Source organism: Epilithonimonas caeni DSM 17710 (genome assembly GCF_000426465.1).
GTDB lineage: Bacteria > Bacteroidota > Bacteroidia > Flavobacteriales > Weeksellaceae > Epilithonimonas > Epilithonimonas caeni.
This window is the reverse complement of the sequence record NZ_AUFK01000001.1, coordinates 1-57,671: the sequence shown is the minus strand read 5'-3', so window position 1 is coordinate 57,671 and position 57,671 is coordinate 1. Positions and strand designations below refer to the sequence as shown.

Sequence of the window (57,671 nt, the reverse complement as noted above, 5' to 3'; positions counted from 1 at the left end):
TTGCAATTTGTCAAATAAAAATGACCGCCATTTTAATAGCGGTCATTTTTTTATTTAATTGTTAAAAGCTGAAATCTTATTTGAAGTATTCCACTCCGTTTTTAAAGATATTGTGATAATTTGCGGTTGGAATATTTTTCATTAATCCTTCTGCAAAACGTTCCGGGTGTCCCATTCTACCGAATATTTTTCCATCTGGACTGGTCACACCTTCAATTCCGAACAATGAATTATTTGGATTGAACGGCATTCCGTGAGCAATATTTCCTTCTAAATCCAGATATTGTGTTGCGATTTGTCCGTTTTCATACAGCTTCTGGATTTCCGCTTCCGAAGCCATGAAACGACCTTCACCGTGAGAAATCGGAATTGTGAACACCTGATTCTTCATTCCTTTTAACCAAGGCGATTCGTCATTTACAACTTTTACATTCACCATCTGAGAAATATGTCTTCTGATGGCATTGTGAGCTAGAGTCGGAGAATTTTCATCCAGATCCTTGATTCTTCCGTAAGGCAGCAATCCTGATTTTACCAACGCCTGGAAACCGTTACAGATACCGATGATCATTCCGTCTCTATCCAATAACTCATGAACCGCATTTCTCATCTTTTCGTTTTTCAAAACGTTGACAATAAATTTTGCAGAACCGTCCGGCTCGTCACCTGCGGAAAACCCTCCGGAGAATGCCAAAATCTGGGACGTTTTGATTTCTTCAACCCAAGCATCAATGCTTTCATCAAGCAACTGATGATTGATATTGATCAAAGGCAAACTGTTGACGATTGCGCCTTCTTTTTGGAATGAATTCAGCGTATCATACTCGCAATTTGTTCCTGGGAAAACTGGAGCAAATACTTTTGGCTGAGCGATTCCGTGTTTTTTGATGATGATATTTCTTGGGTTGATCGAGTTTAATTTCTCATCCAATTCAACAATTATTTTCTCTTTTTCAACGGTTGGGAAAAGATTTTCAAATGTTCTTGTATTAGCTTCAAGTAATTTTTCGATTTTAAAACTAAATTTATTGATTTTCAGAGTATCCGAATTATTGACTTCACCAATTAATTGAAGTTCTACATTGCTTAATTCTTTGCTTGATTCAATGACAATACTTCCAATATTTTTTGTTAATAAAACATTCTCATCAGCAATATTTACATCAACACCTAATCTGTTTCCGAAACTCATTTTTGCCAATGCAACCGCAATACCGCCTTCTTTAACTGTCTTTACAGAAACGATTTTGCCAGCCTTGATATTCTCAAAGATGAATTCATAAATCGCTTTAAGTTTGTCGTAATTTGGAAGTCCGTTTTCCTGAGCGGTATGATTAAAGAAATAGATTTTATTTCCTGCCTGTTTAAATTCCGGAGAGATAATATTTTTCTTTTCTCCGTTTGCACAAGCGAAAGAAATCAACGTTGGCGGAACATTCAAATCCTGATATGTTCCACTCATTGAATCTTTTCCTCCGATGGCAGCTAAACCGAAATTAATCTGAGCATCATAAGCTCCTAACAAAGAAGCCAAAGGTTTACCCCATTTCTCAGGATTTTGACCCAATTTCTCAAAATATTCCTGGAAACTGAATCTGATATTTTTGTAATCGCCACCCATCGCAACGATTTTCGCAACACTTTCAACTACAGCATAAGAAGCTCCCAGCAAAGAATTCTGCTTAGAAATCTCTGCATCGAATCCCCAACTCGCCAACGAAACCGTCTCAATATTTTTTGCCCCGATAATTGGCAGTGTCTGAACGCTTCCTTCCATCAAAGTCTGTTGATATTTCCCACCTAAAGGCATCGCAACAGTCGTCGCACCGATCGATGAATCGAACATTTCCAACAAACCTTTTTGAGAAGCTACATTTTTATCACTTAATATTTTTAAGAAATTCTCTTCATTGAATGATGGAATTTCTTCTTTTACCTCATTAAGATAAGTAATTTTCACTTCCTGACTTTTTGAACAGCCATTTGTATTTAAAAACTCCCTTGAAAGGTCAACAATTTTATCACCTTTCCAGAACATCTGCATTCTTCCGGAATCCGTTACTTTTGCAACTTCAACAGCTACAATATTTTCAGCTTCACAGAATTTAATGAATTTTTCTTTATCTTTTGGTTCAACCACAACTGCCATTCTTTCCTGAGATTCAGAAATAGCCAGTTCGGTTCCGTTCAGACCTTCATATTTTAAAGGTAAAACATCTAGATTAACTTCCAAAGAATCAGCAATTTCACCGATCGCTACAGAAACACCACCTGCTCCGAAATCGTTTGATTTTTTAATCAATCTCGTTACTTCAGGATTTCTGAACAATCTCTGGATTTTTCTTTCTTCAACGGCATTTCCTTTCTGAACTTCAGAACTCATCGTGTGGATAGAAGTTTCGTCCTGTTCTTTTGAACTTCCGCTTGCTCCACCAACACCGTCACGACCTGTTGCACCACCTAAAATAATGATAGAATCACCAGCTTCAGGTTTTTCACGTCTTACCCAATCCACAGGAACCGCTCCGGCAACGAAACCTACTTCCATTCTTTTAGCTTTATAACCTTCATCATAGATTTCAGAAACCATCGTTGTTGCTAAACCGATTTGGTTACCGTAAGAAGAATACCCGTTTGCAGCCTGCTTTGTGATTGTTTTTTGAGGCAATTTCCCCGGTAAAGTTTTGTCAATAGATTCCAACACATCGGCTGCTCCTGTTAACCTCATCGCCTGGAAAACGAAAGAACGTCCAGACAAAGGATCTCTGATTGCACCTCCTAAACACGTCGAAGCTCCACCGAAAGGTTCAATTTCTGTCGGGTGATTGTGCGTTTCATTTTTGAATAATAAATACCACGGTTCTTTTTTACCATCGTATTCCGCTTCGATTTGGATCGTACAAGCATTGATTTCATCAGAAACCACAAGATTCTCCAAATTACCTGTTTTGTGGAAATATCTTCCGCAAACTGTCGCCAAATCCATCAAGGAAATCGGTTTCAATTCGCGTCCTAAGAATTTTCTTTTTTCGATATAATCATTGAAAATGGTTTCCAATATATGTTTAAACTGTCCTTCAAATTCAATATTTGACAATTCTGTTTCAAAAGTTGTGTGGCGACAGTGGTCACTCCAATAGGTGTCTAAAACTTTAAGCTCTGTTTCCGTAGGATTTCTCTGTTCAGATTTAAAATACTCCTGAATAAATTTCAAATCATCCAAACCTAAAGCAAAACCATGAGTATTATAAAATTGCTCTAATTCATCCGAATTAAACGAATTAAAATTTTCGTGAACAATTACTTTTGAAGGCGTTTCATCCGCAGGAATATCCAAAATGGTTAAATCTTTTTCCTGAGATTCTACTTTATTGATTAAAAGGTCTTTGATTTTAGCCAAATCAGATTTGGAAACACCTTCAAATTCAATCAATTTACCACTTCTTACTTTAGACTTCTCATTTTCAGTAAGTAAAGCGATACATTGTTGCGCAGAATCAGCACGCTGATCATATTGTCCCGGTAAAAATTCTAATGCGAAATGAATTCCCTGCGCAGGGTTTTCTTCGATTAAAATATCAGTAACCGGATCTACGAAAGTGCTGTTTACTACTTTTTCGAATTCACCATCATTTAATCCAAAAATATCGTAAATGTTATACACCTTTACGCTTTGGATAGACGGCACCACTGCTTTTACTTCATCAAAAATTTTTGGACTTTCAACATCGAAAATTCCTCTTTTTTCTACGAAAATTCTTTTGTTCATTTTATATTAGATTCAGGAACCGAAGTTCAGGATTTTATTAGATTTATTTTTTTATTCAGCGAATTGTTTTAAAAATTCGGGATACCAATCATCAATTTTCTTATCACGGTTTTCTGCACGAACTTTCAGCAGTTTGTCGGTGAATTCCTGCATTTTCGGAAAGCCTCTTTCTTTCATCACAGTGATGACACTCTGTTTAGTTTCAAGGAAACTTTTTTGGTCGTAATTGTCCTCACAGAACAAAACAAAGACGCCGTACGTCATATATTCGTCAAAAACTTTTACCGGATCTGGATACGCAGAAATGCCTTCAGTATTTTCGTCTGTCCAGATTTTCCGGTCTTTAAAATACTGATCAATAGCTTCTTTGTTCGCGATACTTGGTGCTTTTACATAATTGTGGTCAATCTCTGTAAACATCACTCTTGTATTGAACAGCTCGTTTTGAAGTTCCGAAAGTTTTTCAAAGTTATCGAGTGGTGGCAGAACCATATAGATCAGTTTGAAATTGTTGTTGTCAAAATCCCCCGTATAATTCAAACTGTTGATAAGCGGTGAACAGAAAATGATGTAGCTGTTGATCTTGGTTTTAAAATTTTTCTCCAGCCATTTCCACTGTTTACCAAGGTTTGCCTTTTTTTCGTAATCGGATATGATTTGAGAATAATACGGTTTTTGTTTTTTGTAAAATTCTCTGAACTTCGACTTTACTGCAAAATCTTCTATTTCTTTTTTATAAGTCGTAATTGGGTTTTCAGTGATTTTAATGCCTGAAACACCGGTTGCAGGAAAATCGAAGATTTCGTTTTTAACCAATCTGTTTCCTTTGAGATCATAAGAAATACCATTTCCTGTAAGAAAAATATAATTGTAAAGTGATGTCACCATCAAAGAATCAAACGTCTTGATGATCTTTTCATTTTCATAAGGCTTGAAATGGGTTAGAACATCTTTGTAATATTGTCCCTGCTGCTGTACCATATCGTCGTTTTCCAACCCGGATTTTGTAATGGCTGCCATGATATGGATCAATTCCTTAACCTCGTTGATTTCGATTTTATATTGTCCCTGATTTTCTTTTTTGAATTTTTCGGTAAAATTAACTTTGTCTTGAGCTTTTGAAATGAGACAGGTTAAAATCAATAAAACCGAAATAATTGTTCTTGTCATAGATATTGGTTGGTTTTTTATTAAAAAATGCAGCCCAAAAGACCGCACATTGATTATACTTTAAGGTTAGCTTCCAGGCCAACCAAGTCCTGATTTGCATCAATAATCGGCTGAACTTCACTGGCTATGAATTCCTCCGTCTGAATAGGTGCAAAACCGATGAAGTTTTTAGGATCCAGGACTTCTTTTAATTTTGATTTATCTAATTTCAATGAATCATCATTTAAAATTCTTTCGATCAAATCATTTTCTTTGCCTTCTTCTTTCACTTTTTTTGAAGCTTCCATAGAATGAACCCTGATCACTTCGTGGATTTCCTGACGGTCGCCACCAGCTTTCACTTCCTCCATAATGATGTATTCTGTCGCCATGAAAGGCAATTCCTCCATGATATGTTTGTTGATCCTGTTCGGATAAACTACGATTCCGTTCATGATGTTGTTCCAGATCAGTAGAATTGCATCAACCGCTAAAAACGCCTGAGGAATAGTCAATCTCTTGTTTGCAGAATCGTCCAATGTTCTTTCAAACCACTGTGTTGAAGCTACCATTGCAGAACTTGTCGTCAAAGACATGACGTATTTTGCTAATGCTCCGATTCTTTCGCTTCTCATTGGATTACGTTTGTAGGCCATTGCAGATGAACCGATCTGGTTTTTTTCGAATGGTTCTTCAATTTCTTTAAGATTTTGAAGTAAACGTAGATCGTTGGTGAATTTATGTGCTGACTGAGCTATATTTCCTAATAAAGCAACAACTTTCGCATCAATTTTCCTGTCATAAGTCTGTCCGGAAACGCCGAAAACCTTTTCGAAACCGAATCTTTTTGACAATTCTTTATCCAAATGCTTGACTTTAGAATAATCTCCATTGAAAAGCTCAAGAAAACTTGCAGCAGTTCCCGTTGTTCCTTTTACACCTCTGAATCGTAGTGTTTCCAGAAAGAAATCAAGCTCTTCGATGTCAAGAACTAAACTCTGTAACCAAAGTGTCGCTCTTTTTCCGACAGTCGTTAACTGAGCTGGCTGGAAGTGTGTGAATCCTAAAGTCGGTAAATCTTTATACTGAATGGCAAAATCAGAAAGATTTTTCATCACGTTGACCAACTTTTTCTTCAAAATTAAAAGTCCGTCACGGATCTGAATCAAATCCGTATTGTCTCCTACAAATGCCGAAGTTGCTCCCAAGTGGATGATTCCTTTTGCTGAAGGCGCTACATCACCATAAGCGTGAACGTGGGCCATCACATCGTGGCGGAATTTCTTCTCATATTCTGCTGCAATCTGGTAATCGATATTTTCTACGTTGGCTTTCAGCTCTGCAATTTGCTCGTCTGTAATGTCCAGTCCAAGGTCTTTTTCGATCTCAGCAAGGGCGATCCAAAGCTTCCTCCAGTTCCGGAACTTGTTGTTATGCGAGAAATTAAACAGCATTTCTTCACTGGAATAGCGCTCTTCCAATGGATTTTTGTAGGAATTCATTTCTTTCTTTTTACTTTTTTAGATACCACAAAATTAAGAAAATTAACCGATTGAATAAAATCTAATTAAATATTGGAATTTGATTTAACCAAAACCTTATTTTTGAATCAAAAGTTCGGCGGGATATTTGTATTTTCAATTTTAAATCTAATAAAAATGGTCTCAAAAATCACATCAGAAATCAAAGTCAGTGTAACGACAGAATATGATAACCACAACAGTTATCCTTCAGAAAACCGTTATGTTTTCCGTTATAATATTGAAATCCAAAACCTGAGTGGCAATCCTGTGAAATTACTTTCAAGAAAATGGATGATCTATGATCTAGGATTTGGTTTTACGGAGGTTGAGGGTGCAGGTGTTATTGGACTGACCCCTATCATTGAAAGTGGTGAAAAATTTAGTTATTTTTCTAATGTGATTGTAAAATCAGGGGTTGGAAATATGGAAGGTTTTTATATTTTTGAGAATGCAAATCGCGAAACCTTTGATGTAGCAATTCCTAAATTCAATTTGGTGTCTGAGGTCTTAAGCAATTAACATTATACTTTTTTATAATTATCAAGTAATATTATAAGGAATCTCTTTGTATAAACTTAAAAACATTATTCACCTATTCTTTTTTATTCTTCAGAACCATATAAGCTGCAGACTCTGCCATCGCTTTGAAATCCGTTGTTACGACGGTGATGCCCAGTAGTTCTTTCAGCGGTGTTTCGTTATAGGAAATAATCCCGATGTCTTCGCCTAATTTCAGATTTTTCTGTCTGATCTGCTTAACCAAATTTACTAAATCACGCTCTTGGATGGTAATGAAAAGGTCTTTATCCTGCAATTCCATATCAGGGTAGACTTCGTCCAGAATTTCATAGTCCAGTTTGAAATCTTTGCAGAATTGTCCAAAGCCGTGTACAATGCGGAAAGGGTAGGGATGGACCGACTTTGCAGGATATACAAGGATCAGTTTTTCATATTTTTTTATTTTTTCGAGGCCCTCCTTGAGTGCATTGTAGATGTCGTGTTCAAAATCCTGAAAAATAGTTCCGTACTCGCCGGAGATATTAGGTTTTGTATTATCCAAAAGCAGAAGTTTGTTCTTCGGGATCTTCTCGATGATATCAATAACTTCCTTCGTAGAGCTCGTATGCTTTGAGTTTTCGTCGCGGAAGTGTGGCATTATCACATAATAATCATAGACGCCGAGATTTTTTTTCAAGGCATTGATGAACAATGTTTCATCACAGTGGTAGATGTACATTTCCACATTGCCTTTGCTGCCAATCGCATCCACAAAATAATTATAAATCATCATTTTGTAAGTGCTGGACTTATTAATCAGGAAAAAAATGTTGATGCTGTCACTCTTATTGATTCTCGAGATATAATAACCTTTTCCTTTTACAGACTCGATGATTTGTCTTTTTCTCAGTTCTTTATAAGCCTTTTCCACCGTGTCTCTGGAGAGAAAACAGGATTCGCTGAGCTCATTGATTGACGGGATTTTTTCCCCAATTTTGATGTCTCCTGCGTCAATTCCATTAAGTATAGAGTCCACAATCTGTTTATATTTTGGCACTCTGGAATTTTCATTGATTTGAATTTCTAATATTTCAGACATCGTATTAAGCAATAATAACGTTTTATGTTTATGAATTAAATTTGGGTTATTAGTGTTTCAAAATCTAAGACAAGTTACAAATTTTATATCAATTGGTTAAATTTCTATTTTAATTAAATCATTAACGTATCAAATCATTGACATAAACTTCGATATTGAGATAATTGCTTTGCGTTTTATTGAATTTCAATGCATCAGATGAATCATTAGGGTCAAGACCCATTTTCAGTTCAGCAACATCGGGAATGCCATCAGAATCCGAATCCTTGGGCGCTTGAGTTTTTGGGAAATTTCCAACACCATTATTGGCTAACGGCAAATCATTTTCTGTGAAGACATAAATTCCCTTTTTTCCCAGAGATTTTACTTCAGAAATAATCAGCTCATCCACATCATCTCGCTTTGGAAAGTTGGCGCCGGCATTTTTAACGATATAATCAAACGCTTGCGTAGCAGATAAGTCTGTTTTTGCAAAAGGATATTGAAATGGTGAATCCATAAAAACAACAGGCGTTTCACCCGGAAAACCTTCGGAATTATGCGGAACCAATTGACCATCCAAAATGCCGTTTTTATTGTTGTCAAAATAATTCCCGGATTCATAAAGATGAAAACTGTTTGTTCCTCTGCTGAACGGCGTTGTCCTATTTTCTGCATTCAATGGACCTTCGATAAAATAATTGTTGATTATATTGACTTCAGAATTCTGTACAGAACCTCCCATTATATAACCATCGCCTAAAACGGTGTGTCCATTTTTATTACCAAAATTTCCGAAGTTGTAAATCACATTATTGACAAACTCATTCTTGCCCTTCACTTTTGGATTACGGGTTTTGTTGCTGGCATAGAGCGATTTGATGATACTGATGCTGCCATTGGTCTGAATCAATCCACCTGCAGAATGGTTATAAAGATGCAATCCCTGCGCAATAATCGAATTCTGGAGGGTGATGCTGTCGGGCTCTGTGCCACGTTTGTCCCAGTTGATGGAAAAAACTTCGTCCATTGACCAGGAAATTGAAAGGTGGTCCAGTATTATGTTTTTGCCGTTCGATATTCCGGAAGCGTCGGTATTATTGGATGGTTTATTCTTATTCCCGAGACGTATTTTCAAATATCTTGCAATGGTATCATCGGCTCCACTGAAAGACACTTTTTGACCATAAAGAAAAATACCTTTTCCCGGTGCAGTCTGTCCCGCAATTGTAATATTTTTAGAAACCGTAACAGGTCTTTTCAACTCGATAATTCCACCAACAGAGAAAACTACAAATCGCCCAGGCTGGCTGACAGCATCGCGAAAAGAACCCTGTCCGCTGTCATTCAGATTGTTGACAATGTAAATCTGAGGTTTTGCCACTGCTCTCGCACCTTTTGCAAATTTTCCAAATCCTTCCGCTCCGGGGAAAGCAATTGTTTTTGGACGGATTATCCCGGTACTCTCAATATTTTGGGATGGGCAACAAATAGATAAGGACGAAATGACGATGATTGCTAATTTTTTCATAACTGTTAATGAATGAACAAGTTATTATCTTAACCTTATTAAATCGTCCTGCACTGTGCTGTAAATAAAAAGTCTGCCATTGCTGACAGACTTCAAATTAAAAATATGAACGTAAAATTAAAGTAATATTTAGGGCATTTTCTTAAAACCTTCCGCTTTTATTTTCCAGGTTCCGTCTTTCGGGAATCCCGGGAATTGTCCAGTCGAACTGTCCCAACCTTCCAGCATCATTGCAACAGTCGTTAAAACTCCTCCATTTCCGGGAAGATAAATTCTCAATCTTCCATCCTGAAAATTATGCCCATTTTTCAAATAAGTATTGGTTTGAATATCCATGAACAGAGCATCTAAGGCCTTATTCGGAAGTCCCAATCTTGCCGCATTCATTGCTGTCATCGGGAAATCCCAACCCCAGGTATGTTCCCAGTTCCATCTTTCCCAGACAATATCCAGCGTGTTTTTCATAATCTTTTTATCCAGTTTCGGAGACTCGGGAACCATTCCCAATGCGCCCAAAACTGCTGGATGGTCGGTCATCCATTTTGGAAATGTGAATGAATCTTTTGCCGATTCTGTTGATAAATAGACCCCATCCTGGACCGGAAGCGGAGCCAATTTATTAATCACATCATCCCATTTTTTATCTCTTGATTCTCCTAATCTTTCTTTCCATTGTTGTGCAACTTTCAAAGCCCAATCCCAATACGCCACTTCATAAGTTGGATTGTAAGTGTCTTTCGCAGGAAAAACTTCCTGCGCAGGAATTACGCCTTTACCAAGATTGTAACGGTTTTTTTCTTTGTCATACGTTGCAAAATCAGCCATAAATTCTGCCGTTGCATACACCAAGTCTTTATATTTTTCTAAAACTTTTTTGTCTTTGTTGTGACGGTACAAAAGCTCAGTCATGTAAATTAAATGCGGTTGTTCCCAAATCAAAAAGGCTGCAACAGAAGACGGACTTTCATTTCCTTCGTTATCAGACATTTTAATCCATCGAACGCCTTTATAACCTTGTCTTTCCGCCAATTTTTTGGCTTTTTCAAACGACCTAAAATAATAATCCAGTTGCTTCTCCAAAATTTCCGGTCTTCCCCACAACGCAAAGTGAACGCCATGCCACCAATGCATTTCCGTGTGCGGTTTTCCGTACCAGCTGTTGAATGTCAAACCAGTTTCCTGCGGCGGATTGCTTCCTCCACACTGAACTTTTGTTAAATATTCAGACAAAACAATTCTACGCTCCAATTCATTGGCCCTTTTATCGGTACTTCCTTCAAAATCTACGGCAGCACCGCTTTCCCAGAAATTTTTCCAACCAGAAATGCTTTCTTTTTCAGCATCAGCAAATAAACTTTTTGATGTTTTCTGATTTTTCTCTGAAAATTCAACCGTCAATTCCAGTTTTTTGCTTTTTGAAGAAGGTTCGAAAACGAAATTGTGTTTTACTGATTCGCTTAATTTTCCTTCTGTAAAATACAGTTGCGTAAAATAATCCGCAGTCTGCAATTTGTGCTCAATCAATCCCTGAGTTGAATTTGAAGAAATGATTTTTGTTGAATGTTTATCAGCATTTCCGTAAAAAGCTGCTTCATCCAAAAACTGTCCGCTTGGATAAGGATATTTGGCAAAAACCTTTAATCTTTTTTGGCTGATTAAATCGGATTCAATTTTCACCCCGATTTTATCTGAATTCTGGAAAGAAGCTGTCCAAACTTTTACGGGAGTTCCTTCCAACGTAAATTCACTGGTAATAATTCCCGTCCACAAATCGATTTTCTGATTGATATTTTGCAAATCTGAAACCTGCGCTTTCTGACCGTTCTTTTTAATCAGTTCAATTCCGACATTTCCAAGTTGCAGACGATGTTGATTGACTCTGAAATATTCAACTGCCTTTTTGTTGCGTTCCGGTTCCTTGATTTGAACACTGTACAACGCTTTTCGACCGTCATTATTGAAGTCGTAAGGTTTTAAAGTTTCCTCAAATTTGAAATTTTCAGTATTCGGAAAACTGTTCCAGCCCCATTCCGACTGCGTTCCCAAAGAAACTCCGTTTTTGTAATATTCGGGGAACGACTGCATTCCGGTGATGTCAACGGTGTAGGCAAATTTCCCGTTTCCAACCGTTAAAGTTGATAAAGTATCTGCTTTCGTATTAACCACATTATGTCGCTGAACGACTTTTTTACGGTCGATTTTCTGGGCATTCAGGGACGAAAATCCGATGCAGAAAAGACTTAGATATATTGCAATTTTTTTACCCATATTTCTTTATTTAATTATTGAATTCGTGAATCTCGATTTCATTTTTAAATTTATTTAATCTTATCATTTTGGGCTTCGACAAGCTCAGCCTGACAACTCTAATACTATGCGCTTTGTTTTGCGCTGTCAGCCTGAGCCTGTCGAAGTCTTTAAATTTTATATTTATCTCAAAACAGTCGCACTCATCATTCCAATTACCACATCATTGCTCACTGCCGTTAATTTTATCGATTTTAATTCTTTATTTTGGTCAATCGGCAAATCCAGAATCGTTGCAGCACCACCATCAATTTGACGGTCTGTAAATCCTTTAATGCTTGAATATTTTGTTAAATTTCCACCTTTGTATAATTCGCCCGATTTCAATTGAACTCTGTAAGGAATTTTATCATCTGGAATTTCAAAAGCAAAATTATCATCAAACAAATCCTGCTCAATCGGCCACCAATTTGTTGGGTTTTTCAGCTCCAATTCTGAAGTTGAACCGTCAACATATTGGACTGTAATTTTTCCATTTACAATCTGCGACTGCATCGGATTGGTAGAGCCAGCCATTAAAAAATAAATTTTCTTTCCTTTTCCAGTCAAAGGAATTTCAAGCGAATCAGGATAATTGTCCCACTGACTTGCAAAGGCAATATTTTTATCTGTTTTATCAATTAAAAAAGGGATTCCAAGAAAATCAACTTTGCCGTTTTTTCTTTTGTTCATTAATCCGCTGTCATCGATTTGAGCAGTGATTAAGGGATAACACCAGTTTCCGATTCCCTGCCACGGAAGCTGTAGAGTAGGGACTTTCAATCTTGGCGAAAGATATTTCTGATTGAAAATTTCCGTGACTTTTTCATTATATTTTGATGCTAATGAAATGTTGCTGAACTGGCCTTGATTTTCAATCTCCCAATCTGTGATTTTGATATTTTGTTTAATTCCATTGTATTCAAGCTCGATAAAATTGGTTCCTTTGCTTAAATAATTTATTGGAATTTCAATGGTTGTATTTTGACTTTTCTGAATAGTAAAAGTTTGAGTTGAACCATTAACAGTCAGTTTTCCATTAATTTCATTCGAAGATTTTGACTGAATTTGTAGTTTTTTATTCGCCCATTTTGTTTCCAAAGGAAAACGGATATCTACATTTACAGGTTGCCACCAAGTTGTTCCGTTTTGCTCAACTTGAAGGAAAAATGTTCCTTTTCTCTCCTGCGGGTTAAGTTCAAACTTGTGGTTGACCACCCCGTCTTCTCCCTTTGGTCGAATCCACCCCTCCGGAGGAGGGGAATTTTTGATTAGTCCCTGAGGGTCGTAAATATTTTTTATTTTCTTTTTTGAATCAAAATTTAACTGAAGACTTTCCGATATATAATTAACGTAGTCGGTTTGTTCGTTTTTTAATTCTTCTCCTGAATAATTGATTTCTATTTTAAAATCTTTTCCTTTCGGCGTTTCAAACTGAATAATCGGCTGTAAAATAGAATTAGGTTTAACTTTCCAATCCACTTTTTTACCATTCACTTGTACCGATTTGATGTTGGAATAATTTACAGGAATCTGCATTTCCAACGTTACAGGATTCTGATATTTTGATTTAAATAAATATTCAGTCTTTTTTGAAGTTCTTTTAAACTGATAATCCCAATCCGGAAGCTTCAATTCTGCAGAATTCCAGTCTTTAGGAAATCCCGGTTTGATGCTGATTTTATTTTCTAATAAATTCGGATAAACTCCGAAAAGTCCTTCTGTCAAAGTTCGTGAAGCCACCCCAATCGGGTCGGCAAAATCCCGGTACAATTCTCCACGAAATGCATCGTAGTGAGAAAGCTGCTCAAAATTTCCTGGACTAATGCCGTAATACATCGATTCAACCAGATTTCCCTTCCAAAGTTGGTACGCATCATCATTTCTTCCCGCTTGCCAATACGCCAAAGCGGTCTGTAAATTTTCCGCCAAAGCGACGTTGTTAATCGACCAGTCGTAAGGTTGCCAATTGGTCGTTGCTAACGTAAAATAGTCTTTATGAGCCGCACCCTTTACCGTAATAGGAATTTTCGGGGTGTGATTATTAATGTATTGTAAATTCTGATAATCCTCAAATTCATTCAAAATAAACGCATCCGAAACGTGATAAATCGACCAGATTCCCGGTTTGTCGTGAACGATTTGGTTGCCCAAAGCATCTTTATATTCAGCAAAATAGCCTTTGTTTTTAATCCAAAGTTCGTTTTTCATTGCCTTTAAAATTGCATCAGCTTCCTGTTCATAAGGTTGATAATTTTCGCCGATGATTTTCGACAGCTTTGCCATTTCACGGTTGGCTCTGTAATTATAAGCCGAAGTGTGCGTCACTTTTCCACCTGAATATTGAAGCGCATCGCTCGCCCAAATCGCCGCATACGCATCGTACAAATCGCCACGCTTGAAGTTTCGTTTTTCCCAATCCATATGGCGAACCATCGTTGGCCACATTTTCTTCAGAAATTCTTTGTCGCCCGTGTACTTGAAATGCGAAAACAGCTGGTCAAAAAACACCAGATTCATATCGTAATGGTGCGGTTTGGTATTGTCATTCGGGTTTCTGGAAATATATCCGCTCGAAAAAACAGACGTTCCCATTTTCTCCTCGTGACGGGCAAGATGACGCATTGTATCCATCTCAACAGGCGCAGAATCGGGTTTCAAAACCTGCGAATTGGCATAACTTTTAAAATGTTCTTTCGCCCTGTCGTGCCAACTCAACGCATCGGCTGTGTAAGCTCCTCGCCACGCATTCAAACGCATTCTCCAGGCAACAGCGCCGTGAAGAAAAGTTGGACTTTCCCAAATTCCGTCGGCTGCAACGGCTAAATTGGCTCCGAAATTATTCAAATCTGCATCCGGAGTTTTGAGCTGAACTCTGTTGGTTAAATTTAAACGAGCTTTTTCAGCTTCATCAAATATGTTTTTTAAGTCTTCATCCGAAAAGTTTTTAGCTGATTTCCCTTTCGCAATTTGGATATAAACCGGATTTTTTTGCGAAGAATACGAAGCGTAAACAATCGGAGATTTTTCAGTTTTATTTTGAGTAAACTCAGAAAGTTTTTCTAAAGTCGTCGCATCGGTTTGCTGTAAAGAATTGACATTTGAAAAACTTCCGCTGACAATTTGAGTTTCTTTTTTCTTATTTAAATAATTAAGTTGAAACTGATTTTTATTAAGCTGAAACTGATTATTCAGACAATATTCAGGAAGCAAATAAAATCCGGATTCCGGGTCTGCACCGATGTCGCCGTTTCTGCTGAAAGTTGTTCCGCTTGCTCCGCCATAAACTGTGTAGATTTTTGTTGATGAATCTATATTGACCGTTTCCATTTTTACAACCAGACCTTCTTCTTTAGCCTGTGCTAAAACAGTCAGTTTCAAAGTTCCGCTTCCTAAAATCGGGTCTTTGATTTCATACAACATCGTTCCTGGTCGGTAACGCGTTTCAATTTTATCAGCCTGAATTAATTTTTTAATGGAATTTCCTTTCTGAATGACGAACTGAAGATTTCCTCCCATTCCTGGAAGATACAATGCGAATTCCGGCAAATCTCCTGCTTCAACTCTCGATGCACGGTTGTCTCCATACAAAGCTCGATTGAAACGGTATTTTCCGTTGACCAATAAAAAATCGCCTTTGTCTTCTTTGTAATGCAGTTCACGCTCGTTATTCTGCCAGTGTTTCGATTGGGCAAAAGAGTGTGAAAATGCCGATAAAATAATAAGTCCGGCGAAAATGGTTTTTCTTCGCATTTTAATTATTAAAATTTTCTGTATTCGTTTCTATCACTTCAATTTTTTGAACACTAAGCTCACAGAGTTTTTATTATAATTATTTGAATAATTTTAGTCTCACAAAGCCGCTTCGCTTATATAAGATGCTTTTTTAAGCGAAGCGGCTTTGTGGACTTTTAAGCAGTATATTTTAAAAACATTGTGTACTTTGTGTTCATTGATACAAGAATCTGAATAATTTATTTTACGGTTTTAACTCAGTTAACGGTTGTCCGTTAACGGTTACATTTTTCAAAGTCACGTTTTTCATATAATCGACTTTATATGGAATCTGAACGCCCACTATTTTAGCATTAATCATTGTGAAGTCTGTTACAGGAGAAGATTCGTAGGCGTCAGAAAAAACTGCATATTTTCCGCCCTTGTCAACTGTTAGATTTTCAACCCAGATATTTCTCATCGTCGGAATATGATTTCCCGGTTTTTCATAATGCATATTGAAACGCACCGCAGCTTCTTTGTAAGCACCCACTTTTGTGTTGTAGAAAAATACGTTTTCGATAATTCCGCCACGGCTTGAGCTGGTTTTAATTCTTAAAGCTCGGTCAAGATTTTTACTGTCCATCACGTTTCCGATAGCGTAAATATTTTTAGCACCGCCTGCGATTTCGCTTCCGATTACGACACCGCCGTGACCGTCTTTCATTTCGCAGTTTTCAATGATATGATTCTCGGCAGGTTTTCCGATGTCTCTTCCGTCTTCGTCTCTTCCTGATTTTATGGCGATACAGTCGTCTCCGGTATCAAAATAAGAATCTTTGATCCAGACATTTTTACAGGCTTCAGGGTCGAAACCGTCGTTATTCGGTCCGTGACTGATGACTTTTACTCTTTCGATCAATACGTTTTCGCACAAAACAGGATTCAAGTTCCACATCGGGGAATTTTTAACCAAAACATCCGCCATATAGAAGTTTTTCGACTTGTAAGGCTGAACGAAATTGGGTCTTAAATAATAACCATCGCCGAAAATTCTTTCTCTTGCAGGTTTTCTCTGAGCCATATATTCGTGAAGTTTCGCACGAGCAGGGTTTTGTCTTCCCGGACGGGATTCATTATAACCATATTTTGTAGCACCACACCAGAACCACCAGTTATCATTATCCGAATTTCCGTCTAAAGTTCCTTTTCCGGTAATTGCAATGTTTTCTTCTTCATACGCATAAATCAAAGATGAATAATTCATACATTCCATTCCTTCCCAACGTGTGAAAACAATAGGGTAGTCGTTGCTGTCCTGGCTGAATAAAATGGTTGAACCGTCACTTAAATGAAGATTGACATTAGATTTTAAATAAATTGCTCCAGTAAGAAAAACACCGTTTGGTACGACAACTCTTCCGCCGCCTTCTGCATTACATTTTTCAATCGCTTTTTTGAAAGCTTCTGTATTTTTTGTTTTTCCGTCACCTACAGCTCCAAAATCGGTAATTAGGTAATCAACTTTTCTGAATTCCGGTTTTTTGATTTGCTTTTTTAACGCTTTGATTTCTTTTAAAGGCTGTTTTGCGGAAGTCCACGGTTTGTACTGTGCAGAAACTGCGAATGATAGAACGAATACGAATAGAATTGAAATATATTTTTTCATAAAGATTTAGATTCAAGGTTTTTGAAGAATTTCTTCGTATTGCAAACTAATATTAATACAAATAAAAATTATCCTGCACTGTCGGTTACAAGATTATTTGTTTGGGAATAAAGTTTTCAGCCAGTCAGAGCATAATTTTTTCCATTGGTCTGTGAGTTCAGTTCTATTGGTAATTCCGATTTTGTGTTCGCCTTCCGGGAAAATAAATAATGCGCCTTTTACTTTGTTTTTGTTCATTGCCTGATAATAAAGAAGGCTGTTCATAACCGGAACGGTTTTATCATTTTGTGCGTGAATAAGTAATGTTGGCGGTGTTTTTTCTGTTACCCTGTTTTGTATAGAATATTCGGTAATTTTCTCCTGGGAAGCATTCTCTCCCAGCAAACTATTGCGACTTCCGACGTGTGCGAATTCTCCCAAATCGATGACTGGGGAAATCAAAATTGCGAAATTTGGAATGGTTGGTATGGATCTCCAGTCGTTTTCCAGCTCCGTATAATCTGTGGTAATATTGCTTACTGATGCTGCCAAATGTCCGCCTGCGGAAGTTCCTATAACACCAATCTGGTCAGAGGAAATCCCATATTGAGAAGCATTTCTTCGAAGATATTTTATTGCTGCCTGAATGTCTTGAAGTGGTGCAATTTCTCTTTGCTTCACATCGGGAGAAATCGGTAATCTGTAATTCAAAACAAAAGCTGAAATTCCTAAAGTGTTGAACCATTTTGCAATCTGAAATCCATTCAGGTCATAAGTCAGTTTGTAATAGCCACCACCCGGAATAATGATTACAGCCATTGGTTTTCTGTCTTCCTTTGGTGGTAAGAAGGCAAAAAGTTCAGGTTCTTTTATCTGTATGATTCGGCCATCTTTTTCTTCGGTTTTTAACTGTAATCCTTTGGAATTCGGCATTTGACCTTTTGGCCAAAGTGTTATTTTTTCCTGGGCAGAAATTGAGCTCACAATTAAAATCAATAAGAGTAATGCGAATTTTTTCATTGTCAATCAGTTAATGATAATGATTTATTTGATGTATTTCTCCAATCCGGTATTTAAAGATTGTAAAGAAGTGACAGCCAGTTTCGCAACTGTTTCTGCTCCTGATCTGGATAGATGGGTATCATCAGCTTTGTCCTTTGTATAATAAGAATTTTCGCCTGCTTTGAAATGAAGATGCAGCGTTTTTGATTTTTCCGGACCATAACTGATTTCCATTTGTTCTGTTAACAATTGCATATCAACAAAAGGTACTTTCATAGCATCTGCGACAAGTCTAACCACCAAAGGATATTCTTTGTGTGTATCGATTAAAACGCCGTTTTCATTGAAATTCCTTCTTGTAATGGAGGTCATCAGAATCGGCGTTGCACCTTTGCCCCTGGTTTCGGTCACATATCTTTCCAGGTTAGCTCTATATTGTGTATAAGGATTCGTGAATTTGGTCGAGTCTTTCAGCTTTTGGTCGTTATGCCCAAATTGAATAATCACGAAATCTCCTTTTTTGAGTTGCTTCTCGACTTTGTCCCAACGACCTTCTGTCCTGAAACTTTTGGAACTTCTGCCATTCATAGCGTGATTTTGGATTTCGATTCCTGATGTGAAAAACTGTGGGAGAACTTGTCCCCAGCCATGTTCCGGATTTTTTTCCGGGTTGTCTTTGTTGGACATTGTAGAATCTCCGATTAAAAATAGTGTAGGTTTCTGAGCCCATATCATTAATGACAGACACAGAAATATGATGGAAAGTTTTTTATTCATTTTGAAATTGTTTTGGTGTTGGATCATTCGCAGTCCGGCTTGTCTCATCCTGTTAAATTTTTCTATTTTGAATCGATGAACCACTTTGTTGAGTTTGAACGGAGCTTTTTTTGGAGCAAAGCGGAACAAAAAAGCGGGAGTGGAAGACGGAAAAGCTGCCCTAATTTAAATAAAATGTTTACTGTTTCTCAAATTCTAAACTTGCCAAAATAAAAGGTCCTGTTCCTTTACCGTCATTGGAGCGGATTTTTTCATTGACATAATATTCATAAGAACCGTCTCTGTAGGGCTTTCCTCCTAAACCTGCAACCGCACAACATTTATTGAGATTGACAACACCATTTTCATCAACTGTGATCAGGTTTTTGATAATTCCGTCGTAACCTTTTTTGGCTGCAGTTTTATAAGATTGTGGCAAATAGCCTTCGTTAACGGATTTGATAATCGTATAAACAAACATTGCAGAAGCGCTTGCTTCCTCATAATTGCCATTTTCCAAAGGTTTATCCAAGACCTGATACCAAAGTCCGGAATTCTTGTCCTGAACATTGATTACGGCATCGGCGTAAGATTTAAGATAAGAAACAATCCTTGCTCTTCCGGGATGGTCTTTTGGTAAAAAGTCTAAAACATCGACCATTGCCATGCCGTACCAACCCATTGCTCTGCCCCAAAAATTAGGAGAAAGTCCTGTTTGTTTATCAGCCCAAGCTTGTTGTTTGCTTTCGTCCCAAGCATGGTAGAGTAATCCGGTTTTCTTGTCTAAAAGATTTTTCTGAACAGAATCGAACTGGAAAACGATGTCATCATATGCTTTTTGTGCATCATTTCCTGTGATGAAATCCTTTGTATAATGGGTGTAAAATGGCATTCCCATATATAGGCCGTCCAGCCAGACCTGGTATGGATAGATTTTCTTGTGCCAGAATGAGCCTTCTTTGGTTCTTGGCTGACCCTCGATCTGTAAACGCAAAGTTTGAAGGGCTTTCAGGTATTTTTCTTTTTTCTCTTTTTCGTAAAGATAAAGCAATACGTTTCCGCTATTCAGCATATCGATATTATACTTTTCCAGCTCATATGTCTGAATGGTTCCGTCTTCATTGATCAACTTTTCTCCGAAGCCACTTATATAATCGTAGTATTCTTTCTTTCCTGTTTTTGCATAAAGTTTCTCGGCTCCGTCTAATACAATGGCAGAAGGATAGGTCCACTTCGGATTTTTGCTGAAATCCAGCATCCAGGCTTCTGGAAAACGATGCATCTCGGAAAGCAGCATTCTCTCTGACCATTTCAGATTCATGGGAACAATTTTTCCTGATTGAGATTTTGAAGTTTCCGTTTTAGTTACAATTTTTGATTGTGCGGAAACCAATAATATCCCTGAACTCAAAGCTGTGAAAGCGAGAATTTTTATCTTATGAGTTGTTAAATTCATTATTTTAAATTTTGACATCGATCTATCGCAATTTAAATTAATTGAGTTTACGGATTATCCTGCACTGTCGGGATGCCAAAAATTAATGTAGACGATTTTAAAATTCCTGGTACAGATAACGATCGGGATAGGTCAGTTTTTCACTTTTACGTTGATTATTGACGATGATATGGACGATATTCATCTGATCATCAAAAAGATTATATAAAAAACTTACAGCAGTTTCTACTTTTTTTGGATTAGATACGCTTTCCGATTCCAAAAAAATATCGACACTTTCTTTGTCCTCTTGATAACCGATAAAATTGACCTTTACAAATTGGTTGTTGACTTTCAGTCTCAGATATTCGGATGCATAGTTTTTAACATTTTCCTGCATCTCCTTTTCATATTTTCGGTCTTGAAAGTGGAGACTTTTACCATACTTTTTATTGATTGCATTTTCCAGGTCGTCCATAAAGAAACGTCCGGTAATTTCAAATGTCCTAGATTTCTGGTTGTAGTTAAACTCCATGGAACCAACGTGATAAGGGTGTGGTTTGAAGGAGAGGACAGCAAAGATAAAAGAGAAGGCAAATATTATGGACAGAACTTTCTTCATTGGTTTGGAAAATTTAAATCGAAATTAATCATTATTTTCGTGAATCTTTTTAAAAATGATAGGATGCAGGATTTTATTTTTTACCTGAAATTGGGCTGGGAACACATTATTTCATTAGATGCGCTTGACCACCAGCTGTTTATTTTAGCTTTGATCGCGGTTTATTCTTACAATAATCTCAAAAAGATTCTGATTCTTGTCACTGCCTTTACAATCGGACATTCTGTAACATTGGCTTTAAGTACACTTAACATTTTGAGAGTCCCGGGCAACTGGGTCGAGTTTCTGATTCCCTTGACAATCGTTATCACTTCATTGGATAACATATTGATGAAAAACAAACAAAAAAGTCTGATGCAGATGAACTACTATCTGGCGATGATCTTCGGTCTGATCCACGGGATGGGTTTTGCAAATACAGCAAGAATGATGATTGCAAAGGAACAGAGCATTTTTGTTCCGCTTTTGGGATTTAATATTGGTTTGGAATTGGGTCAGATCACATTGGTCATTGTGATCTTGATTCTTCTTTTTATTCTGCTAAAGATATTTCGAGTTAATAGAAAAGACTGGATTCTGTTTGTTTCTTCAGGGGTTTTTGCATTATCCCTGAAGATGGCTTTGGAAAGAATCCCTTTTTCATAATCGTTATATTTTATTTGGGCAGCCATTTCCGTGCTCCGTTCCCGCTATCCGCCTCTGGCGGATGAGCTCCACTCAGCTCGGGCTGCGTAAGATTCAAAATCCTGGAAGATAGCTGCTATTTCAACAGTAATTCAGAAAATAAAATATACAATTTTTATCTTATTCGTAACAATTTCTTACATTTGATTACTTGAAGGAAATTATCATCTAATTCTTTGTAAAATGAAGTTAAAAGTTTTAGGACTTTTGTTCTGTTCTGCTGTTCTGTCAGCACAGAATATCCAAAATAATCCGGGAAGTAATCACGGTAACAAATTCGAACAGCTCGGAACTATTCTTCCAACTCCCAATGTTTATAGAACGGCTTCCGGCGCACCAGGTCAAGCCTATTGGCAGCAACGGGCAGATTATGATATCGAGGCATATCTGGATGAGGATAAAAGAAATCTGAAAGGTTCGGAAACCATCATTTATTATAACAATTCTCCGGACGATCTGGAGTATCTATGGCTTCAGCTGGATGAGAATGAACAATCGTCTGTCAAGAATGCCGATTATCCTTTTTCATCGACATTGCCGAAAAGAGAGATTGTAGAAAACTTAAAACCAACCGAATTACCGATTTCGGATAATGGCTATGGCGTTAATCTGGAAAAAGTAACAGATGCTAACGGGACACCTCTGAAATATGTTGTTAATAAGACAATGATGCGGATAGACCTTCCTAAAGCTTTGAAAAAGGGAGAAAAGTTCGTATTCAAGATCAGTTGGAATTATAACATCCCGAATCGTATTGAAATGGGCGGTAGAGGTGGTTATGAAAACTTTCCGGAAGACGGCAACGACCTTTACACGATCACACAATGGTTTCCGAGAATGTGTGTCTACAGCGATTTTCACGGCTGGCAGAATCATCAGTTCACGGGAAGAGGAGAGTTTGCTTTAGTATTCGGGAATTATAAAGTAAAAATGAATGTCCCTGCTGATCATATCGTAGGCGGAACCGGAGAATGTAAAAACTATGAGCAGGTTTTGACTGCTGAACAATTTGCGAGATACAAAAAAGCCGAAAATTCGAACGAACCTATAGAGATCGTAACACTTGATGAAGCTAAAAAGGCAGAAAAAAATCGTTCAAAACAAAGAAAGACCTGGATTTTTGAAGCCAATGACGTTCGTGATTTCGCCTGGACATCTTCAAGAAAATTTGTTTGGGACGGGATGCGTGTAACAATTCCTGAGAACAATAACAAAGTAATGGCCATGAGCTTCTACGGAAAAGAGGCTTACGGATTGTATAGAAAATTCTCTACAAAGGCAGTTGCCCATACGATCAAAACATATTCAGAATTTACGATACCTTACCCATATCCTGTGGCACAATCTGTGGAAGCTTCCAATGGAATGGAGTATCCGATGATCTGCTTCAATTATGGAAGAACAGAAAAAGACGGAACCTACTCTGAAGCCATTAAAAATGGAATGTTAGGCGTGATCATTCACGAAGTGGGGCACAATTTTTTCCCGATGATCATCAACTCGGATGAAAGGCAATGGAGCTGGATGGATGAAGGACTGAATACTTTCGTTGAATATCTGACTGAGGAAAAATGGGATAACAAATTTCCTTCAAAACGAGGGCCGGCCTGGACGATCGTAGACTATATGAAACTTCCAAAAGATGAATTGGAACCGATCATGTCCAATTCTGAAAACATCGCAAAATTCGGTCCGAATGCTTATTCAAAACCGGCGACGGGACTCAATATCCTTCGCGAAACCATTATGGGAAGAGAGTTGTTTGATAAAGCTTTCAAAACCTATGCAAAAAGATGGGCATTTCGTCATCCCGAGCCAGCAGATCTTTTCAGGACGATGGAGGATGCCAGCGGGGAAGACCTGGATTGGTTCTGGAGAGGATGGTTTTATGGGACAGATCCTGTTGATATTTCTATTGATAAAGTAACTGTCGCAAGGCCGGATCTTGATGCCGTCCCAAAATCTGAAACTGTAAAATATACTGTCGATAAACCTGTACTTAACGAGTTTGAAGATATTTCTAAAATAAGAAACAAGGAAGATAGATCGATAAAATTCTATGTTGATGGTGATAAAGAGGTTCAGGATTTCTATTACAGATATGATCGCGGACAAGAGAAAACAGATACTTCAAAAGAATATTCTATGACGATGGGAAATCTTGAAAAAGTATCCGGCAAAGACATAGCAAAAGAAAGCAATTTAACCGCTTATCAGATCGATTTCTCAAACAAGGGCGGATTGGTGATGCCAATCATTTTGGAATTCACTTTTGAAGACGGTTCAAAGTTAAATGACAAAATTAGTGTTCAAATCTGGAGACATAACGAGCAAAAGGTCTCCAAAACTTATTATTTTGATAAAAAATTAAAATCCGTCCAACTAGATCCGATGAGAGAAACAGCTGATATTGATACATCCAACAATCTTTGGACTGCAACTTCCACAGAAACACAGAGTAAATTTCAAGTCTTCAAGCAGAAGCAGAAAAATGCTGCAAGAGGAGCCTCCACTGGGAAAATAAACCCAATGCAAGCGGCCGGAAAAAAATAAATTCAATACTTGGTCCTGAAAATTTCAGGACTTTTTTTTGTAGCTGAAATATTGTATTTTTTCTAATTATTTCAAACATAGTACAGGGGATTTTACGGGCGATGGAATAGAAGATGTTGCAATTTATTTTTCTCTCGCTCCAAAGGAAGGAGGAAACAGTATCGTCGTACAGGGATTGGCTTTGTATGAAAACAATGGAACCAGCGTGAAGGTAATCGCCGGTTACGAGTCTGATTATTTATCCAGCTAAAAAAAATAAGTAAAGGCAAGATGAAAAATTAGAATATGCTGAGACTGATGGCAGATGTTGTCCCTCTATAAAAACAGAACATGATTTCTGGAAATGAAGCTTTCTCGTTCATTGATTTTTAGGTTTGTTGAATTTCGGTATCATCATTTATTTAAAAAAAAGAAAAACAAATGAAAATTAATACCTTGTTCCGGATTATATTTCCGTATTCCAATTTTTGTGGTAGTATTGATAAAATTGATATTGATTGTATGATGTCATTCAAGTTTTTTGTCGGCGGTATTTTTTTGACATTCTTTTTGGCTTGTTCAGAAAAAATCAATGATTATTATTCGGGAATCGTTGTGGATGAGTTGGGCAGACCTGTCCAAAATGTTCTTATTCGAGAAGATTATGTGGGGAATAACAAAAACAAAACCCTGACTGATAAAAATGGATTTTTCAAATTCCAACGTTCCGGTTTGCCGGAACTTGTGATTTCTAAGGAAGGTTTCATTAATGATACTTTAAGATTGGTTGGTTCGCACGCAGGGGAAAAATTGTTTTATTCTCCATTGATTACAAAAGATTCCACGATTGTTTTACTCAAGGGTAAAAATACCGACAAACTGAATTTCAATTATAAAGAAATTTTGAAACCTGATTTTGATACCATTCTGAATCCTAATACCAAGAACGATCAACTTTTTGGCGTTTGGCTCATCAATGGTGATAAGGAATTAAGAGGTTTCAAGCTGGATTCTGTTGACGGATTTTATCATTTTGGTTATGACGGGAACCGATATATGAGATACATTGTCAATGAAGATACGATCACAATTTTCAGGGATGATTATTACTATCAAAGAAAAGGGATCATTAAAAGTATTGACGGTCAATCTCTGGAGATCCTTTGGGATAATAAAGAAAATATCCAATACAAAAAATGGAAAAATAAAAACTTATGACAAAACATATATTTCTAATATTATTGATGCTTTCAGGCTATTCTGCATTTGCCAATGACGGTGCATTTTTCGCAAAAGGCAATCAGCTGATTCCGATCAATGAAACAGATATTACTGTGAAAAAGGAAATTTTGACCCTTAAAAAAATCAGAAATCAGTTTATAGAAGTTACAGTTTATTATGAATTTTTCAATCCAAAAGAAGACAAAAAAATAACGGTCGGTTTCGAGGCCTTTTCACCGGAAGGCGACGTGGATGGAGCACCAAAAAATGGAAAACACCCTTACATGAGAGATTTCACGGTGGAACTCAATCATTCTATTCTGAAATATGATGTTGCATACGTTTCCGACTCGTTGTACAATAAAAATGGAACGATAAAGTCCCTGGATCTTGCAAAATTCGATGGGAATAAAAGCGGAAATTATGTAGATTTCTTTTATGTCTATCATTTTGAAGCCAACTTCAAAAAAGGAATTAACATTGTGAAACACACCTATAATTATGATTTGTCAGGTTCCATAGATTACAATTACGATTTTGAATATGTGCTCACTGCGGCCAATCGTTGGGCAAACAAACAGATTGACGATTTTACATTGATCATTGATAACGGTGAGTTTGAGACATTTTCCATCAACAAAACTTTCTTTAAAAATTCGGATGAATGGCTGATTAATGGAATCGGAAAAACCGAAGATATCAAAGGAAGTAAAAATGCTTTTGTTGAAAATGATGCTTTGAAATTCCATTTGCAGAAAGGCAACATCATTTTTCAAAAGAAAAATTTCAAAATCAACGGCGATTTGTTTGTGTATGCTCAAAACTATCTGGGAATTCAGGATTTGGAGTATATTCCTTTCTCGTATTATCAGGAAGATAAAATCGCTCAGCCGAAAAATGATTTTCAAAAAAAAGTATTAAAGAATCTGCCTTTTGCAAGACGCGGTTATGTTTTTCAGAATCAGGATCTCAATCAGTTTTACAAAAAAATGGATTGGTATCTCCCAAATCCCAATTATCAGCCCGATACGGAGATTATTACAGATGGGGAAAAGAAATGGATTGAGAAGTGGAAATGAAACTAAATTCCATAATCGGTTTCAAAATTAAAACCAACGAATTATAATTCATCATCAGCGAATTGTAAATGACTAATGTTAATTTTAAAATTTTGCTTTATTTTAGATTCTGTCAAAAAAATACGATGCCATTAAAAAATGCACAAATCTAAAAATTGCTGTACAGATTTTAAGAAATATAATTGTTTTGAAATGATCAATTAATAATTATACTGATGGGAAAACTGACCGGATATTTCACGATAACTTGGCTAATCATTTTGATAGTCAGCTTTTTGATTTCAAGATTTCTATTGATTCGATTATTAGGACTCGATGATGACTCCAATGAATGGTGGATGGCAATAGTTACGGGCGTTTCTTTTATTTATTCTTTAAAATTTGTTTTCTTTTTGACCTTATCTTCTGTAACTATTTTCCTGAATCTTTTTAAGAAAGTCAGAAACAATTGGTTGCTGTCTTTGTTGACCTATTCATTGATTCCGTTGTTGACTTTTGCGATTATGATTATTAGTGATATGTTAGAAAATGGAAACGGTTTTGAAGCTATAAAAAGTATTGCAAAATTTTCCGGTAGTTTGGTTTTACCACATTTGTTTTGTACGTTGATCTGTTTTCTACATTTCAGGAAATTGATGAGAAACGAGAGTTTTAATTAAACTATGACGAACCACAGATGGAACTGAAAATATTTTTAATTTTTACAATAGCTCTGATGATCTTATTCAGTTGTGATAAAAAAACTAAAAGTGAGAAGCAGAACGAAATTATTTCAAGCGAAGATATTCCTGAAATCAATGCTTATGTTAAAAATCCAGGCAAGAAAAAAATTATTGAAATATAAATCCACCATCATCGTTGGGACGTCCAAAGATACAAGAATGAAAAACTTAAATTTTGGTTGGATAAAATTAAACTGTAAAAATGAAGAAAATAATTGCTATTTCGCTTTCCGCCATCACGATAATCGTCTGTTGCTATTTGATTGTGATCAAAATGGGTTCACTTGATATTCCGGTCAACAAAAACGAGTGGTACGCGATGGATACTATCCACAAAATAGAAGACCGGACCGATATCGACGAGTGCGAAAAAAAAGTTTTGAAAGGAAAAGTTAAACAAGACAGAGAAAACGCCAAACGTGTTTCAAATGATGCTTTTCAGGTTCAGGTAATTGCTTTTGGTGTCATTATCATACAGGTTTTCTTGTTGGTTCTTATTATATTAATGCCCTCTAAAAATCATATAGAACCAAGCTAAAGTGAAAAAGTCGTTGCTCTTTTATATAATAACAGAATTGATCGAATAGAAAACCAGAGTAATTTGGAATAAAGCACCAATAAAAAATAACGGATTACTTTGATCAACAAGAAAAATTATACTGAAATGAATCAAAATATATTAAACAAACTTAATTCATTGGGAGGAAATACCGATGATGTGAATGAAGATAGAAGTTTTGTAGAAAACTGGCAAAGTGTGAAATTTACACACTATTTATATGATAAAGAGTGGGATGTCTATGGCATAGATAAATTTTATGAAGCTAATATAAATCTCTATCAAACCAATGAGAAAAAGTTTTATCAAGATTTGTTAGAACATTACTTTTCTGAGCACGAATTCTTTTATGGACAGGATTTTTACAAAAACTGGTTATTTACACCCTTCAAACCTGGCTCAAAAGACTTTGGCGAATTTGATGGTTTGGTTGAGGAAAACGATGTCAAGGCGATCGTGCAAGGAACAGAAATGGATTTTATCTGCATATTTTATTCTTATGGATTTCCTGACCATTTTTTTGTTTGCTCAACGGATCCAAACCAGTCGAATCCCATTGTTTACAGTACAGACCACGAGGTTTATTTTCAGGAGATTGAAAATGAAGGGACATTAGAAGAATTTTTAGATAAGTATATGACAAAGCAAGAATTTTTGGACGTTGTCAAAGAGTATCTGGAAAGTAAGTTTGGCAAATAATTACTACTTGGTTTATTAATATAAGTTATTCGGTTTTATGGATCCTGATAAATTTCATGGGAAGATTTTATACAATATCAGATTGTCAGGATATCTTTCTTCTGTGAATGGGCAGATTCTGCAGAACAATCCAATCAAAAAAGAATTTGGAAAAAATTAACTACATCAAAATATCATCAATATACCGAGACCAATGGTATAGATTATGGGCCTGTGCAGAATGGTCAATATAACAATTTCTGCGCCTTCGATTGATGGGAAAATCAATATTCACTAGCTTTAATTATTCTACCCAATGTGCCTCTTCACCTTGTGGCGCAGCACCGCCTTGAGCTTCTGTGATTGGGGATTTTTCCTGATTAATGTGATAAATGTAGGCCGCTACTTTCTCAGCATCTCTTCCTGTAATGATTCCTTCTTTAATGAATGGTCGCATCGTAGGATTATTGGGTGAGCCGTTTTCAAGCATCCAGAAAACATTTTTGAAAAGACTTTTTTGTTTGATATTGATCCATTTGTTATCAGTAAGATTCGGGCCTATTCCACCTCTTCCGGATTCTGAATGGCATGACACGCAGTTGGTCTTGAATATCTGCTCGCCTTCGGTAATGTTTTCTGCGTTGTACCTTGCTGTCTCCATGGTTACTGCAGGTGCTAATTTTTCATAGTCTTTAATTGAAGCAAGCTGAAGTTTGGTTTCATCCTGGTATTCTTTATCTGGATGAGCATAATCTGTAAATGCAAAGGCAAACAAATATATAGCACAGGATATGATCGTAAAATAAAACAGGCCAAGCCACCATTTTGGTAATGCATTATCCAATTCTGTGATCCCATCGAAACCATGGTCGATAAGGATCTCTTCCTCTTCTTTCGCCGATTGTTTTTTGAAAGCCGAGTTCCAGAGTTTCTGAAAATAGGGTATCGATTTTTCTTTTAAGTATTCCTTCTTTTCGTCGTCGGTTAAAAGTTGGAAATTGGCGTTCTCCACCAGATCTCCTATAGAATCCATGATCAACAAAAGGATAGAAATGATCACAAGGATTCCCCAGAAAAGTGGAGTCTTCAGATAGCCCGGATCGCCGGACATCTCGAAAGCTATAAAAATGGAAATGACAGCTACGGTAATGTATACCGATATTGGAGTTCTCGTTTTCATGTCGGTCAAAAATTTCAGGATTAATTACTTTATACTTGCAGTTTTTACCTCTGTTGTTTTGATGTCGGTTCCCAATCTTTGCAGATAAGCTATCAAAGCGATGATCTCTCTCTGTTCCAATGGGATAAAGGCATCTCCTTTTGCCTTCTTCTCTTGTTCCGTTTGATCTTTCAAATCGGCGGCTTCAGAAAAGATCCTCTTAACGATCGCCTTGGATTGATTATCTGCCCACTGATCAGCAGAATCTATTTCAGTCTTTGTGTATGGGATGTCAAAATTATTTTTCATCAATTTTAATTTATCTACCATTTTGGAACGGTCCAGTTTATTGGTTATCAACCAAGGGAAGCGTGGCATAATAGATCCTGCTGAAGTAATTCTTGGATTATACATATGTTTGAAATGCCAGGAGTCTGGATTCCTTTGACCTTCACGATGCAGATCAGGCCCCGTCCTTTTAGATCCCCATAAAAACGGTCTGTCATAGACAAATTCTCCAGCCTTCGAATACTGCCCGTTTTTACCATCAAAACGCATCACCTCATCACGGAAAGGTCTGATCATCTGAGAGTGGCAGGAGTTGCAGCCCTCGCGTATATAGAGATCCCGGCCTTCCAATTCAAGAGGCGAATATGGTTTTACTGCTGATATCTGCGGTACATTGCCTTGAAGGGTAAGGGTTGGGACAATTTCAACTATTCCGCCGATCGCAATCGCTACAAATGCTAGAATTGATAATAAATGAGGTGTTCTTTCAAGCCAAAGATGAATTCCTTCACCTTGTCTTCTGGACTTGCTGACATTGGCTAATGCAGGAGCTTCTGCTGGTACATTCTTTTGAAACGAACCAATTCTAATGGTTTTATAAACATTGATGACCATTAAAATGGCACCACCAAGATAGAATAGTCCGCCTAAAAATCTCATTTTGAAATAGGGTAGAATAGCGGTAACGGTATCCAGCCAGTTTTTGTAAACCAATGTCCCATCTGGATTGAATTGTTTCCACATTAATCCCTGAGTGAATCCTGCAAGATACATCGGCACAGCGTAGAAAATAATTCCTAAAGTTCCCAGCCAGAAATGCCAGTTGGCAAGTTTTTTAGACCAGATCTCGGTTTTCCACATGGCTGGAACCAAATAATAAACAACACCGAATGCCATAAAGCCGTTCCAGCCAAGTGCACCTAGGTGAACGTGACCAATCACCCAGTCTGTATAATGACCTATTTTATTCAAAGATTTAGTTGCCAGAAGTGGACCTTCGAAAGTTGCCATACCATAACAAGTAACGGCGACTACAAAGAATTTGAGAATAGGTTCTTCTCTTACTTTGTCCCAAGCGCCCCTCAAGGTCAAGAGCCCGTTCAGCATTCCTCCCCACGATGGGGCGATCAGCATAATAGAAAATCCTGTTCCCACTGCCTGAGCCCAAGCCGGCAAAGCGGTGTACTGAAGATGATGTGGCCCAGCCCATAGATAAACAAAGATCAAAGACCAAAAATGGATAATCGATAATTTATAAGAAAATACAGGACGGTTTGCAGCCTTTGGCAGGAAGTAGTACATCAGCCCTAAAACCGGGGTGGTCAATACAAACGCAACGGCATTATGACCATACCACCATTGTACCAGAGCATCTTTGACCCCAGCGTAAGCGGAATATGACTTCCATCCTGTGAAAGATAATGGAACTTCCAGATTATTGAAGATGTGAAGCATTGCAACGGCTATCCAGGTTCCGATATAGAACCAGAGGGCAACGTACAGATGTCGTACTCTCCGTTTTATGATCGTTCCGAACATATTGATTCCGAAAATGACCCATGAGAAGGTTATTAGAATGTCAATTGGCCATTCATGCTCGGCGTATTCTTTAGAAGTGTTGATTCCCATCAAAAACGTGATAACTACGGCAATGATCATAAGTTGCCAGGTCCAGAAATGGATCCAGGAAAGTGTATCGCTATACATTCTGGTCTTCAAAAGTCGCTGCATACTATAATAAGCACCGCAGAAAAAAGAATTACAGACAAATGCAAAGATAACGGCGCTGGTATGCAACATTCTGATCCTGCCAAAACCCATCGCACCTTGGGAATTGATCAATCCTTGAATATTACCGCTTCTTAAACTTTGGATAGTGGTATCATCCGTGCCGAATAAAAATTCTGGCAATTCAGGATAAAAAAGCATTAATGCAGCTGTAAGTCCCAGAATAAAACCAATGATTCCAAATGTAATAGTTGCATAGAGAAATGCTCTGACAATATTGTTGTCATAATGAAATTTTTGTGTCACCATAATTACGCTTTGAATAGAGGATGATCTTATTTCATACAAATGCTTTTGCAAGGACATTGGCTATAGAAATAAATATCATAGTACAGTTTTTATGTTTTGACAAAGGTATTTTGTAACTTTGTGTAGTGCTAATGGATTTACTTCTAAATTATACTGAAACCTACTAAAACCTAATCAAATGAGACTGTGTGGCGAAAACATCAGAAAAATAAGAAGGGATAAGGATTATACTCAGGAGTATATGGCTTTTGAAATGGGGATTTCCCAAAAATCCTATTCGGATATTGAAAATTCCAAAGTTAAGATCAATCTTGATATTCTTACCAAAGTGTCGGCGATTTTAAATATAAAGCCTTCAGACATTTGTAGTATCTCTCATCAGTGTGGTGGAAGTGGTCATGATTATGAAGCCAAATATAATGGTCTCCTTGATTTTATAAAAAGCAACAATATTTCTGTACCGGAAGAACTATTGTAGCTGGTTATCTCGCTAAGCGTCGTCTGTTTTTTTATATGTTTTTTGATTGTTTTTTAAAGTTATTTATCAAAGCAAAGCCTTGCCATCAGATAACTGACTGTAGATTCTGCACCTTGGTTAAGGTTTACATTTTTCTCTTCGATCCCATCATAGCAACCTCCCGTTGCGGGGTTATAAACGATCTGATCCAAATGATTTTTTCCCAGAAACCAATCGAATGAATTCCTCATCATTTCTAAATATCTTTTATCATTGATAACTGTATGGAATCTTTCTAGTGCCAAAATTGTATAAGCAACATCAATAGGCTGTTCTCCGCCAATTGGAAGATCGTTTTCAGTGTTTTCTTTTTGCAGCCAGCCTTTGTTTGAGACTACTTTTATATTGCTGCCAACCATAATTTTGGACAGTAAAAACTGGAAAGACTCCTCAGCAATTTGTTTGTAAATCCCATCTTTAGTTGAAATCCACGCACAGAGTAAGGCTTCCGGTATTAAGCTGTTTCCGTAGGTCATATAACTCTCAAACCAATGCCAATCGTCTTTTGCTTCGTGTTGATACATTTTCACCAAACGATCCGCTAATTCTTTTAATAATGGAAGGTTTTTCCCCGAGTTTTGGTAATGCAATCCTTTTACAATAAAAGCCATTGCTCTTGTTGAGTGGATCTTTTCCGCGCGGATAAGATTTTTTTGGATGATTTTTTCTGCCGTCTCAGAAAATTCCTGAGGTAAAATTTCTTTTAATGAGATCAGATAGCCTAGAGCCCATATCGCTCTGCCATTGGAATCATCCAGATTGGTCTCATAATTCTGCTGAGTGAACTGTTTATGGTCATCAACATAATTCAAAAAACTGCCGTCTTTTTGTTGGCAAAATTTGATAAAGTTTAAATAAATTGAGATCAACTGCAGATCTGATTTTTTTTCATTGATCTGAAAATGCCTGCAAATAGCGATCATCGCCCGTGCATTATCATCCAGTGTGTAACCTGAATTGATATCCGGCTTGCTGATCTTTGAAAACTGGATCATCCCGAAGTCTGTCGTCATATTTTGGATATGGTCAAGATTGATTTCCGGTAGATTATAATTGAGTTCTGTTTTATTATTTCCAAATTCCTGAAATAGCAAAGCGTGTAAAATAGATGAATTTTCCCAAGCTGTCGAGGCCATTTTTTCCAATGATTTCTGACGCAGCTCCTCCCGTATGCTTTCATTTTCTAATAATGTGTTTACCGCAACAGACAACTGTTCTGGAGCTTCAAAATCAATAATAATTCCGGTGTCTTCCTTTAAAACTTCCAAAGCATGTGGGATCGGAGTAGAAACAATGGCGCACCCGCTGCTGATTGCATATGAAAATGTTCCGCTCACTGCCTGGTTTCTGTCTTTTGACGTGAAAAGATAAACATCGGTAAGCTGAAGATATTCCAGTAATTCTGGAAGGGGCAGATAATCATTGATAAAGCGGATGTTGTTTTCCAGATGAAGTTTACACGTGAGATCTTCCAAAAAATAACGATATTTCTCGCCTTCGTGCCTTACTATTGCAGGGTGTGTTTTGCCAAGAATTAGAAAAATAACATCAGGGTTTTTAGCGATGATCTCCGGCAAGGCCTTCAGTGTGGTTTCAATATTTTTTCCGGGACCTAATAGACCAAATGTTGAAAGGACCTTTTTGTCTTTAAGATCATATTTTTCCTTCAGTGCAATTTTGTCTGTAAAAGGGAGAAGGTGCGTTCCGTGAGGTATTACCGTAATTTTATCGGGGGAGATTTCATAATCACTTGAAAGAATGTCTGCAGAAATACTTGTCATTACAACGAGAGATCTCGCAAAATCGGCGATTTCTTTCACTTTTTCCTTCAGCTCCTTATCAGGCTTTGGCAAAACGGTGTGAAAAGTGATAATAACATCCTTTTTTAAGTTCTTGAGAAAAAGATACAGACCATTTCTGGTTTCATTGAAAAAGCCGAATTCATGCTGGAGCATCACCAGCTCGATCGCATCATTTTTATTGATCTTCGCGGCTAATTCCAGATAGGAAACGGCATCTGAGATGTTTAATTTATACTCGGTATATTCTTGGTATTCATAATTTTCTTCTTCCGTTTCCATCGGACAAATAATTGCTTTGAATGATTCTCCGAATTTCGAATGAAGGGATTTTATGAGATCCTGAGTGTAAGTTGCAATTCCACATACCTTAGGAGGAAAAGTACTTACAAAGATGATCTCGGTTTTGTTGTTGGTTTTGTATTTTTGGGCTTTGTATTTTTGGGCTTTGTCCTCCACATCTGAATTAATATTTTTGCTCATATTTACTTTTATTTTAATCGGATAATTCTTAACGGATCACCGTTATACGGCGTACATCATCAGCTCTTTCAATAACTTTGAAATACTGAGTGATGCAACAGCAATCCTTTCGTCTGCGGCTCCATAATAGATATATAGTCTGTCATTTTCTATAATGGTTCCTGTCGGGAAACAGACATTGTTGACTTCACCTTTCAGTTCCCATTCTTCTTCCGGTCTGAAAAGCGGATAAGGAAGCCTGGAAGTTTCTTTTTCCGGATTTTCGAGGTCCAATAAAGCTGCACAGGCGTTGTAAATATATCCGTTAACGGTATCGTAGACACCGTGGTAGATTATCAGCCAGCCGTATTCTGTTTCTATTGGTGGACATCCGCCTCCGATATAACTTGATTCGTGATCATATTTTGGTGATAAGAGAATATGGTCTTTAAAATGTAAAAAGTAATCCTGCCAGAAATCAGAATTCAGGTCTTCGATATTTTTTGTACTTGCGATCTGGATTTCAGGTCTTATTCTGTGAAGAAAATAAAATTTGTCGTTTATTTTTCTTGGGAAAAAGATCAAATTTTTGTCCCATAAAAAAATAGGATAGCTGTTTATATGACTGATCTGGAACTGATTGTATCGTTTATATTTTTCGGGTATTGAACCCTCTGATTCTGATAAGTTCTTAAACTCTTCATAAGGGATCTTCGGAACAATAATTCCTTTATTCTTCCATGACCTGAGGTCTTTGGAGGTTGTTAATGTTCCTAGTGCATTGATGCCGTCGTAACTCGTATAAGTAAGGTAAAATTGGTCATCTATTTTAACAATTCGGGGGTCTTCTACGCCGTGTTTTTCATACTCGGATTCAGGAACAATGATTGGTGAATCTGACCGTTTTTCTACTGTAAGCGGATCTGACAATACACAATGTCCGACAGTTGAAAAATTGCCTTTTGCAACAGCACGGTAAAACAAATGTATTTTGCCATTCTCCTTAATGATTGCTGGATTCAAAACCCCTTCGTTTTCAAAACTCAGCTCGGTTTTTCTGAGTATGATCCCTTCTTTTTTTATCTCTACCATTTAGGTTGTTGCGTTGCGACTTTTGTTTTGTTTGTCTTCCCGTTTCTCTTTTAGTGATTTTGCCGGCGGTGTTTTATCTGTTTTTTTCTTTGTATCCTTTTCTTTTGACATTTTAAAATATTTCTATTATATGTAAAGGTCATCTATTAAAAAAAGAAAGCTTTGTAATAGTCTTTCAAATTGTTACATAAATCATAGTTATTAAAATTTAAAGGACTAACTTTGGAAGAGTGGCTGTCAATATTTTGATTGACGGGCCTAAATACAGTACAGGGTCATGAAGTTGTATATAAAATATATGGTAAGTCTACGCTGCAAAATAGTCGTTCATCAGGAACTGGAAAAACTGGGCATCAATAATGCGCTGGTAGACCTTGGTTTGGTGGAAATATTGGATGATGTCACCAATGAACAGCGAAAGTTGTTAAAAGAAAATCTTCTCAAAACCGGACTTGAATTGTTGGATGACAAAAAGAACATTCTGATCGAGAAAATAAAAAACGCGGTCACGGAAATGGTCCATTATTCCGAATCTCTTCCGAAAGAAAATTTTTCGGATTATATCAGTGAAAAGCTCGGCTACGATTACACTTACCTTGCCAATACATTCTCCGAAGTGAAGGGCATGACCTTACAGCATTTTATAATTATCAATAAGGTGGAAAAGGTAAAAGAACTGCTTCTGTATGATGAGCTCAATCTTACCGAGATCTCTTATAAACTCAATTACAGCAGCGTTGCGCATCTTTCAAACCAATTTAAAAAAATAACAGGACTTTCTCCATCATTTTATAAACAACTGAAGCAAAAACGCTTGAAAAACTTAGAGGATTTGTAAAAAGTGTGATTTATGTAAGTCTATTTTAGAAATATGTAGCCTTTTTACCTAAATAATCAACCATCTTTGAATAGAAATAAACTACGAGAAAAAAACCGTGAGAAAGTTATTAGATCCTTAATAACACTCAGTTTTCATAATGATCTCATCAAAATTCGAGAAATAGTACATATGTTTTAAGGGTTTTGGTAGAAAAACGGGCAGGAGCTTTTAAGTCCCTGTCCTTTTTTATTTGAAAATAATTGTATGTGCCATATTAGTATGACAGTATGCAATCGATCTTACAATATCTTACAAAAAGATCTTTGAGGTAACAGTTAAAATTCATACATTATATTCGGAATTATATTTTCTTTTAAACGGGATCTCCTTGTTTATGTCGCAAAATGATAAATCAGAATCCAAACTATACCACCTGAATTTAGAAAACAGAATCTTCAAAACCTGAAATCATTATAATGCACAAGATTGTTTATGATTCATTTTTCATTCTTCCTCATACAGATTTGTATGTGATAACTATATCAGAATTTCTAGCCTGGCTTTGAATGATTTATAATCTTTTGTATAATTTCTTTAAACATTTTATTGGGTAAGTATTTCTAGATATTCTAGGATTGACAGCGCCAAGAACTACTATGGTATAATATCTGTATAAAAATAAATACGATTTGTGTATTTATATTTAAATATTAATGCGAATATTTGAATATTTTATAATTATGACTGTGGTGTTTGTTGGGTTGCTAATCAATTAAATCTTCGGATATGAGAAATTTAATAGTACTGATCACGTTGATCTATAGTCAATTTCTTTATTCGCAAACCTGTTCTAATGTTACTGCTACTGATATTTTTGGCAATACATCAACACAACTGAGTTGCGGAGCTGGTGCATGTATAGGATTAACGGTTAATAATATCCCCACAACATTTCTTACCACTTCATATCAAGTCGAGCCACAGAACTATGCTCCAGCTATTCCTTTCAACCAAGGAACACCTCTGAATGCGGACAGCGACGATGCTTTCTCAGATATCATTCCTCTGCCATTTAATTTTTGTTTTTATGGCGAAACATATGACAAGCTGGTGATCAGTACAAATGGATTTATCACTTTTGATACAAAACAAGCAGGCTTAGCCAGTAACCCGAATATCCTCGAAGCTAATCCGAGCACCCTTCTACCAAAAAATTCCATATTTGGTGTAATGCAAGATCTGATCTTTTCCAAAACAGGTGAGGGAGATATCTATTATACAGTTACGGGAACCGCACCGTGTAGAAAATTTATCGTTAGTTTTTACAAGGCGAGAATTACCGGTTGTACAGAAACTTCGACCTCTCAAATCGTACTCTCTGAGTTTTCGAATGAGATAGAAGTTATCGTAGAAAATAAACCTCTGCCTTGTGGAACTGCAAAATTCAAAGAATCGCTTATTGGTATAATGAATGCAGAAGGGACTAACGGGTTGTCTCCATCCGGACGAAATGCTGTTGTATGGCAATCCGGCAACGAGAGTTGGAAATTTAGACCTGAGGGTGCTGAGGTGCAACCCAATATAGTTTGGAAAAACTCATCTGGTCAAATTGTCGGGAATACAGCCACAATCGATGCCTGCCCGACTAAAAACGAGAAATACACTGTGACCCTTGATTATTTGGTCTGTACGAAAAGTTTCACGATGAGCGATGATATTGATGTGACGTATAGCCAAAGCGGAGGAAGTGCACCAGTGATAAACAGCCCTGTAAGTTTTAGTTATACATTATGTGATAATAATGCAGATAATACGGAACTTTTCAATTGGAATACTATGGTCACGCCCTTGATCACAACAGATCCCACAGTAAATGTTAGATACTACAACACACTTTCAGCGGCAGAACAAGGTGGTGCCGGAATAAGCAATATAAAAGGAGGGAGATATACTGTCTATGCAAGAGTGACCAATCAAAGTGGTTGCTACACAATCGGAATTATAAATATGAACATTACCTTCCTCGAGAAGATAGAAGCTACTGATATCAAAAAACTATACTGTTTTGATGGTAAGGAAGATTTTGCGGTGGACCTGAATACACTTTATCCTGAGATGCTTATTACGCCCATGTCCAAAATCACAAAGGTAAGTTTTTATGTGACCCAGGCTGATGCCACGATCCCAAATGAGTCTGCATCTGTCCCGCCAAATCAAATTCTCACAAAGGATGGTAATTTGGTGGTATATACTTATTTCGTTCGTTTCGAAAATGCTGATGGTTGTTTTACAGTCAAGAAAATTACAATAGAACTCCGAAATCCTTTTACTGCATCAAACCAGAATATTTGTGATTTTAAGAATGATGGAGTCGAGAACGTTATTTTAAGCAGCTTGAATAGTGCTGTTGCTGCAGGTCAGCCTGTAAAGGTCAGCTATTTTCCGGATTCTGCATCGGCAAATGCAAATACTGGCGCTATAACAACTTATCAGCTTGACAATTCTAGCGGACCTGCTGTCATATATGTCCGATTAGACATGGTTGCAGATAATGGTAACTGTTTCAGGGTTTATCCGGTTTCACTTAAACTTGTGGCGAGTCCAATTCTTACAAAAGACCTTTTAGCTGTAGATCTTGGGCTGATGTGTGATAATAACAATGATGGCTCCGAACCGGTAGATCTGACACAATTTCAAAAAGAAATATATTCAGGAGCTGAGCAATTTAATTATACCTACTACCAAAGTTATAATTCTAATACGGGTGTATTAGGGAATAGAATAGCAGACCCGAAAGCTTTCAGGATAAGTAAAGATACTGATGTATATGTAAGGGTCGCCAAAGGGGCTTGTTTCGCCGTGGCAAAGATTGAACTTGATTTTAGTTTTCTTCCCGCTGTCATTCTTCAATCCGGGATTATTTCAAAATGTGATAAAGGCTATGATTATGGCGAAACATACGATCTGAATGACGCCATAGAAAAAATGTATCTGCCATCACAAAATGCAGACGTGATTACTGATATAGAAGTTACTTACCATGCAACCCAAGAAGATGCAAACGAAGGTGTTTTGAAAATAAACAACCTTCAAACGACCTATTATAATACCGTTACGTATTGGGCAAGGTTCCAGTCAAAGAATTCGCAATGTTTTTCCGTCGCACCAATTGTTTTAAAAACCTATTTCCCGCCAAAAGCGATTCCGTCTACCATTAAGGTTTGCGATAGTAATATAGACGGAACTCCTGAAGTTAATTTACTATTGCCGGAATTTACAGAAAATATGGTGAGCGAGACAGATCCGGAGAATAATTTTAGGTTTTATCTTACATTGGCTGATGTCGCTGCAGATAGGCCGATTCAAAATCCAGAAAGATTTTCGCATAAACCTTTTCCAAGCAGGATCTATGTTCTTGTAGAAAACATCGCGGGATGTTTCACTTTACCTTCGACAATAGATTTCATATTGGGCACAGCACTTTCTGTCGATAATGATACTTTTACGCTTGAACAGTGTGATGATGCCAATGATGGAAAAGAAACGATCGATATTACCCAATTTCAAGATCAGATATATAAACCAACAGCTATCTATTCCTATTATCCGACATTGAAAGACCTCAATGCGGACACTAATAAGATAACGACACCTTCGGCTTATCAATATGATAATCGCTTACATCCGCCTGTCATTTTTGTGAAGGTTGAGGAGGCTGGCTCTGGATCTTGTCCCGCATTGGTCAAGATCAACATCCATTTGAAAAAAGCACCTGTATTTGAGCTGGAAGACTACTATTTTTGTCCTGGTGTGGGAATCAGAATAGAACCGGATCTATCCTTTCTGGATCCTAGAGAATACATCTGGAAAAACCCTGCCGGAGAAATCATATCAAAAGAAAAATATATAGACGGTATAAAGGCAGAAGGGATTTACTCGCTTACCATTCAGAGTGGTAATACTTGCAGTCATACAGACTATTTTGAGGTGAAGCCTTATGAGCTTCCTGTTATCACACAGTTGGTCGGACTGTCTTTTACTTCTTATCAGGTGATTGCTACCGGAAGTAGGAAAATTGTTTATTCTATTGATGGTATGAACTGGCAAGACTCCAATGTTTTTGAAAACTTGCCTCCGGGTCGTGTTACTTTTTATGTCAGGTATGAAGATTCTGAATGCCTGGGTGATAGCAAAGATGGTTTGTCCGTAAAAATTATAAATGTAATAACACCGAATGACGATAATATAAACGACAGATGGTCTTTTAGTAATCTGGATGTTTTTAAAAATGTACCTTCCAATCTCAAAATATATGATAGAAACGGAGTTCTGGTCTATGAACAGCAAAGTACAGAAAGTTTTATATGGGACGGAAAATTTAATGGAAGAAGTTTGCCAACAGCAAGTTATTGGTATATCATGGCCTTGCCTGATAGGACTGTGACGGGATGGATACTTTTAAAAAACCGGAATTGATCCTGGTAAGACCTGATTTCTTTTTGGAATTGTATTATGTTTTGTAAAGCTGATGATCTATAGAAACTTATTTAAAACCGTTCTTAACAAAACATTGTTTAAATTTGAATGGTGAAAAAGTTGATTTCCATAGTGTTTCTTACTTTATATTTGGTTTCTACAACCGAGTTATATCAGCTTTTAAAAATTCCTGTTTTAGTTGAGCATTATTTTGAGCATAAGGCGCTCAATCCGGAAATGCCTTTGGTCGCTTTTCTTAAAACACATTACGATCATCCTGCAAAAGATGGCGATTATGGTAAGGACCGAAAACTTCCGTTCATTGTCCATTCTAATACTTTGACCTTGCTTTTTACTCTTAGTTCAGGATTTATTTTTGAATCTAAGAACAATAACTTCAAAGAATCCCGATCACATAAAATCCCATCCAAAGATGAAGACTTTTGCTATAAGGGATTCGCTGGCTCGGTCTGGGAGCCTCCAAGAATTTTGTTTTCATAACTTATCTTCAAAACAGTTTTTTGTAATTTAAAAACTGCATCCCGTTAAACAAAATTTCATTTAAATTCTATGAAAACAATATTTTCAACCCTGTTTTTGGTTGTGTTTTCTGTCATTTCCCATGCTCAAAACAAGTGGGAAGCAGCAAAAAAAACAGCATTAGAGAATAACGAACTTATTCTGCTTAACTTTTCTGGTTCAGACTGGTGCATTCCGTGCATCAAGCTTCATAAAAACATTATCGAGACTGAGGATTTTAGGAGGCTGGAAACCGAAAATATCATTGTATATCTCAATGCGGATTTTCCGAGAAGTAAAAAAAATCAGCTTTCTGCCGAACTCAAAAAAGAAAATGCCTCGCTTGCCGATCAGTACAACCAAAAGGGAATTTTTCCATACACGATTTTATTAAATGCTGAAGGGAAGGTTCTCAAAACCTGGGAAGGTCTTATTCCCGGTGATGCTTTGGCATTTAGCAAAGAGATCAGAGATATCAAGGAAACTCAAAAACCGTAAACATATATGTTGAGAGAGTTCAAAAGACCTAAAAAATTAATGGGGAATGCTTTTGAAATTACCGTTGTGGATAGAGACGAAACATCTGCAAATCGTCACATCGATGCTGCGATTGACGAGATACGCAGAATAGAAAGACTTTTAACAACCTTTAATGATGAAAGTCAAACCAATCTCATCAACCGAAGTGCAGGGATACAGCCTGTAAAAGTAAATGCGGAAATTTTTGATTTAATTGAAAGAAGCATCAGGATCAGTAAGGTCACCGATGGATACTTTGATATTTCTTATGGGAGTATCGATAAAAGTTTTTGGAATTTCGACCGTGATATGCAGCAACTTCCAGATCCGGAATTGATCAAGGACCATTTGAAATTGGTTAATTATCAGAACATTATTCTGGATCCGGCAAACCAAACTGTATTTCTGAAAGAACAAGGAATGCGCATTGGTTTCGGAGGTATCGGTAAGGGTTACGCCGCAGAAATGGCGAAAAGGCTTCTTCGGCAAAGAGGCGTTGTTTCAGGGATTGTGAATGCTTCCGGAGATTTAACGACTTGGGGAAATCAAGCCAACGGAAAACCTTGGACTATCGGGATTGCGGATCCGGACCACTCGAAACAGCCATTTTCTTATATGAATATTACAGATATGGCGGTTGCGACTTCCGGAAATTATGAAAAATTTGTCGTGATCAACGGTAAAAAATACTCCCACACCATCAATCCAAAGACAGGAATGCCGGTTTCGGGCGTGAAAAGTGTCACTGTTTTTTGTCCGAATGCGGAAATTGCCGATGCAATGGCAACTCCTGTAAGCATCATGGGAATAGATGCGGCGCTGAACATGGTTGATCAAATCAATCATTTAGAATGCGTGATCATCGATGATCATAATAAGATTTATTCATCTCAAAACATCAATTTAAAATGAAAAGAAATAATAAAATTAAAATAACGGTATGTTTTTTTGCGATCGTTGTCTCTGTACAATCTTGCACAACCGTAAAAGAATACGAAAAAAATAAACTGAACGATGCCGAGATGGCATTGGGAAACAGAACAGTTGAAAGAACAGAGCTGAGTTTCCAGTCATATCGGGAAGGTTCTTCCGGAGCAAATGCCGGAAAAGTTGGTGGTGGTTGTGGTTGCAATTGAAAAGGAGTAGTATCATTTGATTTTGATTAAAACATGAAAAAAATTATAGTAAGTGTCATTGCCCTTTTAGGAATTTTCAATGCAAAAGCGCAGGAAAATACAAGCAAAGAACAACCTAAAAAACTAACGCTGGATGAAGCCAATCTGGTTTCAAGCTATTATAAGCAGGATGGAAATAACTCGGCCGTAACAGGAGGGACCGGCTCGGAAAAGCTGAATGATATCTCGAATGCAATTGATATCACTTTGGTAAAATATGATAAGAAAGACAGAAAAAACAAGTTTGGCTTCAGTGTCGGGATCGATCATTATACTTCCGCTTCTTCGGATATGATTGATCTGAAGGCCAATTCCTCCGCTTCTCACGCTGATACCAGGATCTATCCTGCATTGAGCTGGAGTCGTGAAAACGAAAGCAAAGGAACGACAATTATGGCTGGGGTTTCTGCTTCTTCAGAGTATGATTATCAATCTTACAGCGCCAATATTGGTTTTGCGAAAAAGACACCTGATAGAATGGGAGAGTTTACCGCAAAATTCCAAGCCTATTTTGATCAGGTGAAATTGATCGCTCCCATCGAATTGCGAACTGCAACAAACGGAGGAACTAGCGGAAGAAATACCTATGCTTTGTCTTTAGCATATTCTCAAATTATCAATCAGAACTTTCAAGTGGAATTTCTCACAGATGCTGTTCAGCAAACAGGTTATTTAAGTTTGCCTTTTCACAGGGTTTATTTTAACGATAGCTCCGTTCATCAGGAAACCCTACCAGATAAAAGGTTTAAACTTCCGATAGGGGTGAGAGCGAATTATTTTTTAGGCGATAAGTTTATTGTAAGGGCATATTACCGATATTACACGGATGATTGGGGTTTGAAATCTAATACAATCAGTCTGGAAACGCCTGTGAAAATTTCACCATTTGTTTCTGTGACGCCTTTTTACAGATATTATTCACAAAGTGCAGCAAAATATTTTGCCCCGTTTCAGCAACACACTGCTTTCGATGATTATTACACCAGTAATTATGATCTGTCTAAATTCAACAGTAATTTTTACGGAGCCGGAATTAGATTTAATCCTAAAAATGGCCTATTTGGTGTTGAAAGGTTGAATATGCTTGAAATCAGGTATGGTCATTATACGAAATCGGTCGGGATGACTTCTGATATTATTTCATTAAATTTAAGATTCAAATAAATAGCTGACTTGTTGAATATTATTTGACAAGTCATTTTTTAAATGAAAAAATATGCATCATCAATTAGAAAAACATTACGTCAATAGAGTAGGATGGCTTCGTGCAGCGGTTTTGGGAGCGAATGACGGCTTGTTGTCCACCACTAGTATCGTTATTGGTGTTGCAGCTGCTTCGCCGGAACGAAATGCTATAGTTCTCGCTGCTTTGGCCGGAATGATTGCCGGCGCAATGTCAATGGCTGCAGGCGAATATGTTTCTGTGAGTTCTCAGGGAGACACGGAAAAAGCAGATCTGGCCAGAGAAAAACGCGAACTTGAAGAAATGCCTGAAATAGAATTGCAGGAGTTGGCAAAAATCTATGAAAGGAGGGGTGTGAGCAAGGAAACGGCTTTGCAAGTTGCCACTGAACTCACGGCACACGATGCTTTGATGGCCCATGCTCACGATGAGTTGGGAATTAATGAAATTACGCAGGCAAAACCTTTGCTGGCGGCGATGGCCTCATTTGCATCTTTTGGTTTAGGTGCATTGCTTCCTTTGGCAGTTTCACTTTTAGCTCCCATCAAGCAAATGGTATATTTCCAGTATGGTTTTTCAATTATGTTCTTAATGATTCTGGGAGCGATCTCAGCAAAAACAGGTGGCTCAAAAATGGGAATTGCCGTATTGAGAATTTGCTTTTGGGGAACTGTGGCGATGGGCGTTACGGCTTTGATCGGGCATCTCTTCGGGGTTTCTGTCGCATAAAGATTAATTATCAGATAAAAAGACTGTAGTTTTAAATTACAGTCTTTTTTCTTTTAATAAGGTAATTTTTCCCTGAAATATCCATATACCAATTTCCTAATATACTATGAGTTAAAGTGATGGTAATTGTAAAAGCTCCGGCTCAGATCTGTACAAAAGAGCTCCGGGCAAGCACCTTTAATCACCTAGCCTAATTCCAAAAGCCAATCAACCTTTGTTAAATTCCCTAGGTCTAAATAACTTTCTAAATTCTATTAAATGTTCATTTTCTTATGAAAGCAGGACCAAAATCATTACATAATGTTTTTATAAAATTATAAGACAATATAAAGTCTTTATTTGGTTTATTTATGTTCTTTATTATATTTATTTAGTATATTTGTAATCTAAATAATCTAGAATGAATTTTGATCTTATAAAAGCAGTTGTGGAACTTGTTCGGCAATTTATGGAACAAAATGAAGATAAAGCTTTATACAGCAATGATATTCATGGGTTTACAAAATGGATGAATACTTGCTTCAGTGATAATTCTGAGTCAGAAGATCATACTTGGATAGGCAAGGAATCCGGAAGAAGTTCTGAAAGTGTTATCAATACATTGCTTGTGAGAATAGTACGATATGCGAAATCATATTCAAGGTCCATTGTTATTAATTCATTGTTTAGCAGCCAGGATGATTTTATCTATCTCATTGGCCTGAATTCATTGGGAGCGATGTCAAAGATGGATCTGATAAGACATAATGTGCATGAAAAACCAGCAGGTATGCTTGTGATCGATCGATTAATAAAGAATGGCTGGGTTGAACAGACTACTTCTGATAAAGATAAAAGAATAAAACTTGTCCAGATAACCAAAAAAGGCCTTGATATTCTTGATGTACATATGGATGAGATCCGTAAAGCTTCCAAAGTGGTGACAGCCGACCTTACTCATGCTGAACAAATGCTTCTAATAGGCATCCTTTCCAGATTGGATGAGTTTCATTATTCGGTTTATAGAATGAATCTTGATGCGACGGATCTTCTGGATAAGGCCTATGAAAAGCTTGGCCAAGTAAGTTTGAAAATACTGTGAAAACTATTAAATAGGTCAAAAATGGGTAATGGAAAATTAAGAAAAAGAATTGCTGTGATAGGATCTGGATTTTCCGGACTTTCTGCAGCTGCATATTCTGCACAGTCAGGAAATGAGGTGCATGTATTTGAAAGGCACGATCAACCTGGAGGACGAGCAAGGCAATTTAGGACACCGGAAGGTTACATTTTTGATATGGGGCCTAGCTGGTATTGGATGCCTGATATTATCGAAAGTTTTTTTCGTGATTTTGATTGCAACGTTTCTGATTTCTATGAGTTGGTTTCATTGGACCCTCAGTTTGAGATGGTCTTTTCAGAAGAGAAGGTTTCGGTTCCCGAGAAAAATGAGGCCATCCGTGAGTTATTCGAAAAAATAGAACCCGGATCTGCCAAGAAGTATGATAAATTTATGCAGTCTGCAAAATTCAAATATGAGGTAGGAATGAAGGATTTTGTGACAAAACCCTGCCACAACTGGCTGGAATTTGCTTCCCCGAAAATAGCAGCAGGTGCCTTGAAATTAGATCTTCTGAGCAATTTCCGAAAATATGTTTCCGGCTATTTTTCAGATTCGAAACTAAGATCGCTGATGGAGTTTCCTGTGATCTTCCTGGGGGCTTCTCCACAGAATATTCCCGCCCTTTACAGTCTAATGAATTATGGAGGATATGTTCTGGGTACAAAATATCCGTTGGGAGGGTTTTACCAGCTTGTTTTAGCAATGAAGGAAGTTGCGGAGAAGCAGGGTGTAACCTTCCATTTCAATCATGATGTCCAGAAACTAAATACAGAAAACGGAAAGATCACTTCAATAAGAGTAGATGGTAAAGATCATGAGTTTGATGTTGTTATCGCTTCCTCAGATTACCACCATACGGAAACATTAATACCTGAATCTCTAAGAAATTATGACAATGCTTATTGGAAGTCCAAGACCTTTGCTCCTTCATGTTTAATTTATTATTTGGGAATCAAGGGAAAGATCCAACATTTAAAACACCATACCTTATTTTTTGAAAATAACCTGGATGATCATATAGATAGTATTTACAGAGATAAGAGATGGCCGGATCAACCCCTCTTTTATTCTTGCTGTCCTTCAAAAACAGATTCTGGTGTTGCTCCGGAAAATTGTGAAAATCTGTTTTTGCTGCTTCCTCTTGCGTCTGGAATAAACGATGAAGAATCTGTAAGGGAAAAGTATCTGAAAGAAATGCTTAAGAGAATTGAGAGCCATACAGGAGAGAATGATCTTATTTCCAGGATAGAATATAAAAAAAGCTACTGTGTAAGTGATTTTGTTTCAGATTACAATGCCTATGAGGGAAATGCTTACGGATTAGCGAATATATTATCACAAACAGCAGTTTTAAAACCTAAAATAAGAAATAAAAAGATTAGGAACCTTTTTTATACAGGACAGTTAACCGTTCCTGGCCCGGGGGTGCCACCGTCAATTATTTCAGGAAAGATTGTAGCAACTGAAGTTAGTAAACTAAAAATAAAATAATATGAAAAAATTGTTTGATGAATTGTCTTACGAGATCAGTAAGTACACGACCCAGAAATACAGCACAAGTTTTTCATTGGGAATAATGGCTTTGAAGCCTTCCATAAGACCTGCGATCTATGCCATTTATGGATACGTTCGTCTGGCAGATGAGATCGTTGACAGTTTTCATGGTTACAACAAGGAAAAACTTTTGAAAAGATTAAGGGCAGAGACCTATGATGCACTTGAAGACGGAATATCTCTCAACCCCATTTTACATTCTTTTCAGGAAACCATTCGTCAATATAAAATTGATGTCCAGCTTATCGATCAGTTTTTGCACAGTATGGAAATGGACCTCCGGAAGATAGAGTATAGTTCAGCTCTTTATGACGAATACATCTATGGTTCGGCAGAAGTTGTAGGTCTTATGTGTCTGTATATATTCACCGGGGGAAACAAACAGCAGTTTGAGGAACTCAAGCCTTTTGCGATGAAACTCGGTTCCGCCTTTCAGAAAGTTAATTTTTTACGGGACCTGAAAGATGATTACCAGATATTAGGTAGAACGTATTTCCCGGGTCTGAATATGTCGGTCTTTGACAATTCGATAAAGGCTAGTATCGAAAAAGAGATCGAAGAAGAGTTTGGAGAAGCATTAAAGGGAATCAAGAGGTTGCCGGGTTCTTCCTTGTTTGGCGTTTATCTGGCCTACAGATATTATCTGTCATTGTTTGAAAAAATAAAGAGAACAAGTTCCCATCATATTTTGCAGCAAAGGATCAGGATTGCCAATTCACAGAAATTATTAGTTGCCTTTAAAAGCTATATTAGATATAAGTCGGCCTATCTATAATGATCGGCTGTTATAGAAATTAAAATTAAAAGTAAATGATGTACAAATTATATAGAGAACAACAACTGGATTGCAGTATTGAATCGGCATGGAAGTTCTTTTCATCCCCTCATAATCTATCCAGGATAACTCCTTCTGATATGAATTTTGTGGTTCTGTCAGATGTTGAGGATAAACCTATTTTTGAAGGAATGGAAATAGATTATACTGTTTCTCCTATATTGGGAATTCCAATGGGCTGGAAAACCATTATCACACAAGTGGAAGAATATAAAAGTTTTACCGACTTTCAAAAAAAAGGCCCATATAAGTATTGGAACCATTTTCATGAATTCATTCCAAATGATAAAGGTGTGCTTATAAAAGATACTGTAGATTATGAGCTTCCTTTCGGGATTTTAGGAAATATTGCTCATCAGCTGTTTGTAAAAAATAAACTGAAAAGTATCTTTGATTTTCGATACAGGGTTTTGGACGATCTTTTTAACAGAAAACCTAATTAAGATGAACCTTCTGATTGTTTTGTGCGTTTTTATTTCTATGGAAGCAGTTACATGGCTGATTCACCGGTATATTATGCATGGTTTCCTGTGGGTTCTGCATCGGGACCATCATGATCATAGCAATGACGGTAAACTTGAGCGGAACGATCTGTTTTTCTTCATTTTTGCGAGCCCTGCTATCGCATTATTATATTTTGGGGTAAAACAGGATTTCAGTTATTGGTTTTTTATCGGGCTGGGTATCAGTCTTTACGGAATGGCATATTTCTTTGTACATGATATTTTTATCCATCAGAGGGCAAAGATATTTAGCAAAACAAAAAATCCCTATTTTCTTGCTATAAGACGTGCGCATAAACAGCATCATAAACATCTGGGGAAGGAAGAAGGGGAGTGTTTTGGTTTTTTGTGGGTGCCGGTTAAATATTTCAAAATGTATTTCAATAAAAAGTGATGGCCTATACTTACATACTGATAAATTTTTTTACTGTCATTATCTGTTTTTTGGCTTCTTTTGACAGCAGGATACAGTTCAACAAGCTTTTTGGAAAATTTTTGATTTCCTCTACCATCGTGGCCATTCCTTTTATTATATGGGATATTTGGTTCACAGGAATCGGGGTATGGTGGTTTGACCTTGATTATACTTTAGGTTTTAAAGTAGCGGGACTTCCCATTGAAGAATTTATGTTTTTTTATTGCATTCCTTTTGCCTGTGTATTTACTTATTATTGTCTGGAGAGATTTTTTGATCTGGACTGGGCTGCTGCTTTTAATAATCTTATTGTATTTACATCTGTTATTATCCTCAGTGTCATAGGACTTCTTTATTATAACAAGATATATACTCTGCTTACGGTCGCTGTCACTGTGTTCATACTTTGTTATCTGCATTTTATTGCTAAAAAAGAATGGATAGGAAAGGCAAGTTTTGCCTATCTGGTTTTGATGCCGGGTTTTTTTGCGGTAAATGGGATTCTTACAGGTTCAGTAATTCCATCGCCGGTCGTTAATTATGATCCTGAGGAAATTTTAGGGATTCGGATGATCACTATTCCTGTTGAAGATGCTGTTTATGGTTATACCCAGTTTCTATTGAATATTTATTTTTTTAAAATAATAACTAAAACAGACGATAGATGATTATCGGATTATTTATTTGTCGGCAAAATTTAAATTCTCGGTGAATTAGGTATATTTGTATACTATTTGAATAAAATGAATTTCTCACTTATCAAAGATTGTCTGACGCTTCTTGAAAAATTTGAGTCGGATAACAAAACAGTTCAGGGGCACTATCCATCAACTATTGACGATTTTAGGTCCTGGGTGTGTAAGCAGTATAGAAAAGAACATGAAATTGCTGATGAAGATCCTTATTGGGAAGGCAAAGAGAATGGAAGATCTCCGGAAAGCGCTATAAGTACTTTACTAGTCCATCTGAACCGATATGCAAAAACGTATTCAAAGTCTGCGATCTCGGATTCTGAATTTTCCACTCAGGAAGATTTTATTTATCTGATCAATCTAAAGGCTTTTGGTGAAATGAGCAAAATGGCACTTATCAAAAGGAATATCCATGATAAACCTGTCGGTATGCTTATCATTGCTAGGCTCTTACGACAGGGATTTATTGAACAGACAAATTCAGATTTGGATAAACGTAGTAAATTGATACGTATTTCTGAAAGAGGATTGTCGGCCTTGGAAAAACAAATGGATAAAATTCGCCAGGCTACCAATATTGTTTCGGGAGATCTTGACCATAAGGAAAAAATGGATCTGATCCGTATTCTCAACAAACTGGATCGTTTTCATTATCCTATTTTTTCAAGAAATATTCATTCTGATGAGCTCATCAACAGGGTATATGATGAATATCCATTTAAAGATTGATATTGAACTTGCAGCTATTATTAAATATTCATCCTAAATATATATGATAATACCTCTCGATTTTCCGGTCTGTATGTGCTATTTTTTGATCTTTAGTTCTGAAGCATAGTTGTAAAGATCCTCATAGACCTCGAAGAATTTATTTTCATCGGCTTCACTTAATGAAGTATTGAAAAATACAATGACGGCTATTTCTTTGTTTAAATCGGAAAGCATGAATGTCCTTACGCCTGCATCAGAACCATTATGCCCAATCCTTTTGCCGCCCATTTTTGTTGCCCAGAAAATTCCTGAATTAAGCTTATCCGGTTTGACATTTTCAGGCTTATTGGATTCCGTGAACTGAAAGCGGACCATCTCTTTTGCCAGTTCTTTTTTCAATAATCTTGTGTTATTGTATTTTCCATCATCCAGCAGGGTGATGAAAAATCTTGAAAGTTCATCTACAGAAGTCCGCACGCCGCCATCTGGATAAGTTATGCCTTCATAAAGTGGTATTGACTTTATTTTACCGTCTTCCTTTTGATAAGCTTTGGAGTGTTTTTTTAAGTTGATCTCAGATAGATTCCAACCTGAATTTTTCATCTTCAAAGGCTTGAAAATATACTTTTTACTGTACTCATCGAGTTTTTTACCGGTTCTCAGCTCAATGATATAGCCTGCAAGACCTGCTCCTATATTGGAGTAGTCGCGATTTGTGCCTGGTCTGGAATTTAGAAAATTATTCTTATCATAATGTTTACTGCCTTTTACAAAATAGTTTTTTAAAAAATCACCGAGAGGTTCAGGCCTCTGACCGTTATAAAAATAAGTACTATCCGTATAAAAAGGATAACGATCTGCCAAGCCGGAAGTATGGGTGGCCAAATGTCTCAAGGTAATTTTTTCATCCGGAAAATTAGGATTGATAATTTTGAAAGGCAAATAATGGTTGATGTCTTCATCCAGATCGACCTTTCCTTCCTCTACTGCCTTCATAATGCAGAATCCCGTGAAAGTTTTGCTTACGGAGGCAATATTCATAATGGTTCTAGGTGAAAAAGGAATTTTGTTTTCTCTGTCTGCAAAGCCGTATCCTTTTTTCCAAGCCAGTTTTTTGTCTATGATAATGGCAGCTCCGATCCCAACGATTCCTGTCTGGTCCATTTTCTTTTCGATAAGGCTGTCAATCGAGTTCTTTTTATCATTTTTGATATTGACTTTAGTTTGTGCCACCATATTTTGGATACAAAATATGATGAAAAGAAAACAGATAAATGAATAATTTGTCTTAAGATTTTTCATAATAGATATGTTTTTGGATTTTGTGCGATTAAGATGAGAACCATTTTAAAATTTGAATAATGTAAGATGGATTTATTTAGTTTTAAGGTCTTCAAGAACCATTTTACTCATATCCTTTACAAGTTGGGTAGGAGAGTTGCAGTCACAATTGCTGAATCCCAATACATAAATATCCTCACTCGGGATATAAACCGCCATAGATTTGAATCCGAAAATACTGCCGCCGTGCTCACGGGTCGGAGTTCCGTTGATGTTTTTCAGGTGCCATCCATAGCCATATTCTATTTCCTGACCGTTATTAAGCTTGTACTTGGTAAAAGCTTTAGCCTTTTCTTTCGGACTTAATAATAGGTTTTGATTTAAGGCATTCTGCCATTTGAGCATATCGTCCAAAGTTGACATCAATGAACCTGAAGAAAAAGGAACACTGAAACTGATGATCGTTTTATTAACGTAGCCCGAACTTTTTTTGTGGTAACCAAATGCCCTGTTCTTGATGATCTTTCTATCACTGGCATAATAAGAATTCGCCATTCCGGCTTTGTCAAATATGTTCTTCTTGATAAGGTCTTCGTATTTTTCTCCAGATGCCAGCTCAATGATATAACCTAGGATTACATATCCTGAATTGTTATATTCGAATTTTTCTCCCGGAGCAAAATCTGCAGGCTCATTTTTAAAGAAATCGACCATCTGTTGCGGTGTCATTTCTTTTTGAGCAATGTCCTGCAAGGTTTTCATTTTTGTAAAATCCCTTATACCGGAAGTATGGGTCAAAAGATGATGAATAGTGATCTTATCACCGTTGGGATAAGAAGGGATATATTTGGAAACGGGATCATCTACTTTTAATTTTCCTTGTTCTTCCAACATCAGAATGACAATTGCCGTGAACTGTTTGGTCATAGAACCGATTTGAAATACACTGCCTGTATTCAGTTTTGAATCCAATTCAAGATTGCCCATTCCGAAAGCTTTTTCATAAATAGGTTTACCTTTTTTTGCGATAAGGAAAACACCGCCCGGTCCATTGGTCTCCTTGAATTCAGATCGGATGAGACTGTCAATTTTTCGATTCAGCTCCTGGGCATTGGATCTTACTGAAAACAAAACAATAAAACATAATAAAAATAGTCTTTGCATAATGGTGTGATTTTATGCAAAGATATATTTATTTATTAATACTATGCAATACAAAGTAGCAATAAATGATGAAATTATATAGAAAATGGTTTTGACAAAAGTATTCTTTGTAAAGTTCTTCGAATTCTCTTATAGCTTCGGCTTAGTGGAATCGATATTCTCCCGTCAAAATTTATTGATTGCCGATTGCCTTAATTTGTGTGGTATTCTTTTGTGATTGTTCTTAATATCTACCCATTATAGAGTCTAAAAAAATAAAGCTTTTATATATAACTCAATATGTTCTAGAAATTAAATAAGAAAAGCTAACAAAAAAGTACAGTTTTTGTATTGTTAAAAAATGGCAAAATTGTATCCCTTCATTTCTATTATTATTTGTGGCTGGGCTTTCTCTCAACAAAAAGACTCCACCAACCTGATTTCCGAAGTCCATATTGATGCATATAAAAAACCAAGTGATTTTATTTCTTCTACGAAATCAGTGGGCATTGTTTCAAAAGATTTACTTCTGCAAAATTCACCAGAAAGATTATTGGAATCTTTGAATCAGATAGCAGGAGTAAGAATGGAAGAGCGCTCACCGGGAAGTTACAGGCTATCGCTTAGGGGAAGCACATTGCGCTCGCCATTTGGGGTCAGGAATGTCAAAGTTTATTTAGACGATTTTATACTCTCTGATGCTTCGGGGAATACTTATTTTAATGTCATTTCACCACTATTAATTGATAGGATAGAATTATTCAAAGGTCCGGAAAGTGGTGATTATGGTTCAGTTACTGGTGGTACGGTGATTTTAAAAACGAGAAATCAGGATGAGATAAAAGCTGATCTTTCGATAGGAAGTTATGGAACATTCAGCGGGAGCCTTAACTTTTCAAAAACTTTTGGGAAACATTTTTTTGAAGTATTCCAAAATCATTATCAGACAGACTCATACCGTGAGCAGTCTCGGATGAAGAGAAGGCAGATTTTTATCAAAGATAACTTCCGGTATTCTGATCAGGGTATTGCAAAAGCAATGTTGATGTACTCCGATTTGGATTATCAAACGCCGGGCGGGCTGACATTGGGGCAGATGCAACAAAACCCTAAGCAGGCAAGACCAGCTACGGCAACGACACCTGGAGCTAAAGAGCAGGATGCTGGTATTCGTAATAAAATGGTATTGGCTGGACTATCCAATGATTTTGACTTCACTCCAGATTTTTCACATTTCATAATGGTTCAGGGGTCTTATGTCGACTTTAAGAATCCATTCATTACCAACTATGAAAATCGCTATGAGGGCAATTTTGCTCTGAGAACTCATTTTAATTATAAAAAAATATGGGATAAAGTGTCATTATCTTATCGCTTGGGTTTTGAAGGAGGTGTTAATGATATTGATATCAGAAATTATGATAACAACAGAGGAATTAAAGGTGATCCTCAAAACTTTGATCAGATTAAAAATACGTCAGGGTTTTATTTTTTATCGCAAAGTTTAAATATTGCAGAACAATTGTTTACGGATATTTCTATTAGTCTTAATTCAAATTCGTTTGATTATTCGAGATACTATCCAATAAATGAAAAAGGGTCAGTAAGCTTTAAAAACCAATGGCTTCCTAATTTTGGTGTAAATTATTTATTTGGAGATGGATTTTCTGTTCGTGCCAAATTGGGTAAAGGAAATTCGGCGCCCACTAACGAAGAGATCCGTGCTTCCGATCAAGAATTTAATAATGCATTGAACCCGGAGTCCGGTTGGAATAAAGAAGTAGGTATTAGAAAACAATGGCGTAATATCCTTTTTGTTGAAGCGTCTTATTTTGATTTTCGTATGAAGGATGCGATAGTCAGACGTCAAAACGATGCAGGGCAGGAGTACTTTGTCAATGCTGGAGAAACGGTACAGAAAGGCCTTGAGATTTTATTTGAATCTAAAAACTTCAACCTCAAAAATGATTTTTTCAGCAATTTCAAATTCAGATTTTCAGGAAGTTTCTATGATTTTAAATTTAAAAATTATCAGCAAAATGAAAATAATTTTTCAGGAAATGATTTAACCGGAGTTCCAAGAACCACAATAAACAGTTTGTTGGATTTTACTTTTTTCAAAAAACTTTCAGTAGATTATTCTCATTTTTATACTTCAGGAATGCCTTTAGATGATGCAAATTCTGTTTATTCGGAATCAAATTTGATTGGGAATATCCAACTCCGATTTCCTTTGGCAATGGATAAAACAAAACTGGATCTATTCTTACAAATCCAAAATATTTATAATACAGACTATGTTTTAGGATTTGATATCAATGCATTTGGACAACGTTATTATAATCCTTCGGCCAAAAGGAATTTTATCTTGGGTGTACAGATGAATTTTTAAATTGAGGACAAGTTTATTAAGGATTCGTAATATAGATTTATTTCTAAGGAATAGTTTTTGTAAATTCTAAGTTTACATCAAATCCTTTATAAATAAAACTTATGAAAAATTATCTCTTACCAATTACGGCGCTGTTATTTTTCAGCTGCAAGCAGAATGACAATAAAACGGATCGGCAGGAAAATGCAGAAGCAATCACCCAGACCGATACATTGAAATTGCCGGCACCAGATGAGAAAGGTGCTAAAAATAAGTTCAGCAATGTCATTGGATGGCCAAAAGACAAAACTCCAGTTGCACCGGAAGGCTTTACTGTCACTAGATTTGCCGATGGAATTAAGAGCCCTCGGAATATGATCCAGGCAGAGAATGGAGATATATTTGTAGTTCTTTCCAATTCTGAGCGTTCTGCTAAGGATAAGATCATAAATGATATAAGTGGAAAGAGTGATGCTGAGGTCGGAGGCAGGTCCGCCAACAGAATTATCCTTTATCGTGATGCAGACAAAGACGGCATCCCGGAATCTTCATCCGTATTTTTATCCAATCTGAACCAGCCTTATGGAATGCTCATCATAAAAGACAAGTTTTATGTTGCCAATACCGATGGATTATATGTTTACCCTTACAAGGTCGGAGAAACAAAAATAACAGAACCAGGAAAAAAGATCGTCAGTCTCCCGGCTGGAGGTTACAATAACCACTGGACAAGGAATTTAATTACCAATAAAGACCAGTCAAAAATTTATATCTCTGTAGGGTCAGGGAGCAACGTTGGAGAAAATGGAATGGAAAATGAAGTTCGACGAGCCAATATCCTGGAAATAAATCTGGACGGAAGTGGAGAAAAGATTTTTGCAGCAGGTTTGAGAAATCCAGTAGGTATGAGCTGGAATCCTGTTACAGGACAATTGTGGACTGTTGTGAACGAACGGGATGAACTTGGGGATGAACTGGTTCCGGATTATCTGACCAGCGTAAAGCAGGATGCATTCTATGGTTGGCCTTATGCTTATTTCGGTAAAAATGAGGATCCCAGAAGAAAAGGGGAGAAGCCTGATCTGGTAGCAAGGACGATCGTTCCCGATGTTCCACTTGGAAGTCATACAGCTTCGTTGGGATTGACATTTTATACGGGAAATCAATTTCCGGAGTCATATAAAAACGGAGCATTCATTGGACAGCATGGCTCTTGGAATCGTTCTTCGTTAGTAGGTTATCAGGTCGCTTACGTACCTTTCAAAAATGGTAAAGCGACTGGGCCTTACCAGCCATTTTTAACGGGATTTATAGCAGATGAAGCTAAGGGAGATGTGTATGGGCGACCAGTCGGGGTGCTTCAGATCGCTGATGGTTCTTTGCTTGTTGCCGATGATGTGAGTGGCGTTGTCTGGCGTATATCTTATAATAAGAAATAAAAAAAAGCAGCTCTTAGAGTAGTCATGGTCGGAAGATTTTCTTCCGACTTTTTTGTTTTTATATGCGCAAAAAATAATTTTACAATTACCTGATAATCAAATAATTAACTTGTTTTTGTCGTTTAAATTTTGTATATTTATACTGATAATCAAACATTTATGTCAGTATTCAATGACCACAAAGTTTCCCTTAGTCAGGTTCTGGATTTCATTCCCGAGGCGCTTTTAAGCCATCTATCAGCGACCACCAATGTTGACCACTATAGTAAAGTGCTCCATGGGAGGAAAATGTTCTATCTGCTTTTATTCTGCGTCTTTGACAACGATAGATTGAGCCAGAGGACACTTGAGGACACTTTTAACA

General features: G+C 37.0%; 45 protein-coding genes and 1 pseudogene. 28 read left to right on the top strand and 18 right to left on the bottom strand.

All coding sequences use genetic code 11. The annotated features are described in order from the left end of the window. Window positions 1-76 precede the first annotated feature (76 nt). The 3 genes from K319_RS0100240 to purB are packed head-to-tail and all read right to left on the bottom strand — an operon-like array spanning window position 77 to window position 6,420. On the bottom strand, window positions 77-3,769 hold the full coding sequence (locus K319_RS0100240; RefSeq protein WP_027381801.1) for a phosphoribosylformylglycinamidine synthase: 3,693 nt from the start codon (window positions 3,767-3,769) through the stop codon (window positions 77-79). Between the two features lie 51 nt (window positions 3,770-3,820). Continuing rightward, window positions 3,821-4,939 (bottom strand): DUF4932 domain-containing protein, encoded by a 1,119-nt coding sequence (locus tag K319_RS19480; RefSeq protein ID WP_051230309.1) that lies wholly within the window; start codon window positions 4,937-4,939, stop codon window positions 3,821-3,823. Window positions 4,940-4,992: 53 nt separating this feature from the next. Further along, the gene (gene purB / locus K319_RS0100230; RefSeq protein ID WP_027381800.1) at window positions 4,993-6,420 is read right to left on the bottom strand and encodes an adenylosuccinate lyase; all 1,428 of its coding nucleotides are present in this window, start codon (window positions 6,418-6,420) and stop codon (window positions 4,993-4,995) included. A gap of 156 nt (window positions 6,421-6,576) precedes the next feature. Here purB and apaG point away from each other — a divergent pair, with 156 nt between their 5' ends. Next, entirely contained in the window at window positions 6,577-6,960 is a 384-nt protein-coding gene (apaG, locus tag K319_RS0100225; protein WP_027381799.1) for a Co2+/Mg2+ efflux protein ApaG, read from the top strand. 73 nt (window positions 6,961-7,033) lie between these two features. On the opposite strand, the gene K319_RS19475 is transcribed toward apaG, so the two are convergent. The 9 genes from K319_RS19475 to K319_RS0100180 form a co-directional block, all read right to left on the bottom strand. After that, window positions 7,034-8,038: a GntR family transcriptional regulator gene (locus tag K319_RS19475; protein WP_051230307.1), complete on the bottom strand. Its 1,005-nt coding sequence runs from the start codon at window positions 8,036-8,038 to the stop codon at window positions 7,034-7,036. Between the two features lie 121 nt (window positions 8,039-8,159). Further along, window positions 8,160-9,548 carry a pectate lyase family protein gene (locus K319_RS19470; protein ID WP_051230305.1) on the bottom strand — a complete coding sequence of 463 codons (1,389 nt, stop codon included), beginning with the start codon at window positions 9,546-9,548 and terminating at the stop codon, window positions 8,160-8,162. A 129-nt stretch (window positions 9,549-9,677) separates the two neighbouring features. Then, window positions 9,678-11,816 (bottom strand): hypothetical protein, encoded by a 2,139-nt coding sequence (locus tag K319_RS0100210; protein ID WP_027381798.1) that lies wholly within the window; start codon window positions 11,814-11,816, stop codon window positions 9,678-9,680. 162 nt (window positions 11,817-11,978) lie between these two features. Beyond that, on the bottom strand, window positions 11,979-15,587 hold the full coding sequence (locus K319_RS0100205) for a DUF4450 domain-containing protein (protein ID WP_027381797.1): 3,609 nt from the start codon (window positions 15,585-15,587) through the stop codon (window positions 11,979-11,981). 226 nt (window positions 15,588-15,813) lie between these two features. Then, window positions 15,814-17,217 carry a glycoside hydrolase family 28 protein gene (locus K319_RS0100200; RefSeq protein ID WP_051230303.1) on the bottom strand — a complete coding sequence of 468 codons (1,404 nt, stop codon included), beginning with the start codon at window positions 17,215-17,217 and terminating at the stop codon, window positions 15,814-15,816. A 93-nt stretch (window positions 17,218-17,310) separates the two neighbouring features. Then, window positions 17,311-18,216 (bottom strand): alpha/beta hydrolase, encoded by a 906-nt coding sequence (locus tag K319_RS0100195; protein ID WP_027381795.1) that lies wholly within the window; start codon window positions 18,214-18,216, stop codon window positions 17,311-17,313. Between the two features lie 24 nt (window positions 18,217-18,240). Next, window positions 18,241-18,975 carry a rhamnogalacturonan acetylesterase gene (locus K319_RS0100190; RefSeq protein WP_034671111.1) on the bottom strand — a complete coding sequence of 245 codons (735 nt, stop codon included), beginning with the start codon at window positions 18,973-18,975 and terminating at the stop codon, window positions 18,241-18,243. A 178-nt stretch (window positions 18,976-19,153) separates the two neighbouring features. Further along, window positions 19,154-20,410, bottom strand: a complete 1,257-nt coding sequence (locus K319_RS0100185) for a glycoside hydrolase family 88/105 protein (RefSeq protein ID WP_027381793.1) — start codon at window positions 20,408-20,410, stop codon at window positions 19,154-19,156. Between the two features lie 97 nt (window positions 20,411-20,507). Continuing rightward, complete coding sequence (locus tag K319_RS0100180) at window positions 20,508-21,011, bottom strand: DUF6702 family protein (protein ID WP_027381792.1); 504 nt, start codon at window positions 21,009-21,011, stop codon at window positions 20,508-20,510. A gap of 63 nt (window positions 21,012-21,074) precedes the next feature. On the opposite strand from K319_RS0100180, the gene K319_RS0100175 reads away from it, so the two are divergent. From K319_RS0100175 to K319_RS0100140, 8 genes are all read left to right on the top strand, one after another. Beyond that, complete coding sequence (locus K319_RS0100175; RefSeq protein WP_027381791.1) at window positions 21,075-21,656, top strand: HupE/UreJ family protein; 582 nt, start codon at window positions 21,075-21,077, stop codon at window positions 21,654-21,656. 222 nt (window positions 21,657-21,878) lie between these two features. Further along, entirely contained in the window at window positions 21,879-24,248 is a 2,370-nt protein-coding gene (locus K319_RS0100170) for a M1 family metallopeptidase (RefSeq protein WP_027381790.1), read from the top strand. 420 nt (window positions 24,249-24,668) lie between these two features. Then, complete coding sequence (locus K319_RS0100165; RefSeq protein ID WP_156907012.1) at window positions 24,669-25,445, top strand: carboxypeptidase-like regulatory domain-containing protein; 777 nt, start codon at window positions 24,669-24,671, stop codon at window positions 25,443-25,445. Further along, window positions 25,442-26,527 carry a YARHG domain-containing protein gene (locus tag K319_RS0100160; protein WP_027381788.1) on the top strand — a complete coding sequence of 362 codons (1,086 nt, stop codon included), beginning with the start codon at window positions 25,442-25,444 and terminating at the stop codon, window positions 26,525-26,527. Before K319_RS0100165 ends, K319_RS0100160 begins: the two co-directional genes overlap by 4 nt. Window positions 26,528-26,742: 215 nt before the next feature. Then, window positions 26,743-27,186 carry a hypothetical protein gene (locus K319_RS0100155; RefSeq protein WP_027381787.1) on the top strand — a complete coding sequence of 148 codons (444 nt, stop codon included), beginning with the start codon at window positions 26,743-26,745 and terminating at the stop codon, window positions 27,184-27,186. Between the two features lie 17 nt (window positions 27,187-27,203). Next, window positions 27,204-27,371 carry a hypothetical protein gene (locus tag K319_RS21410; protein ID WP_156907011.1) on the top strand — a complete coding sequence of 56 codons (168 nt, stop codon included), beginning with the start codon at window positions 27,204-27,206 and terminating at the stop codon, window positions 27,369-27,371. An 80-nt stretch (window positions 27,372-27,451) separates the two neighbouring features. Further along, window positions 27,452-27,787 (top strand): hypothetical protein, encoded by a 336-nt coding sequence (locus K319_RS0100145; RefSeq protein WP_027381786.1) that lies wholly within the window; start codon window positions 27,452-27,454, stop codon window positions 27,785-27,787. A 126-nt stretch (window positions 27,788-27,913) separates the two neighbouring features. Next, window positions 27,914-28,507 (top strand): hypothetical protein, encoded by a 594-nt coding sequence (locus K319_RS0100140; protein ID WP_156907010.1) that lies wholly within the window; start codon window positions 27,914-27,916, stop codon window positions 28,505-28,507. Between the two features lie 283 nt (window positions 28,508-28,790). On the opposite strand, the gene K319_RS0100130 is transcribed toward K319_RS0100140, so the two are convergent. Together K319_RS0100130 and ccoN are read right to left on the bottom strand one after the other, a co-directional pair. Further along, on the bottom strand, window positions 28,791-29,666 hold the full coding sequence (locus K319_RS0100130; RefSeq protein WP_027381784.1) for a cytochrome c: 876 nt from the start codon (window positions 29,664-29,666) through the stop codon (window positions 28,791-28,793). 24 nt (window positions 29,667-29,690) lie between these two features. Continuing rightward, entirely contained in the window at window positions 29,691-31,970 is a 2,280-nt protein-coding gene (gene ccoN, locus K319_RS0100125; protein WP_027381783.1) for a cytochrome-c oxidase, cbb3-type subunit I, read from the bottom strand. A 178-nt stretch (window positions 31,971-32,148) separates the two neighbouring features. Here ccoN and K319_RS0100120 point away from each other — a divergent pair, with 178 nt between their 5' ends. Further along, a complete protein-coding gene (locus K319_RS0100120; protein WP_027381782.1) occupies window positions 32,149-32,448 on the top strand; it encodes a helix-turn-helix domain-containing protein in 300 nt (99 codons plus the stop codon). Between the two features lie 59 nt (window positions 32,449-32,507). Here K319_RS0100120 and K319_RS0100115 read toward each other — a convergent pair whose 3' ends face one another. Beyond that, window positions 32,508-34,769, bottom strand: coding sequence for a glycosyltransferase (locus tag K319_RS0100115; RefSeq protein WP_084403362.1), 2,262 nt, complete (start codon window positions 34,767-34,769; stop codon window positions 32,508-32,510). Window positions 34,770-34,811: 42 nt separating this feature from the next. After that, on the bottom strand, window positions 34,812-35,840 hold the full coding sequence (locus K319_RS0100110; protein WP_027381780.1) for a glycoside hydrolase family 130 protein: 1,029 nt from the start codon (window positions 35,838-35,840) through the stop codon (window positions 34,812-34,814). Between the two features lie 298 nt (window positions 35,841-36,138). Between K319_RS0100110 and K319_RS0100100 the strand changes: the two genes are divergently transcribed. From K319_RS0100100 to K319_RS0100030, 15 genes are all read left to right on the top strand, one after another. Next, window positions 36,139-36,678, top strand: a complete 540-nt coding sequence (locus tag K319_RS0100100) for a helix-turn-helix domain-containing protein (protein ID WP_027381779.1) — start codon at window positions 36,139-36,141, stop codon at window positions 36,676-36,678. 768 nt (window positions 36,679-37,446) lie between these two features. Continuing rightward, window positions 37,447-41,136 carry a T9SS type B sorting domain-containing protein gene (locus tag K319_RS0100095; RefSeq protein ID WP_027381778.1) on the top strand — a complete coding sequence of 1,230 codons (3,690 nt, stop codon included), beginning with the start codon at window positions 37,447-37,449 and terminating at the stop codon, window positions 41,134-41,136. Window positions 41,137-41,247: 111 nt separating this feature from the next. Beyond that, window positions 41,248-41,637 carry a hypothetical protein gene (locus K319_RS0100090; protein WP_027381777.1) on the top strand — a complete coding sequence of 130 codons (390 nt, stop codon included), beginning with the start codon at window positions 41,248-41,250 and terminating at the stop codon, window positions 41,635-41,637. 69 nt (window positions 41,638-41,706) lie between these two features. Beyond that, a complete protein-coding gene (locus K319_RS0100085; RefSeq protein ID WP_027381776.1) occupies window positions 41,707-42,153 on the top strand; it encodes a thioredoxin family protein in 447 nt (148 codons plus the stop codon). Between the two features lie 6 nt (window positions 42,154-42,159). After that, complete coding sequence (locus K319_RS0100080) at window positions 42,160-43,086, top strand: FAD:protein FMN transferase (RefSeq protein WP_027381775.1); 927 nt, start codon at window positions 42,160-42,162, stop codon at window positions 43,084-43,086. Further along, complete coding sequence (locus K319_RS0100075) at window positions 43,083-43,310, top strand: DUF4266 domain-containing protein (protein ID WP_027381774.1); 228 nt, start codon at window positions 43,083-43,085, stop codon at window positions 43,308-43,310. The genes K319_RS0100080 and K319_RS0100075 overlap by 4 nt, the downstream gene beginning before the upstream one ends. Window positions 43,311-43,343: 33 nt before the next feature. Beyond that, window positions 43,344-44,513, top strand: a complete 1,170-nt coding sequence (locus tag K319_RS0100070; RefSeq protein WP_027381773.1) for a DUF3570 domain-containing protein — start codon at window positions 43,344-43,346, stop codon at window positions 44,511-44,513. Between the two features lie 52 nt (window positions 44,514-44,565). Continuing rightward, a complete protein-coding gene (locus K319_RS0100065) occupies window positions 44,566-45,261 on the top strand; it encodes a VIT1/CCC1 transporter family protein (protein ID WP_027381772.1) in 696 nt (231 codons plus the stop codon). 400 nt (window positions 45,262-45,661) lie between these two features. Then, window positions 45,662-46,342: a MarR family winged helix-turn-helix transcriptional regulator gene (locus tag K319_RS0100060; RefSeq protein ID WP_027381771.1), complete on the top strand. Its 681-nt coding sequence runs from the start codon at window positions 45,662-45,664 to the stop codon at window positions 46,340-46,342. Window positions 46,343-46,363: 21 nt separating this feature from the next. After that, window positions 46,364-47,854 (top strand): phytoene desaturase family protein, encoded by a 1,491-nt coding sequence (locus tag K319_RS0100055; protein ID WP_027381770.1) that lies wholly within the window; start codon window positions 46,364-46,366, stop codon window positions 47,852-47,854. Between the two features lies 1 nt (window position 47,855). Continuing rightward, window positions 47,856-48,692, top strand: a complete 837-nt coding sequence (locus K319_RS0100050; protein WP_027381769.1) for a phytoene/squalene synthase family protein — start codon at window positions 47,856-47,858, stop codon at window positions 48,690-48,692. A gap of 35 nt (window positions 48,693-48,727) precedes the next feature. Then, complete coding sequence (locus tag K319_RS0100045; protein WP_027381768.1) at window positions 48,728-49,195, top strand: SRPBCC family protein; 468 nt, start codon at window positions 48,728-48,730, stop codon at window positions 49,193-49,195. Window position 49,196: 1 nt separating this feature from the next. Further along, entirely contained in the window at window positions 49,197-49,649 is a 453-nt protein-coding gene (locus tag K319_RS0100040; RefSeq protein WP_027381767.1) for a sterol desaturase family protein, read from the top strand. Beyond that, complete coding sequence (locus K319_RS0100035) at window positions 49,649-50,338, top strand: lycopene cyclase domain-containing protein (protein WP_235696064.1); 690 nt, start codon at window positions 49,649-49,651, stop codon at window positions 50,336-50,338. Before K319_RS0100040 ends, K319_RS0100035 begins: the two co-directional genes overlap by 1 nt. Window positions 50,339-50,413: 75 nt before the next feature. Next, entirely contained in the window at window positions 50,414-51,091 is a 678-nt protein-coding gene (locus tag K319_RS0100030) for a MarR family winged helix-turn-helix transcriptional regulator (RefSeq protein ID WP_027381765.1), read from the top strand. A gap of 78 nt (window positions 51,092-51,169) precedes the next feature. Here the strand turns inward: K319_RS0100030 and K319_RS19465 are convergent, their stop codons facing one another. Together K319_RS19465 and K319_RS0100020 are read right to left on the bottom strand one after the other, a co-directional pair. After that, window positions 51,170-52,309: a serine hydrolase domain-containing protein gene (locus K319_RS19465; RefSeq protein WP_084403361.1), complete on the bottom strand. Its 1,140-nt coding sequence runs from the start codon at window positions 52,307-52,309 to the stop codon at window positions 51,170-51,172. 138 nt (window positions 52,310-52,447) lie between these two features. After that, window positions 52,448-53,518, bottom strand: coding sequence for a serine hydrolase domain-containing protein (locus K319_RS0100020; protein ID WP_051230299.1), 1,071 nt, complete (start codon window positions 53,516-53,518; stop codon window positions 52,448-52,450). A 340-nt stretch (window positions 53,519-53,858) separates the two neighbouring features. Here K319_RS0100020 and K319_RS0100015 point away from each other — a divergent pair, with 340 nt between their 5' ends. From K319_RS0100015 to K319_RS19460, 3 genes and pseudogenes are all read left to right on the top strand, one after another. Continuing rightward, the gene (locus K319_RS0100015) at window positions 53,859-55,889 is read left to right on the top strand and encodes a TonB-dependent receptor (protein ID WP_027381763.1); all 2,031 of its coding nucleotides are present in this window, start codon (window positions 53,859-53,861) and stop codon (window positions 55,887-55,889) included. 101 nt (window positions 55,890-55,990) lie between these two features. Continuing rightward, a complete protein-coding gene (locus K319_RS0100010; RefSeq protein ID WP_034671092.1) occupies window positions 55,991-57,307 on the top strand; it encodes a PQQ-dependent sugar dehydrogenase in 1,317 nt (438 codons plus the stop codon). 159 nt (window positions 57,308-57,466) lie between these two features. Beyond that, window positions 57,467-57,671, top strand: a pseudogene (locus tag K319_RS19460) (DUF4372 domain-containing protein); the annotation flags it as partial.

Excerpts from the sequence above, each read along its gene's own strand:
- K319_RS0100240 (WP_027381801.1), bottom strand. The coding sequence starts at position 3,769 with ATGAACAAAAGAATTTTCGTAGAAAAAAGAGGAATTTTCGATGTTGAA.
- K319_RS19480 (WP_051230309.1), bottom strand. The coding sequence starts at position 4,939 with ATGACAAGAACAATTATTTCGGTTTTATTGATTTTAACCTGTCTCATT.
- purB (WP_027381800.1), bottom strand. The coding sequence starts at position 6,420 with ATGAATTCCTACAAAAATCCATTGGAAGAGCGCTATTCCAGTGAAGAA.
- apaG (WP_027381799.1), top strand. The coding sequence starts at position 6,577 with ATGGTCTCAAAAATCACATCAGAAATCAAAGTCAGTGTAACGACAGAA.
- K319_RS19475 (WP_051230307.1), bottom strand. The coding sequence starts at position 8,038 with ATGTCTGAAATATTAGAAATTCAAATCAATGAAAATTCCAGAGTGCCA.
- K319_RS19470 (WP_051230305.1), bottom strand. The coding sequence starts at position 9,548 with ATGAAAAAATTAGCAATCATCGTCATTTCGTCCTTATCTATTTGTTGC.
- K319_RS0100210 (WP_027381798.1), bottom strand. The coding sequence starts at position 11,816 with ATGGGTAAAAAAATTGCAATATATCTAAGTCTTTTCTGCATCGGATTT.
- K319_RS0100205 (WP_027381797.1), bottom strand. The coding sequence starts at position 15,587 with ATGCGAAGAAAAACCATTTTCGCCGGACTTATTATTTTATCGGCATTT.
- K319_RS0100200 (WP_051230303.1), bottom strand. The coding sequence starts at position 17,217 with ATGAAAAAATATATTTCAATTCTATTCGTATTCGTTCTATCATTCGCA.
- K319_RS0100195 (WP_027381795.1), bottom strand. The coding sequence starts at position 18,216 with ATGAAAAAATTCGCATTACTCTTATTGATTTTAATTGTGAGCTCAATT.
- K319_RS0100190 (WP_034671111.1), bottom strand. The coding sequence starts at position 18,975 with ATGAATAAAAAACTTTCCATCATATTTCTGTGTCTGTCATTAATGATA.
- K319_RS0100185 (WP_027381793.1), bottom strand. The coding sequence starts at position 20,410 with ATGAATTTAACAACTCATAAGATAAAAATTCTCGCTTTCACAGCTTTG.
- K319_RS0100180 (WP_027381792.1), bottom strand. The coding sequence starts at position 21,011 with ATGAAGAAAGTTCTGTCCATAATATTTGCCTTCTCTTTTATCTTTGCT.
- K319_RS0100175 (WP_027381791.1), top strand. The coding sequence starts at position 21,075 with ATGCAGGATTTTATTTTTTACCTGAAATTGGGCTGGGAACACATTATT.
- K319_RS0100170 (WP_027381790.1), top strand. The coding sequence starts at position 21,879 with ATGAAGTTAAAAGTTTTAGGACTTTTGTTCTGTTCTGCTGTTCTGTCA.
- K319_RS0100165 (WP_156907012.1), top strand. The coding sequence starts at position 24,669 with ATGAAAATTAATACCTTGTTCCGGATTATATTTCCGTATTCCAATTTT.
- K319_RS0100160 (WP_027381788.1), top strand. The coding sequence starts at position 25,442 with ATGACAAAACATATATTTCTAATATTATTGATGCTTTCAGGCTATTCT.
- K319_RS0100155 (WP_027381787.1), top strand. The coding sequence starts at position 26,743 with ATGGGAAAACTGACCGGATATTTCACGATAACTTGGCTAATCATTTTG.
- K319_RS21410 (WP_156907011.1), top strand. The coding sequence starts at position 27,204 with ATGGAACTGAAAATATTTTTAATTTTTACAATAGCTCTGATGATCTTA.
- K319_RS0100145 (WP_027381786.1), top strand. The coding sequence starts at position 27,452 with ATGAAGAAAATAATTGCTATTTCGCTTTCCGCCATCACGATAATCGTC.
- K319_RS0100140 (WP_156907010.1), top strand. The coding sequence starts at position 27,914 with ATGAATCAAAATATATTAAACAAACTTAATTCATTGGGAGGAAATACC.
- K319_RS0100130 (WP_027381784.1), bottom strand. The coding sequence starts at position 29,666 with ATGAAAACGAGAACTCCAATATCGGTATACATTACCGTAGCTGTCATT.
- ccoN (WP_027381783.1), bottom strand. The coding sequence starts at position 31,970 with ATGGTGACACAAAAATTTCATTATGACAACAATATTGTCAGAGCATTT.
- K319_RS0100120 (WP_027381782.1), top strand. The coding sequence starts at position 32,149 with ATGAGACTGTGTGGCGAAAACATCAGAAAAATAAGAAGGGATAAGGAT.
- K319_RS0100115 (WP_084403362.1), bottom strand. The coding sequence starts at position 34,769 with ATGAGCAAAAATATTAATTCAGATGTGGAGGACAAAGCCCAAAAATAC.
- K319_RS0100110 (WP_027381780.1), bottom strand. The coding sequence starts at position 35,840 with ATGGTAGAGATAAAAAAAGAAGGGATCATACTCAGAAAAACCGAGCTG.
- K319_RS0100100 (WP_027381779.1), top strand. The coding sequence starts at position 36,139 with ATGGTAAGTCTACGCTGCAAAATAGTCGTTCATCAGGAACTGGAAAAA.
- K319_RS0100095 (WP_027381778.1), top strand. The coding sequence starts at position 37,447 with ATGAGAAATTTAATAGTACTGATCACGTTGATCTATAGTCAATTTCTT.
- K319_RS0100085 (WP_027381776.1), top strand. The coding sequence starts at position 41,707 with ATGAAAACAATATTTTCAACCCTGTTTTTGGTTGTGTTTTCTGTCATT.
- K319_RS0100080 (WP_027381775.1), top strand. The coding sequence starts at position 42,160 with ATGTTGAGAGAGTTCAAAAGACCTAAAAAATTAATGGGGAATGCTTTT.
- K319_RS0100075 (WP_027381774.1), top strand. The coding sequence starts at position 43,083 with ATGAAAAGAAATAATAAAATTAAAATAACGGTATGTTTTTTTGCGATC.
- K319_RS0100070 (WP_027381773.1), top strand. The coding sequence starts at position 43,344 with ATGAAAAAAATTATAGTAAGTGTCATTGCCCTTTTAGGAATTTTCAAT.
- K319_RS0100065 (WP_027381772.1), top strand. The coding sequence starts at position 44,566 with ATGCATCATCAATTAGAAAAACATTACGTCAATAGAGTAGGATGGCTT.
- K319_RS0100060 (WP_027381771.1), top strand. The coding sequence starts at position 45,662 with ATGAATTTTGATCTTATAAAAGCAGTTGTGGAACTTGTTCGGCAATTT.
- K319_RS0100055 (WP_027381770.1), top strand. The coding sequence starts at position 46,364 with ATGGGTAATGGAAAATTAAGAAAAAGAATTGCTGTGATAGGATCTGGA.
- K319_RS0100050 (WP_027381769.1), top strand. The coding sequence starts at position 47,856 with ATGAAAAAATTGTTTGATGAATTGTCTTACGAGATCAGTAAGTACACG.
- K319_RS0100045 (WP_027381768.1), top strand. The coding sequence starts at position 48,728 with ATGATGTACAAATTATATAGAGAACAACAACTGGATTGCAGTATTGAA.
- K319_RS0100040 (WP_027381767.1), top strand. The coding sequence starts at position 49,197 with ATGAACCTTCTGATTGTTTTGTGCGTTTTTATTTCTATGGAAGCAGTT.
- K319_RS0100035 (WP_235696064.1), top strand. The coding sequence starts at position 49,649 with ATGGCCTATACTTACATACTGATAAATTTTTTTACTGTCATTATCTGT.
- K319_RS0100030 (WP_027381765.1), top strand. The coding sequence starts at position 50,414 with ATGAATTTCTCACTTATCAAAGATTGTCTGACGCTTCTTGAAAAATTT.
- K319_RS19465 (WP_084403361.1), bottom strand. The coding sequence starts at position 52,309 with ATGGTGGCACAAACTAAAGTCAATATCAAAAATGATAAAAAGAACTCG.
- K319_RS0100020 (WP_051230299.1), bottom strand. The coding sequence starts at position 53,518 with ATGCAAAGACTATTTTTATTATGTTTTATTGTTTTGTTTTCAGTAAGA.
- K319_RS0100015 (WP_027381763.1), top strand. The coding sequence starts at position 53,859 with ATGGCAAAATTGTATCCCTTCATTTCTATTATTATTTGTGGCTGGGCT.
- K319_RS0100010 (WP_034671092.1), top strand. The coding sequence starts at position 55,991 with ATGAAAAATTATCTCTTACCAATTACGGCGCTGTTATTTTTCAGCTGC.